General features: G+C 66.1%; 51 protein-coding genes and 1 pseudogene (1 of these 52 only partly in view). 27 read left to right on the forward strand and 25 right to left on the reverse strand.

The window, feature by feature from the left end:
• Window positions 1-51, forward strand: partial view of a hypothetical protein gene (locus ACQR1B_RS20395; protein WP_434833186.1) — the 3' portion only. The gene continues 168 nt to the left of window position 1, outside the view; only the last 51 of its 219 coding nucleotides appear in the window; the start codon falls outside the window, past its left edge; it ends in the stop codon at window positions 49-51.
• A 254-nt stretch (window positions 52-305) separates the two neighbouring features.
• Here the strand turns inward: ACQR1B_RS20395 and ACQR1B_RS20400 are convergent, their stop codons facing one another.
• On the reverse strand, window positions 306-500 hold the full coding sequence (locus tag ACQR1B_RS20400; protein ID WP_434833185.1) for a DUF2735 domain-containing protein: 195 nt from the start codon (window positions 498-500) through the stop codon (window positions 306-308).
• 544 nt (window positions 501-1044) lie between these two features.
• On the opposite strand from ACQR1B_RS20400, the gene ACQR1B_RS20405 reads away from it, so the two are divergent.
• The 4 genes from ACQR1B_RS20405 (at window position 1045) to ACQR1B_RS20420 (ending at window position 5401) form a co-directional block, all read left to right on the forward strand.
• Window positions 1045-2079: a glutamine synthetase beta-grasp domain-containing protein gene (locus ACQR1B_RS20405; protein WP_434833184.1), complete on the forward strand. Its 1035-nt coding sequence runs from the start codon at window positions 1045-1047 to the stop codon at window positions 2077-2079.
• A gap of 174 nt (window positions 2080-2253) precedes the next feature.
• Window positions 2254-3081, forward strand: coding sequence for a tetratricopeptide repeat protein (locus ACQR1B_RS20410; RefSeq protein ID WP_434833183.1), 828 nt, complete (start codon window positions 2254-2256; stop codon window positions 3079-3081).
• A 126-nt stretch (window positions 3082-3207) separates the two neighbouring features.
• Window positions 3208-3675, forward strand: coding sequence for a hypothetical protein (locus tag ACQR1B_RS20415; protein WP_434833182.1), 468 nt, complete (start codon window positions 3208-3210; stop codon window positions 3673-3675).
• A gap of 103 nt (window positions 3676-3778) precedes the next feature.
• A complete protein-coding gene (locus ACQR1B_RS20420) occupies window positions 3779-5401 on the forward strand; it encodes an ABC-F family ATP-binding cassette domain-containing protein (protein WP_434833181.1) in 1623 nt (540 codons plus the stop codon).
• A 25-nt stretch (window positions 5402-5426) separates the two neighbouring features.
• On the opposite strand, the gene ACQR1B_RS20425 is transcribed toward ACQR1B_RS20420, so the two are convergent.
• From ACQR1B_RS20425 to ACQR1B_RS20435, 3 genes are all read right to left on the reverse strand, one after another.
• Window positions 5427-7523 (reverse strand): PAS domain-containing protein, encoded by a 2097-nt coding sequence (locus tag ACQR1B_RS20425; protein WP_434833180.1) that lies wholly within the window; start codon window positions 7521-7523, stop codon window positions 5427-5429.
• Between the two features lie 196 nt (window positions 7524-7719).
• The gene (locus ACQR1B_RS20430; RefSeq protein WP_434833179.1) at window positions 7720-7965 is read right to left on the reverse strand and encodes a hypothetical protein; all 246 of its coding nucleotides are present in this window, start codon (window positions 7963-7965) and stop codon (window positions 7720-7722) included.
• A gap of 162 nt (window positions 7966-8127) precedes the next feature.
• Window positions 8128-8562 carry a DUF1810 domain-containing protein gene (locus tag ACQR1B_RS20435; RefSeq protein WP_434833389.1) on the reverse strand — a complete coding sequence of 145 codons (435 nt, stop codon included), beginning with the start codon at window positions 8560-8562 and terminating at the stop codon, window positions 8128-8130.
• A 223-nt stretch (window positions 8563-8785) separates the two neighbouring features.
• On the opposite strand from ACQR1B_RS20435, the gene ACQR1B_RS20440 reads away from it, so the two are divergent.
• Window positions 8786-9823: a DUF2778 domain-containing protein gene (locus ACQR1B_RS20440; RefSeq protein ID WP_434833178.1), complete on the forward strand. Its 1038-nt coding sequence runs from the start codon at window positions 8786-8788 to the stop codon at window positions 9821-9823.
• A gap of 66 nt (window positions 9824-9889) precedes the next feature.
• The gene (locus ACQR1B_RS20445) at window positions 9890-10147 is read left to right on the forward strand and encodes a hypothetical protein (protein WP_434833177.1); all 258 of its coding nucleotides are present in this window, start codon (window positions 9890-9892) and stop codon (window positions 10145-10147) included.
• Between the two features lie 801 nt (window positions 10148-10948).
• On the opposite strand, the gene ACQR1B_RS20450 is transcribed toward ACQR1B_RS20445, so the two are convergent.
• Window positions 10949-12292, reverse strand: coding sequence for an FAD/NAD(P)-binding protein (locus ACQR1B_RS20450; RefSeq protein ID WP_434833176.1), 1344 nt, complete (start codon window positions 12290-12292; stop codon window positions 10949-10951).
• A gap of 686 nt (window positions 12293-12978) precedes the next feature.
• Here ACQR1B_RS20450 and sfnG point away from each other — a divergent pair.
• Both sfnG and ACQR1B_RS20460 read left to right on the forward strand, forming a co-directional pair.
• Window positions 12979-14091 (forward strand): dimethylsulfone monooxygenase SfnG, encoded by a 1113-nt coding sequence (gene sfnG / locus ACQR1B_RS20455; protein WP_434833175.1) that lies wholly within the window; start codon window positions 12979-12981, stop codon window positions 14089-14091.
• A gap of 20 nt (window positions 14092-14111) precedes the next feature.
• Window positions 14112-15308, forward strand: coding sequence for an acyl-CoA dehydrogenase family protein (locus ACQR1B_RS20460; RefSeq protein WP_434833174.1), 1197 nt, complete (start codon window positions 14112-14114; stop codon window positions 15306-15308).
• Window positions 15309-15342: 34 nt separating this feature from the next.
• Here ACQR1B_RS20460 and ACQR1B_RS20465 read toward each other — a convergent pair whose 3' ends face one another.
• Entirely contained in the window at window positions 15343-15801 is a 459-nt protein-coding gene (locus tag ACQR1B_RS20465) for a hypothetical protein (RefSeq protein WP_434833173.1), read from the reverse strand.
• A 360-nt stretch (window positions 15802-16161) separates the two neighbouring features.
• Between ACQR1B_RS20465 and ACQR1B_RS20470 the strand changes: the two genes are divergently transcribed.
• Together ACQR1B_RS20470 and ACQR1B_RS20475 are read left to right on the forward strand one after the other, a co-directional pair.
• Entirely contained in the window at window positions 16162-16413 is a 252-nt protein-coding gene (locus tag ACQR1B_RS20470; protein WP_434833172.1) for a hypothetical protein, read from the forward strand.
• Window positions 16414-16543: 130 nt separating this feature from the next.
• Window positions 16544-17134, forward strand: a complete 591-nt coding sequence (locus tag ACQR1B_RS20475) for an NADPH-dependent FMN reductase (RefSeq protein WP_434833171.1) — start codon at window positions 16544-16546, stop codon at window positions 17132-17134.
• Window positions 17135-17200: 66 nt separating this feature from the next.
• On the opposite strand, the gene ACQR1B_RS20480 is transcribed toward ACQR1B_RS20475, so the two are convergent.
• Window positions 17201-17452 (reverse strand): hypothetical protein, encoded by a 252-nt coding sequence (locus ACQR1B_RS20480; protein ID WP_434833170.1) that lies wholly within the window; start codon window positions 17450-17452, stop codon window positions 17201-17203.
• A gap of 387 nt (window positions 17453-17839) precedes the next feature.
• Between ACQR1B_RS20480 and ACQR1B_RS20485 the strand changes: the two genes are divergently transcribed.
• From ACQR1B_RS20485 to ACQR1B_RS20500, 4 genes are all read left to right on the forward strand, one after another.
• Window positions 17840-18727, forward strand: coding sequence for a LysR substrate-binding domain-containing protein (locus ACQR1B_RS20485; RefSeq protein WP_434833169.1), 888 nt, complete (start codon window positions 17840-17842; stop codon window positions 18725-18727).
• Window positions 18728-18842: 115 nt separating this feature from the next.
• Window positions 18843-20129 carry a 4-aminobutyrate--2-oxoglutarate transaminase gene (gene gabT / locus ACQR1B_RS20490; protein ID WP_434833168.1) on the forward strand — a complete coding sequence of 429 codons (1287 nt, stop codon included), beginning with the start codon at window positions 18843-18845 and terminating at the stop codon, window positions 20127-20129.
• A gap of 36 nt (window positions 20130-20165) precedes the next feature.
• Window positions 20166-21476, forward strand: coding sequence for an ArgE/DapE family deacylase (locus ACQR1B_RS20495; protein WP_434833167.1), 1311 nt, complete (start codon window positions 20166-20168; stop codon window positions 21474-21476).
• Complete coding sequence (locus ACQR1B_RS20500) at window positions 21473-22399, forward strand: 2-hydroxyacid dehydrogenase (protein ID WP_434833166.1); 927 nt, start codon at window positions 21473-21475, stop codon at window positions 22397-22399. The genes ACQR1B_RS20495 and ACQR1B_RS20500 overlap by 4 nt, the downstream gene beginning before the upstream one ends.
• 15 nt (window positions 22400-22414) lie before the next feature.
• Here ACQR1B_RS20500 and ACQR1B_RS20505 read toward each other — a convergent pair whose 3' ends face one another.
• From ACQR1B_RS20505 to ACQR1B_RS20515, 3 genes are all read right to left on the reverse strand, one after another.
• Window positions 22415-22816 (reverse strand): hypothetical protein, encoded by a 402-nt coding sequence (locus ACQR1B_RS20505; protein WP_434833165.1) that lies wholly within the window; start codon window positions 22814-22816, stop codon window positions 22415-22417.
• A gap of 117 nt (window positions 22817-22933) precedes the next feature.
• Window positions 22934-23095 (reverse strand): hypothetical protein, encoded by a 162-nt coding sequence (locus tag ACQR1B_RS20510; RefSeq protein WP_434833164.1) that lies wholly within the window; start codon window positions 23093-23095, stop codon window positions 22934-22936.
• 13 nt (window positions 23096-23108) lie between these two features.
• The gene (locus tag ACQR1B_RS20515) at window positions 23109-23342 is read right to left on the reverse strand and encodes a DUF6894 family protein (RefSeq protein WP_434833163.1); all 234 of its coding nucleotides are present in this window, start codon (window positions 23340-23342) and stop codon (window positions 23109-23111) included.
• A 214-nt stretch (window positions 23343-23556) separates the two neighbouring features.
• Between ACQR1B_RS20515 and ACQR1B_RS20520 the strand changes: the two genes are divergently transcribed.
• The 4 genes from ACQR1B_RS20520 to ACQR1B_RS20535 all read left to right on the forward strand — a co-directional run bounded on the left by ACQR1B_RS20520 (window position 23557) and on the right by ACQR1B_RS20535 (window position 26447).
• The gene (locus ACQR1B_RS20520) at window positions 23557-23739 is read left to right on the forward strand and encodes a hypothetical protein (RefSeq protein WP_434833388.1); all 183 of its coding nucleotides are present in this window, start codon (window positions 23557-23559) and stop codon (window positions 23737-23739) included.
• A gap of 241 nt (window positions 23740-23980) precedes the next feature.
• Window positions 23981-24865, forward strand: a complete 885-nt coding sequence (locus ACQR1B_RS20525; protein WP_434833162.1) for a hypothetical protein — start codon at window positions 23981-23983, stop codon at window positions 24863-24865.
• Entirely contained in the window at window positions 24855-25244 is a 390-nt protein-coding gene (locus tag ACQR1B_RS20530) for a cytochrome C (protein ID WP_434833161.1), read from the forward strand. The genes ACQR1B_RS20525 and ACQR1B_RS20530 overlap by 11 nt, the downstream gene beginning before the upstream one ends.
• Window positions 25245-25610: 366 nt before the next feature.
• Window positions 25611-26447, forward strand: coding sequence for an HD domain-containing protein (locus ACQR1B_RS20535; protein ID WP_434833160.1), 837 nt, complete (start codon window positions 25611-25613; stop codon window positions 26445-26447).
• A 138-nt stretch (window positions 26448-26585) separates the two neighbouring features.
• Here ACQR1B_RS20535 and ACQR1B_RS20540 read toward each other — a convergent pair whose 3' ends face one another.
• From ACQR1B_RS20540 to ACQR1B_RS20575, 8 genes and pseudogenes are all read right to left on the reverse strand, one after another.
• The gene (locus ACQR1B_RS20540; RefSeq protein ID WP_434833159.1) at window positions 26586-26966 is read right to left on the reverse strand and encodes a hypothetical protein; all 381 of its coding nucleotides are present in this window, start codon (window positions 26964-26966) and stop codon (window positions 26586-26588) included.
• A gap of 116 nt (window positions 26967-27082) precedes the next feature.
• Window positions 27083-27289, reverse strand: coding sequence for a hypothetical protein (locus ACQR1B_RS20545; RefSeq protein WP_434833158.1), 207 nt, complete (start codon window positions 27287-27289; stop codon window positions 27083-27085).
• A gap of 110 nt (window positions 27290-27399) precedes the next feature.
• Complete coding sequence (locus tag ACQR1B_RS20550) at window positions 27400-28275, reverse strand: hypothetical protein (protein WP_434833157.1); 876 nt, start codon at window positions 28273-28275, stop codon at window positions 27400-27402.
• A 497-nt stretch (window positions 28276-28772) separates the two neighbouring features.
• Window positions 28773-30152, reverse strand: coding sequence for an HWE histidine kinase domain-containing protein (locus tag ACQR1B_RS20555; protein ID WP_434833156.1), 1380 nt, complete (start codon window positions 30150-30152; stop codon window positions 28773-28775).
• Between the two features lie 73 nt (window positions 30153-30225).
• Window positions 30226-30963: a Crp/Fnr family transcriptional regulator gene (locus ACQR1B_RS20560; RefSeq protein ID WP_434833155.1), complete on the reverse strand. Its 738-nt coding sequence runs from the start codon at window positions 30961-30963 to the stop codon at window positions 30226-30228.
• A gap of 210 nt (window positions 30964-31173) precedes the next feature.
• A pseudogene (locus ACQR1B_RS20565) lies at window positions 31174-31828 on the reverse strand (DUF72 domain-containing protein); the annotation flags it as partial.
• A 138-nt stretch (window positions 31829-31966) separates the two neighbouring features.
• Window positions 31967-32173 (reverse strand): hypothetical protein, encoded by a 207-nt coding sequence (locus tag ACQR1B_RS20570; protein WP_434833387.1) that lies wholly within the window; start codon window positions 32171-32173, stop codon window positions 31967-31969.
• A gap of 117 nt (window positions 32174-32290) precedes the next feature.
• Window positions 32291-32488: a hypothetical protein gene (locus ACQR1B_RS20575; RefSeq protein WP_434833154.1), complete on the reverse strand. Its 198-nt coding sequence runs from the start codon at window positions 32486-32488 to the stop codon at window positions 32291-32293.
• 344 nt (window positions 32489-32832) lie between these two features.
• On the opposite strand from ACQR1B_RS20575, the gene ACQR1B_RS20580 reads away from it, so the two are divergent.
• The 6 genes from ACQR1B_RS20580 (at window position 32833) to ACQR1B_RS20605 (ending at window position 37917) form a co-directional block, all read left to right on the forward strand.
• Window positions 32833-33684 carry a 3-hydroxybutyryl-CoA dehydrogenase gene (locus ACQR1B_RS20580; protein WP_434833153.1) on the forward strand — a complete coding sequence of 284 codons (852 nt, stop codon included), beginning with the start codon at window positions 32833-32835 and terminating at the stop codon, window positions 33682-33684.
• A 683-nt stretch (window positions 33685-34367) separates the two neighbouring features.
• Window positions 34368-34661 carry a copper-binding protein gene (locus ACQR1B_RS20585; RefSeq protein WP_434833152.1) on the forward strand — a complete coding sequence of 98 codons (294 nt, stop codon included), beginning with the start codon at window positions 34368-34370 and terminating at the stop codon, window positions 34659-34661.
• Window positions 34662-34680: 19 nt separating this feature from the next.
• A complete protein-coding gene (locus tag ACQR1B_RS20590; protein ID WP_434833151.1) occupies window positions 34681-35493 on the forward strand; it encodes a DUF2066 domain-containing protein in 813 nt (270 codons plus the stop codon).
• Between the two features lie 201 nt (window positions 35494-35694).
• A complete protein-coding gene (locus ACQR1B_RS20595; protein ID WP_434833150.1) occupies window positions 35695-36519 on the forward strand; it encodes an SH3 domain-containing protein in 825 nt (274 codons plus the stop codon).
• Window positions 36520-36664: 145 nt separating this feature from the next.
• Complete coding sequence (locus tag ACQR1B_RS20600; RefSeq protein ID WP_434833149.1) at window positions 36665-37387, forward strand: DUF3750 domain-containing protein; 723 nt, start codon at window positions 36665-36667, stop codon at window positions 37385-37387.
• Between the two features lie 98 nt (window positions 37388-37485).
• Window positions 37486-37917, forward strand: a complete 432-nt coding sequence (locus ACQR1B_RS20605) for a Rieske (2Fe-2S) protein (protein ID WP_434833148.1) — start codon at window positions 37486-37488, stop codon at window positions 37915-37917.
• 24 nt (window positions 37918-37941) lie between these two features.
• Here the strand turns inward: ACQR1B_RS20605 and ACQR1B_RS20610 are convergent, their stop codons facing one another.
• Together ACQR1B_RS20610 and ACQR1B_RS20615 are read right to left on the reverse strand one after the other, a co-directional pair.
• Window positions 37942-38172: an FmdB family zinc ribbon protein gene (locus tag ACQR1B_RS20610; RefSeq protein WP_434833147.1), complete on the reverse strand. Its 231-nt coding sequence runs from the start codon at window positions 38170-38172 to the stop codon at window positions 37942-37944.
• 237 nt (window positions 38173-38409) lie between these two features.
• Entirely contained in the window at window positions 38410-38625 is a 216-nt protein-coding gene (locus tag ACQR1B_RS20615; RefSeq protein WP_015667138.1) for a hypothetical protein, read from the reverse strand.
• 458 nt (window positions 38626-39083) lie between these two features.
• Between ACQR1B_RS20615 and ACQR1B_RS20620 the strand changes: the two genes are divergently transcribed.
• Window positions 39084-40055, forward strand: a complete 972-nt coding sequence (locus ACQR1B_RS20620; RefSeq protein WP_434833146.1) for a VOC family protein — start codon at window positions 39084-39086, stop codon at window positions 40053-40055.
• 51 nt (window positions 40056-40106) lie between these two features.
• On the opposite strand, the gene ACQR1B_RS20625 is transcribed toward ACQR1B_RS20620, so the two are convergent.
• The 5 genes from ACQR1B_RS20625 to ACQR1B_RS20645 form a co-directional block, all read right to left on the reverse strand.
• A complete protein-coding gene (locus ACQR1B_RS20625) occupies window positions 40107-40298 on the reverse strand; it encodes a hypothetical protein (RefSeq protein ID WP_434833145.1) in 192 nt (63 codons plus the stop codon).
• 87 nt (window positions 40299-40385) lie between these two features.
• Window positions 40386-40562: a hypothetical protein gene (locus ACQR1B_RS20630; protein WP_284416339.1), complete on the reverse strand. Its 177-nt coding sequence runs from the start codon at window positions 40560-40562 to the stop codon at window positions 40386-40388.
• A 36-nt stretch (window positions 40563-40598) separates the two neighbouring features.
• Window positions 40599-40949 carry a zinc ribbon domain-containing protein YjdM gene (locus ACQR1B_RS20635; protein WP_434833144.1) on the reverse strand — a complete coding sequence of 117 codons (351 nt, stop codon included), beginning with the start codon at window positions 40947-40949 and terminating at the stop codon, window positions 40599-40601.
• 145 nt (window positions 40950-41094) lie between these two features.
• Window positions 41095-41379, reverse strand: coding sequence for a DUF2312 domain-containing protein (locus ACQR1B_RS20640; protein WP_434833143.1), 285 nt, complete (start codon window positions 41377-41379; stop codon window positions 41095-41097).
• A 133-nt stretch (window positions 41380-41512) separates the two neighbouring features.
• The gene (locus ACQR1B_RS20645; RefSeq protein ID WP_434833386.1) at window positions 41513-42289 is read right to left on the reverse strand and encodes a transglycosylase SLT domain-containing protein; all 777 of its coding nucleotides are present in this window, start codon (window positions 42287-42289) and stop codon (window positions 41513-41515) included.
• A gap of 164 nt (window positions 42290-42453) precedes the next feature.
• Between ACQR1B_RS20645 and ACQR1B_RS20650 the strand changes: the two genes are divergently transcribed.
• Entirely contained in the window at window positions 42454-44523 is a 2070-nt protein-coding gene (locus ACQR1B_RS20650; protein WP_434833142.1) for a methyl-accepting chemotaxis protein, read from the forward strand.
• The last annotated feature ends 287 nt before the right edge of the window (window positions 44524-44810 follow it).

Raw genomic sequence — 44810 nt, forward strand, 5'->3', positions numbered from 1 at the left:
GATCTCGATGCGCTGGAGGCTGCTGAGACGGCCGATATCGAAGCGGCCTGACAGAGGATCGAACGGCCCCGCCGCGGCGCGCGACGTCGTCGAGACTATGATATTCCCGGCATGACCTGCGCGCGCTCGACCCCGTGCTTCACGCAGATCCGTGGCGCAGCGATGGATCCTTCACGCCAAGGGTCCCGCAATCGTCTGCGGGGCGTTTCGAAGCGTCTAGGCCCGATGAAAGCAAAAGGGCCGGAACCTCATCGGTCCGACCCTTCAAGAATTGCGCGAAACCTGCGTTACGGGACGTGTCGACATCAGCGGTCCCACGCCGGCTTGGCTTCCTGAATTGCTTCGTCATGGTACCAGCTGCCGCTGTAGATCGCCGGCTGCAAGGACGGAGCGATCTGCCGGGCAGACGTCTCGCCGAGACGGCGAGGCGCGAGCCCAGCGCGTCCCCCGCGGGGGAATTGATAGATCCTCGCGGATCCCTCGTTCACATTGGTGTCCATTCTCTAGATCTCCTTCCCATCGGACCACGGTCATGGTGCGCCCGACTCGTTCTCTTGTGGTTACCACCCCCGATATCGGCGATGCCTTGGAGAATGCAACATGATCAAATTGAAATCACATGTTGCATGCTTCCTGGGCATTTCAGCGTTTGCCCCCTGCGAAGCAACGTGCAGCTGATTAACGGTTGGGCCAGATCAAAGGTTGCGAGACGGAGGCCAGGTCTTTTCAAAAATGTCCGGGAACTGCTCCCGTCTTGCTCGGCCCGGTTCTCGCGCTGCCGCAAATGCCAAGGAATCAAGCGGGTTTGCGACGGCCCGTTCGCTTCGCCATGCACCCGGTGCAATCGCGGCCGCGCTGCTTTGACGCACCCCTGACGGGTGGACATCGGTCTTTACGGTCTCCGGGTCAGCCGCGGCGCATGCGGCGGGACGTCGCGGGATTTGGCACGTTCCATGCTTAAGACTGCGCTGGCCGATCGTGGCCGGGTAAGCGGGGAGCCTTCGATTGCTGGGCTCCCACCTTTCGATAAGACAGAGAGGCTCAATGACGAAATACAAGCTCGAGTACATCTGGCTCGACGGCTACAAGCCGGTGCCGAATTTGCGCGGCAAGACACAGATCAAGGAATTTTCCTCGTTCCCGACCTTGGAACAGCTGCCTCTTTGGGGCTTTGACGGCTCGTCGACGATGCAGGCCGAAGGCCATAGCTCCGACTGCGTGCTGAAGCCGGTCGCCGTTTACCCCGACGCTGGGCGCACCAACGGCGCGCTGGTGATGTGCGAAGTGATGATGCCGGACGGCAAGACGCCGCATCCGTCCAACGCGCGCGCGACCATCCTGGACGATCCGGACGCGTGGTTCGGATTCGAGCAGGAATACTTCTTCTACAAGGACGGCCGCCCGCTTGGCTTCCCGGAACACGGCTACCCCGCTCCGCAGGGGCCGTACTACACCGGCGTCGGCTTCAAGAACGTCGGCGACGTCGCACGCGAGATCGTCGAAGAGCATCTCGACCTCTGTCTCGCGGCCGGCATCAACCACGAAGGCATCAACGCCGAAGTCGCGAAGGGCCAGTGGGAATTCCAGGTGTTCGGCAAGGGCTCGCGCACGGCCGCCGACCAGATGTGGATGGCGCGCTACCTGATGCTGCGCCTGACCGAGAAGTACGGCATCGACATCGAGTTCCACTGCAAGCCGCTGGGCGACACCGACTGGAACGGCTCGGGCATGCACTGCAACTTCTCGACCAAGCACATGCGTGAAGTGGGCGGCAAGGAGTACTTCGAGCAGCTGATGGAGGCCTTCAAGGAGGCCCGCGCCGATCACATCGCCGTTTACGGTCCGGACAACCACATGCGCCTGACCGGCAAGCACGAGACGGCGTCGATCGACACGTTCAGCTGGGGCATTGCCGACCGCGGCGCTTCGATCCGCGTGCCGCATTCCTTCGTGAACAATGCCTATAAGGGCTATCTGGAAGACCGCCGTCCGAATTCCCAAGGCGACCCCTACCAGATCGCGTCTCAGGTCCTGAAGACGATCGCGATGGTTCCGACCGGCGCGAAAGCTGCGGCCTAAGACGCCGAACACATATCCCCGGGGCAGGGGCTGACATGATGATCCGCCGGAGCAGCCGCTTCGGCGGATCATTCGTTTGAGGTGATCCGGTGACGAACGAATTGCCGTCGACCCTGGGTGCATCTCCGGGGGATGCGCTTGCATTCTCTCGGCGGGGCTAGCACTTTTGCGACCATGAAGAACACAGCTGCTGCCCTTGGCCTCTCGCTCCTTGCCGTCGTCTCCTGCGCGGTTGGTGCCCATGCGCAGTCGGCTGATCTCGTCCTGTGCGATCGCGTGGCCGCCGATCCCGCCGACCCGGACAAGCCGGCCGATGTGAAAGGCGTGAGCGAGATCGCGGCGGCCGACATTTCGACCGCCGTCAGGTTCTGCAAGCAGGCGTCCGGCGGAACGCGACGCGCGCTGTACCAGCTCGGTCGCGCCTACGCGGCCAACAGGCAGGCGACCGAGGCGCTCGCGGCGTGGCGGAAGGCCGCCGACAAGGGCTCGACGGCCGCGATGGTGGAGCTCGGCATCCTCTATGCGACCGGCGCCGGTGTTGCCAAGGACGAGGCGCACGCACGCAAGCTGCTCGAGCGCGCCGCCGAGGCCGGCAATCCGCGGGGCATCAGCAACCTTGCCGCGCTGGGGGGCGGGGCGGCCGCGACCGATCCGGCACGCGCGCGTTCGCTGCTGGCCAAGGCCGCCGAGACCAATGCGGAGGCGCAGTATCAGCTCGGCCTGATGCTCGCGGACGGCAAGGGCGGGGCGCAGGACGATACGGCCGCGCGCGCCCTGTTCGAGAAGGCTGCCGCACAGAATCACCCCGCCGCACTGGAGCGGTTGGGCGCCTTTGCCGAGCAGGGCCGCGGTGGCGCGAAGGACAAGGATGCCGCCAAGTCCTACTACCAGCGCGCGGCCGATCTCGGCGAAGAGGATGCGAAGAAGGCGCTGAAGCGGCTCGAATGCCCCTATGTGCTCAAGGACAAGCGCGGCAATCTGGTCAGCAATCTCTGCTTCTGAACACCCCGACGCGACCTCCGTCTGCGTTGCGCGGTCCAGCGGTGTTGATCGATCGCAAAAGGGGCAGGGCGCGGCTGCGGTAACCGTCTCCGGGGCGCGAACTGCGTCGAAGAAGCGGAGTGTCGGATGATACGGCGGGGATGGATCATTGGTGTCGTGCTGGCCAGTTCGGTCGTATCGCTGGCGACGGCACAATCGCCGAACACGCGATCGAGCGGCGATGCATACGTGCCGCGGCTCGGCGACATCATGAACCTCATCCAGGTCAGGCATGCGAAACTGTGGTTCGCGGGACAGGCCAAGAACTGGGATCTCGCGGCCTATGAGCTGGCGCAGTTGAGGCAGAGCCTCTCCGACGCGGCGATCTTCTATTCGGGTCTGCCGGTGACCAACGTGACCACCCTGGGCCAGCCGCTCCAGTCGATCTCCGATGCGATCGCGGCCAAGGACGGCAGGCGTTTCGCGTCAGCCGTGACCGAGCTGAGCTCGGGCTGCAATGCGTGCCACGCCACGATGGATCGCGGCTATGTCGCCATTCGCATCCCGACCGAGAAGCCGTTCGGAAACCAGGATTTTCGGCCGCAGGGCCGCTGAACCGGGCGGCATGACGGGGACGCCGGGCGGCACCAAATTGCGCCTTCCACCGGCGGCGCGCATGGACTAAGAGCGGCGGCAACATGTCCACGCCCGAGCCCTCATGATCCGCCTCGATAACGTCAGCAAGCAAGTCGGCCACCAGATTCTGTTCATCGAAGCCTCCGCCGCCCTCCAGCGCGGCGAGAAGATCGGCCTGGTCGGCCCCAACGGCGCCGGCAAGACGACGCTGTTCCGGATGATCTCGGGCCGCGAGCATCCGGACGAGGGCCAGGTCTCGATCGATCGCGGCGTTTCGATCGGCTATTTCAATCAGGACGTCGGCGAGATGTCCGGCCGCAGCGCCGTGGCCGAGGTCATGGATGGCGCAGGACCGGTATCCGCGGTGGCCGCCGAGCTCAAGGAGCTCGAGACGGCGATGGCCGACCCGGACCGCGCCGACGAGATGGACGAGATCATCGCGCGCTACGGCGAGGTGCTGGCGCGGTTCGAGGAGCTCGACGGCTACGCGCTCGACAGCCGCGCCCGCGAGGCGTTGGCGGGCCTCGGCTTCTCCGAGGAGATGATGGACAAGGATGTCGGCCTTCTGTCCGGCGGCTGGAAGATGCGCGTTGCCTTGGCGCGCATTCTCCTGATGCGCCCCGATGTGATGCTGCTCGACGAGCCCTCGAACCATCTCGATCTCGAGAGCCTGATCTGGCTGGAGCATTTCCTGAAAGGTTACGAGGGCGCGCTGCTGATGACCTCGCACGACCGCGAGTTCATCAACCGCATCATCAACAAGGTGATCGAGATCGACGCCGGCCAGCTCACCACCTATTCCGGCGACTACGATTTCTACGAGCAGCAGCGGGCGCTGAACGAGAAGCAGCAGCAGGCGCAATATGAGCGTCAGCAGGCGATGCTCGCCAAGGAGATCAAGTTCATCGAGCGCTTCAAGGCGCGGGCCTCGCATGCGGCGCAGGTGCAGAGCCGGGTCAAGAAGCTCGACAAGATCGAGCGCGTCGAGCCGCCGAAGCGGCGCCAGACCGTGGCGTTCGACTTCCTGCCGGCACCGCGGTCGGGCGAGGACGTGGTGGCGCTGAAGAACGTCTCCAAGAGCTATGGCAGCCGCCGCATCTATGAGGGGCTGGACTTCATGATCCGGCGCCGCGAGCGCTGGTGCGTGATGGGCGTCAACGGCGCCGGCAAGTCGACCTTGCTGAAACTCGTCGCCGGCACGGCCGAGCCCGACGACGGCGCGGTGACGATCGGCGGCAGCGTCAAGATGGGCTATTTCGCCCAGCACGCGATGGATCTGCTCGACGGCGACGACACCGTGTTCGAGTCGCTCGAGCATTCCTTCCCGCAGGCCGGGCAGGGTTCGCTGCGCGCGCTGGCGGGCTGCTTCGGCTTCTCCGGCGACGATGTCGAGAAAAGATGCCGGGTGCTGTCGGGCGGCGAGAAGGCGCGGCTGGTGATGGCCAAGATGCTCTACGATCCGCCGAACTTCCTGGTGCTGGACGAGCCGACCAACCATCTGGACATGGCGACCAAGGAGATGCTGATCACGGCGCTGTCGAGCTTCGAGGGCACCATGCTGTTCGTCTCGCACGACCGCCACTTCCTCGCCGCGCTGTCCAATCGTCTGCTCGAGCTGACTCCCGACGGCATCCACCAATATGGCGGCGGCTACACCGAATATGTCGCCCGCAGCGGTCACGAGGCGCCGGGCCTGCGCAGCTGATTCTTTCGGCCTCAACCTCCCTCCATCAGCTCTCGATCATCTCGGTGACGCGTCCGGCGAGCGCTTCGACGTCGAACGGCTTGGTCAAGACCTGCATGCCCGGCGCGAGCCGGCCATTGCCGAGGATCGCGTTCTCGGCGTAGCCGGTGATGAACAGCACCTTGAGACCGGGCCGCGTCGCGCGCGCGGCGTCGGCGAGCTGACGGCCGTTCATGCCGCCCGGCAGGCCGACGTCGGTGACGAGGAGGTCGACGCGCGCATGCGACTGCAGCGCCGCAAGGCCCGTCGGCCCGTCCTTGGCCTCGATCACGGCGAAGCCGCGCTCATCGAGGATCTCCATCACCAGCATGCGAATGGTCGGCTCGTCGTCGACCACCAGGATCGTTTGCCCGGTGCGCGCCGACATCGCCGTGCCGACGTGCGTTGGATCGTCGGCTTCGGCCTCGCCGGCATAGTGGCGCGGAAAATACAGACACATCGTGGTGCCCTGGCCGAGTTCGGAATAGATCCGCACCTGTCCGCCCGATTGCCGGACGAAGCCGTAGACCATCGAGAGGCCGAGGCCGGTGCCTTGTCCGATCGGCTTGGTCGTGAAGAACGGATCGAAGGCGTGCTCGATCACGTCGGGGGTCATGCCGGTGCCGGTGTCGGTCACGCAGAGCGAGATATACTGGCCAGGCGGAAGGTCGCGTTCACGCGCCGCGCGGTCGTCGAGCCATTTGTTGGCAGTCTCGATCGTGATCCGCCCGCCATCGGGCATCGCGTCACGCGCATTGATGCAGAGGTTGAGCAGCGCGCTTTCGAGTTGCGAGGGATCGATCAGCGTCGGCCACAGGCCGCCGGCGGTGACCACCTCCAGCGCCGTCTGCGGTCCGACCGTGCGGCGGACCAGCTCCTCCATCCCGATCACCAGCCGGTTGACGTCGGTGGGTTTGGGATCGAGCGTCTGGCGGCGCGAGAAGGCGAGCAGGCGATGCGTCAAGGCGGCCGCGCGCTTCGAGGCACCCTGGGCGGCGGCGACGTAGCGGTCGACCTCCGTATAGCGGCCCTGGCGCAGCCGCGTCTGCAGCATCTCGAGCGAGCCCATGATGCCTGTCAGCAGATTGTTGAAGTCGTGCGCGATGCCGCCGGTCAACTGTCCGACCGCCTCCATCTTCTGCGACTGGCGCAGCGCCTCTTCGGCCTCGCGCAGCCGCGCCTGCTCGCGCAGCCGATCGGTGACGTCATAGGCGAACTGATAGGCGCCGATCTGCTCGCCCGAGGCGTCGCGCAGCGCCGAAAAGCGCAACTCGTAGAAGCGGCGGTCGCGGCTGGCCTCGCCGAACTCGCCGACCGCGACGAACTCCTCGCCGGCCAACGCCCGCGACCACACGGCGCGAACTGCCGACTGATGGTCCGGAAGGTCCTTGAACAGCTCCAGCAGATCGTCGCCGACCTTGGGCTGGACGCCGAAGATGCGGCCGAACTCCTGCACCGCGGCGCCGTTGATTGCGATCAGCCGAAACTGCATGTCGACCACCTGCACGAAGGCGTTGGTGCCTTCGACGATGTCGGCGAGCAGCTTGCGCTCGGCCAGCGCCGCGACGACGCGCGCTTCCAGCGTGTCGTTGATTTCCTGCAGCGCCGTCTCGGCGCGCTTGCGGGCGGTGATGTCCTGGAACAGCACCGCGACCTGGCGCCGCGTCGCCGGCTCGACCCGGAACGCCGCCAGTTCGAGGTAGCGGCCGGTGGCGACCAGTTCGCGTTCGAAGCGGATCGGCTCGCCGGTGCTCAGCACACCGCCATAGAGCTCGACCCAGCCGTCGGCCTCGGCCGGCACCATCTCGCGCACCTTCTGCCCGACCACGTTGGGGATGCCCGCGTGCAGCGCATAGGCCGGGTTGGCCTCGACGTGGATGTAGTCGCTCAACGGGCCGTGCGGACCGTCGAAGAACTCGATGATGCAGAAGCCCTCATCGATCGAGTTGAACAGCGTGCGATAACGCTCCTCGCTCTCGGCCAGCGCCGTTTCGGCACGGGCGCGTTTGCCGGCGTCGGCGGCAAACAGGGCCTGAAGGCGGGCGTTCTCGCTTTCGAGCTCCTGCAGCCGCTGCGTCAGCGCATCGATCTCTGCGGCGCTCACGCCGCCTCGCGCGCAAGAGCAGAAGTTTCATGGCAGCAGGGCATTCGGCAGGGCATGTGGAACTCGATGTGGAGATCAGGTGACACCATAACATGTCAATGATCTCAGCGGTACGCCGCCGCCGACGGAACTCGCCCCGTCGCGCGGCCCCGCCAAGTCTGGCGGCGGGGCTCCGATGTCGACGGCAGCGCCTGCGTCAGCCGCCGGCCTCGCACTTCTTCATGAAGCTGGTTTTCGCGGCACCGGCGAGCTTCTTGCCGTCGGAGCCGACCGCCTTAGTCGCGCACGTCTCGGCCATGCACTTCTTCATGAACGAGGTCTTGGCGGCGCCGGCGAGCGCCTTGCCGTCCTTGCCGACGGCCTTGGTCTCGCAACTGTCCTGAGCGAAGGCTGAACCCGCAGCGAAAGTCGCGAGTGCGGCAATCAGGAAAAGTTTCTTCATGAGCGTGTCTCCTTGGGACAAACAATGCGGCGAATGGGAGCGGCAAATCTTGGCGCGATCAAGTTTCCCGTTCGGGCTATCACCCGAATTCGGCCCTGCATGAGGGCGCTCCCACCAGCATGCTACCGGTGACGCCGTCGTGACGCGCTGTGCGGCGCTTCATCACCGCATGTCGCGCTGCAGAAAGGCCAGTGTCGCGGGATCCCGCATGCCGTTGCAATAACGGTCGATGGCCGCCGCGAACTCGGCCTTCGGGTGGACCGAATCGAACAGCGTCATGCACGAGCGAAACTTGACGTCGTCAGGCGAGCCGAGGATGTCGCGCAGCGACTTGTCCCTCACGGCGAGCACGAGACGGGTACATTCGAGCAGGCGCGCTCCGAGTATCGGGTGGGCGAGGTACGCCGCAGCCTCGGCCGACGAGCGGATGGCGTAGCGCTGAGCCATGGTCGAGGTGCCGAGCCCTTCGACCTGGGGAAAGATGAACCACATCCAGTGGCTTTGTTTGCATCCGGCCGCAAGTTCGGCGGTCACACGGGAATAAATCGAATTCTGTGCGTCGACAAATCGGCCGAGGTCGCTCGAAATGGCATTCATCATATCCTCCAACCGATTGAATTTTCGATATAATCCATCTTTTCCTGGGCGAGGGCGAGGCCTTTGGACCGGCCCGCTCGAAGGTCGCGCCGGAATCGTCCGGGCTGGCCTTTGTCTAGATTATGCCGCACTCTTGCCATCCTATGTCATGACGGGTCGAATCGTACCCTTGGGGTCGGGCGCCTTCTGCGGTGGTCCGAAAGAGGGGTATATCGGGGACGTGATGGCTTCCAGTGAAGCAAGCGTAGACGTTCTGTTGTCGCAAGGCCGCTTCGGGCGCTCCGAAGCGATCGCAACCGTGCTTGGGGCACTTGCGGTCGCTGCGGGAGTGGCCGCATGGGTCGGTGCCGGCGATCCGGCGGCTGTTGCAACGGCAGCGCTTCCCGTGGACACAGCTCCGTCCCTGACCTTCGAAACCCGGTTCGCGCCGGCCTCCGCTTCGGCGTCCGCCTATTCGGAAAAAGACGCCATCCGCGCGCTCGACCGTTTCGCCCTTCGCGGCCTCGATCGTCAGTTGCTGGATGCCCGGGCCGCGCTGGTCAAGGGCATGGAATCGCGCGATCCGGGTGCGCGTGACCTCAACCATAGCGACTGGCGGCCGATGCTGACGGACGGCAACACCGTGACGATGCCTGCACCCGGGGTGCCGTTGCCGCGACCACGGCCGTCGGTGGCCAACCTGCCGATCAACCTCGCGTCGGCCAGTGCGACGGACGCCGTCGGGCGCGCCGACGACCGCTCGATCCTGCAGAAGCTGTCGGATCTGCTGCCCAACCCGACCAAATTTGCCTCGCTCGGCCCGGACAGCGGCATCGTCCGTTCCGGCATCGATCTCGGTGCGCTCGGCTACGAGAAGACCGCGGTCTACGACATCAAGGCGAAGATGGTCTATCTGCCGTCCGGCATCGGGCTCGAGGCTCATTCCGGCATGGGCAGCCTGCGCGACGACCCCGAGCACGTCAATCAGCGCATGATCGGCGCGACGCCGCCGGCGACCTATGATCTCAAGCCGCGGGAGAGGCCGTTTCACGGCGTGCGCGCCCTGCGCATGAACGTGGTGGACGGATCGACCCTCGGCCGGAGCGGATTGCTGACCCACCCTTATATGCTGGGCCCGGAGGGCGATTCGAACGGCTGTGTCTCGATCAAGAATTACGATCGCTTCCTGAAGGCGTATGATGAGGGCGAGTTCAACCGACTCGTCGTCGTCGTCGGGCTCGAGGCTGGTACCCCGACACGGACCGCGCAAAAGACCGAGTGACGTTTCGTTGCCGGGCCTGTGCGCGACCTCGGCGGTGACATCAGTCGCATCTTCCGGAAGGTCCCCATGATTGATCCCGCAAACTCGGAAACGCGTCTGCGTACCACCTTCAACATCAAGGTGAACGGCAAGCCGTTGGTGATTTCGACGGTCGGGCAGGCTCATCAGTTCCTCTCCAGCCTCAACGCCGTCGAATGGATGGAATACAAGTCGCTGCACGACCAGGCGATGGCAGCGCTGCGGGATGCCGCCGACAACGCCATCATGACGGTGCAGGCCACCAACGCGGTGCGCACGCTGTTCGTGAGTGCGAAGTTGTTGTGAGGGAGATCGCCCCCCAGAACGGATGTGACACCGGCCGTAGCTCATCTTGACCGCGCGCTCACCTCATAGTCACTGTCATCGCCCGGCTTGACCGGGCGATCCAGTACTCCGCGGCAGCCGTGATCGACCGTGAGGCCGCGGCGTACTGGATGCCCCGCCTGCGCGGGGCATGACAGCGGTGGAAACGGGGCACGACGAAATGAGACGCCGATCCCCTCATTGCCTTCACGTCATCCACGCACGATCTCGCGTTCTCGCGACGCATCCGGCGCCCGAGTGATCCCTCGATGGTGGCCCTCGAATAGAAGAGGGCGCGGGGAATGCCGGGCTGCTGGCCGCAACCCATGGCCCGCCTGCAGAAAAAAGCAGGCGGCAGTCACCACAGGTTCAGCCGACAACCGGCATTCCCCGCGCGATGGTTTTCACGGCTGCTTCGCGTTCTCCCCGGTGCGCCGGGCTTTCTGGTCACCGTTTGCGCATGGCGCTTTCGCACCAGCGCGGCATCAGCGTCGGGATGCCAGGACCACGCGACTTGACCGTACGCAACGGCATCGTTCGTCGGCGCAAGATGCGCTGCGCTGCCATCGCGTCCACCGCTCCCCGCGCCCAACGACCGTGACGACCGCGATACGCCCCTCTTGTGAGCACGGGATGGCCTTAGGAAAGCACGAAATCGAGATTCGGAAAAGGGGAATATTTTTCGCGGTGGGACTGGACAGCCCAAATCAGCCTGATGCGCAACGCGAATTCGGTTTTTGCGCGCATCTCAAAAAAGCGGGCGAGACGCTGCGCGGGGCGAGGTTACGGCGGGTCCCGGGTGAGGCGCTGCGCGAGCGCGGCGCACTGGTTGCGGATGTCGGGGATGGCGATGATCTCCCAGAACGCCGGGCGGGTGAGCGGGCCGACCGCAAACAGGCGCCGTGACGGAGCGCCGCTGCTGCCGATGAGCGCGCAGTCGCCGTCGGCCTGGAGGCCGATCCGCAGCGGATCGACCTGCGCCAAGCCCTGCGCGAACAGGCTGCGCAGCGCCGGGTTGGCGGTGGCGCCGGGGTCGAGCACGATTCCGGTGCAGTCGACGACGGCCGCGACGTCGATGGTCTCGTGGTTGCTCTGGCCGCGCGGCCGGTAGGTCACCCGCGCGCCGTTTCTCACCGTTGCGGTGTCGACGACCTTGCCGGCGATCACCGTCAACTGGCCGCTGGCGATGACGTCGCCGAGCATGGCCTCGACCGCCGGCGCCATGCGGTGACGATGGATTTCCCACCATGCGCGGCCATGCTCGAGAAACTGGCGCCGCGACGCCGGCGGCAGCTGCTGCCAAAGCCTCTGGGTGAACGGCCGGATGCCGTCGACGACGCTGCGCCAATCGCCGCCCATGGCGACATGCGCCTCGGCGCGGGTACGCAGCAAGCGCAGCAGCACCCGGGCGCTCGCGCCGAACGGCACGTCGCGCTCGTCGATCTCGAGCGGGGCGACCTGCCGGTGGGCATGCGACATCAGGCCCCGGCACGACAGCGCGATGATCCGGCCGCGGTGTCCGGCCCGCACGCGCGACAGCACGAAATCGATCATCGTCAGGCCGGCGCCGAGGATCAGGAGCGGCGCGTCCTTTGCCAGGCCGTCGTCGATCTGGGGCGACCAGGGATTGGCATAATAGGCGAACGGCGCCTGACGTGAATCATTGCCGGTCGCGAGAACGAGGACGTCGGAATGCAGGCTGTTGCCATCCGCCAGTCTGACGAGCACACCGTCGGGACCTTCGCTGATGGCGACGCATTCGCCCGTCAACAGCGTCAGCCCGGACGGTGCCGAGGCCTCGGCGAACGGCGCGATCAGGCTTGCGATGTAGTCCCCGAAGATGCGTCGCGGCACGAAGCTGTAGGGGTCTGCCGCATGCGGAGAGACGCTGGTTCCGAGCCAGCGGATGAAATCGTCGGGATCGTCGGGCCGCGCGCTCATGTTGCCGGCCCGAACATTGAGCAGATGGTCGGGGCTCGTGGTGCGATAGGCCAGACCGCGTCCGAACTCGTGCCATCGCTCGATCAGCGTCACGGTGTAGAGCGGGTCCGGCCGGCTGAGGAGATGGAACGCGGCCAGTGCGCCGCTGGCGCCGCCGCCGATCACGATCGCATGTCGTCTCGTCATGTCCGCTCGCCGTCGCCGTCGGCGGACAACTTTATGCGGCCTTCGTAGTATCGGCCAGAGCGAGTCGTCGCCAACGTCAGTTTCCGGTGAAATTTGAAAAGAACGTTTCGACTTTGGCGTCGCATGAGACAGGATTTGCTCCGGGGAACCTCGATGCGACTCTGCGGCTGCGCGACGGCGGGAGATTTCCAAATGCTACGCTGGTGTTCGCAACATGCCGCGAAGACCGGCATCAGCGCGGACAGAGCTGATCGTCCACAGCGCTCACCCGAAAAACAAATGACGTGCGCGCAAGGCAACTAAGAAAGCGGCTTTTATATCCCGCGTCAAAAAGAGACGGTCTTGGACTCGCCGGGTCCTGGCTTGTCTGCGACAATTCGTCGGTCGATCGATGGTGATCGACAGAGGGGACGTGCATGATCGGCAACGACGGCCGCCGCCATGGTGGCGCGGCTCCAATCAGTGATTGCAGCCTGCTGCGCAGCGTCTGCGCCCGGTGCTGTTGATCCTGTGACACGGCGGTCACGGCGCGCGGCGCCGTGACCATCGCGGGTGCTGCCTGCTGAACAACTCCATATCGCATCGCGCTTCAACCTGTGCGGCGGGCCGGCCGCACAGAACGCCGGCGGTCGACTCGTGCGGGCGCTGCCGGCCCTCATCACCGTCAACACAAGCGAGGAAGGCAAATGACCACCACGAACAGTCCGATCAAGTTCGCCTACTGGGTGCCCAACGTCTCCGGCGGCCTGGTGATCTCCAAGATCGAGCAGCGGACGAGTTGGGACATCGGCTACAACAAGAAGCTGGCGCAGATTGCGGAAGCAAGCGGCTTCGACTACGCGCTGAGCCAGATCCGCTTCACCGCCGGCTACGGCGCCGAATATCAGCATGAATCGGTGTCGTTCAGCCATGCGCTGCTGGCTGCGACGACGACGCTCAAGGTGATCGCAGCGATCCTGCCGGGGCCGTGGCATCCCGCCGTCGTCGCCAAGCAGCTTGCGACTATCAATCATCTCACCGAGGGGCGCGTTGCGGTGAACATCGTCAGCGGCTGGTTCCGCAGCGAGTTCACAGCCATCGGCGAGCCCTGGCTGGATCACGACGAGCGTTACCGCCGTTCGGAGGAGTTCATCCGCGTTCTGCGGGGCATCTGGACCGCGGACAATTTCGATTTCCGTGGCGACTTCTATCGCTTCACGAACTACTCGCTGAAGCCGAAGCCGATCGATCCGCAGCCGGAGATCTTCCAGGGCGGCAGCTCGCGGGCCGCGCGCGACATGGCCTCGCGCGTCTCCGACTGGTACTTCACCAACGGCAATTCGGTCGAGGGTATCAAGGCCCAGGTCGACGACATCAGGGCCAAGGCGAAGGCCAACGATCATTCCGTGAAGATCGGCGTCAACGCGTTCGCGATCGCGCGCGACACCGAGGCCGAGGCACAGGCGGTGCTCAAGGACATCATCGACCAGGCCAATCCAGAGGCCGTCCATGCCTTCGCCCATGAGGCGGCGAACGCCGGCAAGGCGTCGCCGGAGCGCGAGGGCAACTGGGCGAAATCGACCTTCGAGGATCTCGTCCAGTACAATGACGGCTTCAAGACCAATCTGATCGGCACGCCCCAGCAGATCGCCGAGCGTATCGTCGCGCTCAAGGAGGTCGGCGTCGACCTCGTCCTGCTCGGCTTCCTGCATTTCCAGGAGGAGGTCGCCTATTTCGGCAAGCACGTTATCCCGCTGGTGCGCGAGCTCGAAGCCAAGGCCGCGGCCGAGGCGGGCGTGCGCGTCCAGGCCGCCGAGTAGAAGCGAGAGGAGACATCCCCATGCCGACCAGCACTGCCGCACGCAAGATCGAGGACAGCCCGTATCCGCAGCTCGACGTCATCGTCGCTGACGTGATCAAGGCCAATGCCGACCGCAATGATCGCGAGGGACGGTTTCCCCGCGACAACCTGCTGGCGCTCGCCGAGGCCGGCTGGACCGGCGTGCTCAACGACATCAGGTTCGGCGGGCTCGGGCTCGGCCATGTCGACTTTGCCGAGGCCGCGTACCGTATCGGCCAGGCCGATGCCTCGACCGGCCTCGTCTATGTCATGCATGTCGGCGCGGCCCAGACCATCAATTTGTTCGGCAGCGACGACCAGAAGGAGCGCTGGCTGAAGGCCGACGGCGGCCGGCTGCTCGGGACGTATTCGACCAGCGAACGCGCCACCGGCGGGCACTGGTGGTACAATCTCTCCGAAGCCTCGCGCGACGGCGAGGACTACCGGCTCAACGCCGACAAATCGTTCACGACCAGCTCCGGCCAGGCCGACTTCTACGTCGCGCAGACCCGCACGCCCGGCGCCAAGGACCAGGCCGACATCATCTTCTTCATCGTCGACGGCAAGGCCGAGGGCATCGAGTCCAGGCCTTGGGAGGCGCTCGGCGTCCGCGCCAACCATTCCGGCGGCATCAGCTACAGACACGTGCATGTGCCCAGGCGCGACCGGCTCGGTGCGGAGGGGCAGGGCAAGGAGATCATCTATGACGGCGTTTCGCCGGTCTATCTGATCGGGCTCGGCGCGGTGTGGGAGGGGCTGGCACGGGGCGTGCTGAATGCTGCGGTCGCGCACACCACGGGGTTCGTCCACAGGGACCGCAACAAGAGCCTGTCGGACTATCAGGCCATCCGGCAGGAGCTGGGCGCCGCCAAGGTGCTGGTCGAGAGCCTGCGTCCGTGGCGGATCGAACTGGCGCACCGGCTCGATGAACTCTGGCGCGCCGGCAAGCCGCAGAGCGAGATCCTGATCCCGCTGACCGAGTTCAAGGTGCACGCCGCCGAGGTCGCCAACAAGGTGGCGTCATCAGCGCTGACGGTGACCGGCGGCTACGGCTACCACCGCGGGCCGATCGAGCGCGCCTTCCGCGACGCACGCGCGGCGATCGCGATGGGGCCGTCCAACATCATCGCGCGGGAATGGATCGGCAAGGCGCAGGTCGGCCTGCCGCTCGAACTGTTCTACGAGGGCGGGGAGTAAGGCTCCCCCCCGAGGCTGCGGCGCGGTCGCAGCCTTAACCAGCCAGCTCGGTGTCGAGCGCGATGTCGTCGCGCGCGGCCTTCTCGGCCGGGGCGGCATTCGCGGTCTCGGTGGTTTCGAAATCGTCCTCGGCGATCTCTTGGACGATCTCCGGGACTTCGGCTGCAGCCGTTTCGACCTGCTCGGCGGCAAGCTCCGCCGCAACGACAGCCTCCGGCGCGGCGTCGTCATCGGCCGGCGCGGTGAACATGTTGGGCGCGGGAATGGTCGTCGGCTCCACCGGCCGTGACTTGGGTCTGTACCAGGACGCGAATTTCTCCGAGAGGCCGGCTTCGAACTCGGCGAGCTGCTGGCTGTTGCCGTCTTCGTCGGTGATGACGACCGTCCAGCCCTCCGCCTCCATCACCTGCGCGTTGGCGATCACGATCAGCGCGCTTTCGCGCTGCTTGCGGATCTTCTGGGACTCCCGCTCCGCGATCATCGTGTACGCCATGACTTCAACTCCCAGACATCAACTCGGGGCGCGCGATGGCCCCAGACCATCGCGACACCATCACTACGCCGCGAGACTGTGAGCGCCGCTGGGCCGGATTGCGTTCGCCGAATGACGATTTGGCGGCGTCTCGCGGGTTCCGAACGCAGGACGGAGTCGAAGATGCAACAGCCGGCAAAATTGTGGTGCAGGACCGAGAGCGCGTGTTGAAGACGCGCGGCCGTGTGTCATCATTTGATTCTGCGGCGGCAACTGCTTCGCGACAGCAGCGAGAGCAGCGGGTGAACCGGACAAACAGCGGGCGAATTGGGGACGTCGATGCGAACTCATCTGTTCAGGATGCGGACTAGGAATGTGGCGATGGCGGGGCTTGCCGTGTCGGGGCTTGCCTTGGGGTTGGTCGCCAGCCCGCGCGCAGGCCATGCCTTCACGGAGGACGACCAGCGGCGGCTGTGCACCGGCGACGTGTTCCGGCTGTGCGCGTCGGAGATTCCCGATCGTGACCGCATCATTGCCTGCATGATGAAGCAGCGCGCCAGCCTCAGCGACGGCTGCCGCAGCGTGTTCGGGCGGCCGTCGGAGCGCTCCGCCTCGGCCACGGTGACCCGCTAGGCGCCGCGCTCTGCGGCCTTCGCCCACGACCCGCCGCCGATCGGCCACCGGACCGATCCGCGGCGTCCCTGCGATGAGGATGCAAGCGTGGTAGACTGGCACGGATCATCCGGCCAGGAGTTGACCCGTCATGAGCAATCGCATCCTCGTGTTCTACGGCTCCTATCGTGTCGACCGGATGGGCATCCGGCTGGCGCAATTCGTCGTCGACGGCCTGCGCGCCAAGGGACAGGACGTCGAGCTGATCGACGCCAAGGCGATCGGGCTGCCGATGCTCGACCGCATGTACAAGGAGTACAAACCCGGCGAGGCGCCTGCTGTCATGGCCGAGCTTGCGGCCAAGATCCGCGCCGCCGACGGCTTCGTGTTCGTCACCGGCGAATATAATTGGGGCATGCAGCCGGGGCTGAAGAACCTCACCGATCACTTCCTCGAGGAATGGTTCTGGCGGCCGGCGGCGATCGCGAGCTATTCGGCCGGCCGGCTGTCGGGCGCGCGCGCCGCCACCGCCTGGCACGGCACGCTATCGGAGATGGGCATGGTCGTGGTGTCGAGCACGCTCGCGGTCGGGCCGATCGGCCAGGCGCTGTCGGCCGACGGCAAGCCGACAGGCGAGTCCGGCAAGGCGCTGGAACATGCGTTTCCGCGCTTCGCCGACGATCTGCTGTGGTGGGTCGAGGCGGGCAGGGAGCAGCGGGCGCGCAAGGCGCCGCCTTACTGAGAAAGCTTCGCGCGCAGGGGCCGGAACGCAAGGCGCGCGCTCCGGCGGGCTCGTCGCGCAGGCCTCCTAGCGCGAGGCGTTGCTCGGGGTAGTGGTCACCGATTGCTGGCGCCGCGGTGCGCTCGCAGCCTGGCCCTGGCCCTGACATGGCAGCTCCGTCCAGGTCCCATCGGGCGCCTGCTGGTAGGCGCGGCAGGGTGAGGACGCGGTCGTCTGCTCGTCGGTCTTTGACGTCTGGGAATTCTTCGCCGGTGCGGGAGCTGCCGTCACGACGATGGCGGCTAGCGAACCGACGAAGATCACGGGGGTGATCCGCATGTGGGGTTCTCCTGCTCGAAGCCGTGACGTTTCAAAGCGGAATTGTGGAAACTTTTAGGCAAATGATGCAGGCGGCGACCTGATGCCTCATGGATCATCACCAGGGAGCAGACCGCATTAACGCTGGCACCTATGAGCTGCCACGTAGGCCGAGTGTGGCGGGATGTGGGCTGGCGTCGGGCAGCTTCGGGCGCTAAGAGCGACGGGACGCGCGTAAGCGCCCTCATGGCCTCATGCAGCACTCCGATCGGAGCGGATTGCGTTCGGTCAACGGACGCCGCCACGGTGGCCGGCGGTCCGACATCAGCCGCGTGAACTGTGGACCGCGGCGGTTCGCTTGCCGGCGGACGGGGGAGTGGATCGCGCAGGCTGACAACCGTGCGAGCCATGACGCGACTCCGATTGCCCTCCCTCATCGCGCTGCGTGCTTTCGAGGCCGTCGGCCGCAAGGGCAGCGTGCGCGGTGCCGGCGATGAGCTGGCCGTCAGCCACACCGTGGTCTCCCGCCATCTGCAGAACCTGCAGCGCAGTCTCGGCGTGGCGCTGGTGCGCGCCGAGGGGCGCGGCCTTGCGCTCACCGAGGCCGGGCGCCAGTTTCATGCCGAGGTCACCCAGGCCTTCGACATCATCGCACGCGCCACCACGGCGGTTCGCCCTGCGGCGCGGCCGACTCTGAACATCTGGTGCATTCCCGGCCTCGCCAACCGCCGGCTGCTGGCGCGGCTGCCCGAACTGACCGGCCCACCGCGCAACTGGGACATCAACCTGCAGCCGACCCTGTCGCATCCGGACCTCGCGCGCGGCGAGGCCGATGCCGAGATCGTCTATGCCGAGGCGATCGATCCGGGCGGCGCCGTGGTGGCCGAGGAGCTGGTGCGGCCGCGCGTGTTCCCGGTGGCGAGCCCGGCCTATCTGGCGCGCTTTCCCGCCATCACGACGTTCGCGGGGCTCGCCAAGGCCTCGCTGATCCACGAGGAGTCGACCGCGCAATGGGAGCGCTGGTTCGAACTGGCCGGCCATCGGGAGCCGGTGACCTTGCGCGGGCCGCGGCTGTGGCACGCGCATCTCGCGATCGAAGCGGCGCGCTTCGGCCAGGGCGTCGCGCTCGCCAACGAGGTGCTGGTCGCCGAGGACATGCGCAGCGGCGCGCTGGTGGAGGCGATGCCCTCCGCGATCCAGATGGGCGCCTATCAGCTCGTCGCGCTCAGGGAGCGCTGGAACGAGCCCGCCATCGTCGCGCTGCGGGCCTGGCTGAAGAAGGTGCTGGCCGAATAGGTGTGCTGCATCTCCGTCTGGTGTCTTGAAGTCACCTGTCGTGCGGAACAAGCTGATTGATCGCGACCGCCGGTTCCTTAGCCTGAAGCTCGATTTTCCGATCAGGAGTTGAGCCATGACTGCGAATTTGGCGAACGAGGACCTGCTGGCGCGACGGCACGAGGCCGTCGTGCGGGGCGTGAGCTACGCGACGCCGCTGTTTGCCGACCGCGCCCTCAACAGCGAAGTGTGGGACGTCGAGGGCAAGCGCTACGTCGACTTCGCCGGCGGCATCGCCGTGCTCAACACCGGCCACAGCCATCCGCACGTGGTGGCGGCGATCCGCGCCCAGCTCGACCGCTTCACCCATACCTGCTTTCAGGTGCTGCAATACGAGCCCTATGTGCGGCTGACCGAGCGGCTCAACGCGCTGGCGCCGATCGCGGGCCCCGCGAAGTCGATCCTGCTGACGACGGGCGCCGAGGCGACCGAGAACGCCATCAAGATCGCACGCGCCGCCACGGGCCGCAGCGGCATCATCGCCTTCACCGGCGCGTTTCACGGGCGCACTGCGCTCGCCAATGCGATGACCGGCAAGGTGATGCCGTACAAGAAGCCGTTCGGGCCGCCGCTGCCCGGCGTCTGGCATGCGCCGTTTCCGGTCGCCGGCAGCAACGTCTCGGTCGAGGACACGCTGTCCTATATCAATTTCATCTTCAAGGCCGACATCGACGCCTCGCAGGTCGCGGCCATCATCATCGAGCCGGTGCAGGGCGAGGGCGGCTTCCACCAGGCGCCGCCGGAGCTGATGCGGGGCCTGCGCCGGATCTGCGACAGCCATGGCATCGTGCTGATCGCGGACGAGGTGCAGACCGGCTTCGGCCGCACCGGCAAGATGTTCGCGATGGAGCATTACGACGTGCAGCCGGACGTGATCTGCGTCGCCAAGAGCCTCGCCGGCGGCATGCCGCTGTCGGGCGTGATCGGCCGCGCCGCGATCATGGACGCGGCCGAGCCGGGCGGCCTGGGCGGCACCTATGGCGGCAATCCGCTGTCCTGCGCGGCGGCGCTCGCCGTGCTCGACGTGTTCGAGCAGGAGAAGCTGCTCGACCGCGCCAACGCCATCGGCGACCGGCTGCGGGCTGCCATCATCAGATTCTCGCGCGCCAACACTCTGGTTCCAGTTTCCGGGCCGCGCGGTCCTGGCGCGATGGTTGCATTCGATATTCTCAAGCAGCGCGGCAGTGACGAGCCGGATGCCGAGATGACGAAGCGCGTGACGCGGATTGCCCATGAGAATGGACTGATCCTGTTGTCCTGCGGCGTGACCGCGAGCACGATCCGAATCCTGGTGCCGCTGACGGCGTCGGATGAGATCGTGAACGAAGGGCTCGCGATCCTGGAGAAATGCCTGGCCGCCTGAGCGCGGCTGGGGTGAGTGGGAAGGCTGGAGGCTTGTGTGACTGAAACTGCGGCGGCTGTGCCGAACGACGTGATGGAGCGGCTCGCCGCCGCCATCGATGCCAATTTCGAGCAGCAGGTCGCCTTCCTGCAGCAGCTCGTCCGCTTCCGCAGCCTGCGCGGTGAAGAAGCACCAGTGCAGGACTGGCTGGCCGGCGAGTTCGAGCGCCGCGGCTACGCGGTCGACCGCTTCAGCCTTGAAGATGTCGACCTGATGCGCCATCCCAAGGCGGCGCCGATGGACAGCATCGCGCTCGACGGGTCGAAGCAAGTGGTGGCGACGCTCGATGGCGAGGGCAAGGGCCGCAGCCTGATCCTGCAGGGTCACATCGATGTCGTGCCGGAAGGGCCGAGCGATCTGTGGAACGATCCGCCCTACGAGGCCGTCGTGCGCGACGGCTGGATGATCGGGCGCGGTGCGCAGGACATGAAGGCCGGCGTCTCCGCGATGATCTTCGCGCTCGACGCGATCAGGGCCGCCGGCTTCGTGCCGGACGGACGCATCCATCTGGAGACCGTCACCGAGGAGGAGAGCACCGGCAACGGCGCGCTGTCCACTCTGATGCGCGGCTATACGGCGGATGCCTGCCTGATCCCCGAGCCGACCGGCCATACGCTGACCCGCGCCCAGGTCGGCGCGATCTGGTTCCGGCTGCGTGTGCGCGGCACGCCAGTGCATGTCGCCTATGCCGAGACCGGCACCAACGCCATTCTCTCGGCGATGCATCTGATCCGCGCCTTCCAGGAGCATACCAAGGAGGTCAACGCGCGGGCGACGTCGAACGCCTGGTTCGCCGCGGTGAAGGACCCGATCAAGTTCAACGTCGGCATCATCAAGGGCGGCGACTGGGCGAGCTCGACGCCGGCCTGGTGCGACCTCGACTGCCGTCTCGGCGTGCTGCCCGGCGAGACGCCGGCAGAGGCGATGGCCGGCATCGAGCAGTGTCTCGCCAAGGCGCAGGCGACGGATCGTTTCCTGTCGGAAAATCCGGTGGAGCTGGTGTGGAGCGGCTTCCAGGCCGATCCGGCGGTGTGCGAGCCCGGCACCGCCGCGGAGGCGGCACTCGCCGAGGTGCATGCGCGGGTGTTCGAGCAGCCGCTCGACGTGCGGCTGTCCACGGCCGTCAACGACACCCGCTACTACACGGTCGACTACGGCATTCCGGCGCTGTGCTACGGCCCCTATGGCATCGGGCCGCATGCGTTCGACGAGCGCGTCGATCTCGACAGCGTGCGCAAGACCACGCTGTCGATCGCGATGTTCGTCGCGCAATGGTGCGGGCTGCGCAAGGTATCGTCCAAGGCATGATCAGCGTCGCGCTACTCAGCCGTCCCGGCCTGATGGATCCGATGAAGGCGCTGCTCGCGCGCGAGCTGCCGGGCGTGACGGTGTCGTCATGGCCCGAGCCGGCGGCACGTGACGCCGAGCTTGCGGTGTGCTGGAAGCCGGAAGCCGGCGCGCTCGCGGCGATGCCGCAGCTGAAACTGATTCATGCGATCGCGGCCGGCGTCGACAACATCCTTTCTGATCCGACCGTGCCCGACGTTCCGCTGTGCCGGATCGTCGACACCGGCATCACCTCGGCGATGACCGAGTTCGTGCTGTGGAGCACGCTGTATTTCCATCGCGACTTCGACCGCGTGATCAGCAATGCGCGTGACGGCCTCTGGCGGCGCTATGACCAGTGCGCCGCCGCGGATCGCAGGGTCGGCATTCTCGGGCTCGGCGAACTCGGCACCGACGCCGCGCTGCGTCTCGTCGCGCTCGGCTTCGCCGTGAGCGCATGGTCGCGCTCGCCGAAGCAGCTTGCCGGGGTCAGGACCTTCAGCGGCGCCGACGCGCTCGATGATTTCCTCAGCGAGACCGACATTCTGGTCTCGCTGCTGCCGCTGACGCCGTCGACGGTCGGGCTGCTCGATGCGGCCCGCCTGAGCCGGTTGCCGAAGGGCGCCGCGCTGATCCTGTGCAGCCGCGGCGAGCACGTGGTGATGGACGACCTGGTGGCGCTCACGCGCAGCGGCCATCTGCGCGGGGCGGTGCTCGACGTGTTCGAGCAGGAGCCGTTGCCGTCAGATCATCCGCTGTGGCGCGAGCCGGGCATCCTGGTGACGCCGCACATGGCGGCGATCGCGTCATGGGAGGTGATCACGCAACAGGTCGCGGAGAATGCGCGGCGACTGCTGCGCGGCGAGACGCTGCTGAACGTCGTCGACCGCGCGCGAGGCTACTGAGCGGAGCCGGCTGCGCTATTCGAGGGTCTGCACGGGCGGAGCGACCGGGCCACGCGGGGCCGGAGGCGCAGCCGCGACGCTCCGCGGCTGTGACGGCGGCATGCTGCGCGGCGCAGCCTGCATGGGCTGCTGCGGGTCGACCATCGCCGCCTGGCTGTTCCTGACCGGACGGCGGACCTGCTGCGACCGGGCTGCGCGCGAGCGGCGGAAGCCCCAGGACCGCGCGATCGACGGACCGGCAGTGTAGCCGACCACGGCACCCGCGACGGCGCCGACCGGGCCGAACACGACGGCACCCGACAGCGCGCCGAGCGCCGCATCGCCACCACGATGCTCATCCGCCCACGTAGTCGATGTCATCGCGGCCGACGCCATCAGTGTGATTGCAAGCGCCGATGCGGCCAGCATTCTGGTCATGTGATGTCCCCCTCCGTCTCACCATCGCCGGAATGAAGGACAAATGTGGCGAGAAGAATGCGGCCGGTTACGGCCGTTTTGCCGGCGATGCCGCAAGTCGCAGATGCGCGGCGACGGTCAGTTCTGCGCTACTCTGCGGTGGTCATGCTTGGCGCGCCATTTCGGTCCGGGGCCGCGCATGTAGTAGCGCTCGGGGCGATAGGGATCGCTGACCAGCGCGAAGAAGCTCTTCCAGCGATCGCGCAAGGCAGCCAAACGGCGGGTACCGGAGATGAACATCGGAACCTCGACGTCAATGCATGCGGCCGAGAATCGACGAGAACGGCATCGCGAAGATCTCTTCGTCGAGATCATCGGCGACGTGAAGAACCCACTCTCGCCAGTCCTCCTTGCTCTCGGCCGAAATCAGCGCATGCATCACCCGGGTCGCATGATCGCGGGCCTCGGCAAGATCGAAAACGGCAGTTCCGCGCCGGTCGATCAGGATCTCATCGTCGTTGGAGCAATGAAAGAAGACCTGCGTCATGTCTCACTCCTCAGCCACCAGATCGAATCTGACCCACAAGTAGCAGCGCAGCGCGCGATGCGAAATTACGATTGAGCCCGTAGGGTATATTACGGGCCCAGTGTGACCTTTTGGAACCGCATCGGCCGTGACCGGAATCACACAATTTGCCGATTGTGGAACTCGCCGCGGGCGTCGTGGTTAACGCCGAATTCCAGCAGGGAGCCCAGGCATGATGTCAGAAACCCAGATTCATGCGATCGCCCGCCAGATGCTCGAGATGCACGGGGCCTCGGCGATCGCGCAGGCCGCGCAGAAGGCGCAGCAGTGTGAGAGCGGCGGCGAGGCCGAGGACGCGCGGGAATGGCGTCACATCGTGGAGGCGATGAAGATGATGCGCGGGCCGCATCAGAGCTGACGCCGAGGCTTCTTCTTTTCGGAATCTCGGGTTCCGTGCGGAAGATCCGGCTGCGCGCTGCGCCGTGTGGCCGACTCTGCCGCTCGGCCCCCGCGTTGGGCGGCGTCCCGTCAAGAGGGGACGGTCGCATTCTCATCCTGGTTTCCGACCCAATTTGCACGCAACATTCAGGCAATGATTCGGCCGCGGATTCGCCGTCGACCAACGCTGTCGGCGCGTGCGCCGTCCAAGGATGATTGCCATGGTCTTTTTCAAGCGTGAGCTGAGCCCGGTCGAGATCTTCGAGCGCGCGCTGAAGGACAAGCGGGCTGCGCGGCAGCGGCTGGCGGAGCGGCTGCGCGTGGCCGAGCAGGCGCTGGAGGAAAAGCGGGTCGCCGCCGAGCGGCTCGCCAAGGCAGGAGCCAGCAACGGCCAGCTCGATCGCGTCGAATCGAAAATGCAGGCCGTCGAGCAGAAGGCCAAGGCGCTGCGGGCGTCCGTCGCCGAATGCGACGAGCAGATCACCCTGGCGGAACGCGCCTTTGCCGACGCCGTGGCGCAGCGCGATCGCGACCGCGCGGCCAACGACATCGAGGCGGTCGCTTCGGCGATCGAGCAGGCGGTTCCGCGCTTCGAGATCGGTGCTGCGTCGCTTGTCGATGCGGTCACCCGTGGCCGCGCCGCGCTGAGCGAAGCCAGCCGCTTTGCCGCCGATGTCGACGATATCCGGCGCGAGGTGCTGTCGGCCGCGGAACTGATCTGCTGGGAACTGCGCGCAGCCGCGACACGAACGCGGGCCGGCAACATCAACGTGGCGCTGCTGGCGCCGCCCGAGGTCAGACAGTTGCCGGCACCCGAGACCGATCGCCAGATGATCTACACGCTCAATCCGCTGACCTGGCGCGAGGGCGAGGAGGTGAAGCGCGTTGCCGCCTTCACCATGACGGCGCTCCCCAAGGCGCTGCTGCCGCTCGCCCTGTCACATCAGCACGTCGACTATCTCAACGCGCGGCGGGTGCAGACGCTGATGCATGTCCATGGCAGCGGGCAGCAGCAGAGCGAGCCGCAGCCCGACGATCCGGCGCTGGTCGATCTCGACGCGCTGGGCATGCCGGCAGAGGAGAGTCCGCGCGCCGATGTCGCCTGAGCGTCGCGCGGGAGCTGGGGCTACGCCCCGAACCGCTTCGGCGGCGCGGCTGGGAGCGGCGGCGCTGTTGCTGTTCGTTGTCAGTGGCGCAAGGGCGGAAGACCTCGATGCTGGTAAATCCGGCGCGCGGCTGTTCGCCGACAGCTGCGCCACCTGCCACCGCTCGGCTCGCGGCCTCGCCAAGGGCCGTTTCCGCCTGACGCTCTATCTGTTCCTGCAGCAGCACTACACGAGCAGCGCCGCCTCGGCATCGGCGCTGAGCACTTATCTGCAATCGGTTGATACGCCCGCAGCGACGCTGCCTGTACGCAAGACGATTGCGCGGCGGGCGGCGAAGGGCGGCGAGACACGTCCGCCGCTGCCGGTGCGGGGACGCTAGATATCGTCGGGCGCCAGCTGAACCGAGCGCAACGAGCGAGGTTCCGCCCGCCGGCGTCCGCAGTTTTCCGGTCGTCTTCACCCGGATGTGGCCGAGCTTGGCAACCTGCGCTAATGTTCGGACCCGTAGCAGTGGGATAAGCTTCGAGGCAAGCGAACCTCGTTGGTCAATGTCTTGCGGGCAGTGTCTCGTTGGCAGTGTCTCGTTGGCAGCGTCTCGTTGGCTGTGTTTCGTCTGCCGCTTGATGTGGGCCATGTCTTGCCGAGCGGTTTATGTTGGCGATTGGCGTCCTACCGTTCTGGTGATTTATGTTTTGCCGCGTTGTGTCTTTCAGAGTTGTGTTTTGAGCTGTCCGAGGCAGCAGCGATGATGACCTTACCGGAGCTCGCTGCAGCGGCGTTGGAGCGGTTCCTCAGCTCCTATATGCGCCGGCGGTTCGGCTCCTCCCACACCCAGCTGTCGGAGACGCTCCCAGCGGCTGCGCGCACGGCGCTGGAATGCATCGGCAACAGCGACGCGCTCTACCACAATGTCGAGCACACCTTGCTGGTGACGCTCGCTGGCCACGAGATTCTGCGCGGGCGCGCGCTGCACAGCCACATGACCGCGGACGACTACGTTCACGTGATCATGGCGTGCCTGTTGCACGACATCGGCTACGTGCGCGGCCTGTTCAAGGAGGATGATGGCGACGGCTTCATCGTCGATCGGAATGGCCGCAAGATCTGCCTGCCGCGCGGCTCCTCCGACGCCAGCCTGATGCCGTATCACGTCGACCGCTCCAAGCTGTACGTGATCAACCGCATCGAGGGCATGGCGCCGCTCGACAAGGACCGCATCGCCCGCGCCATCGAGGGCACGCGCTTTCCGCCGCTCGCCGGCCAGCAGTTCGACGAGGAGCAGTCGATCGTGCGCGCCGCCGATCTGATCGGACAGCTCGGCGATCCCAACTACATCCGCAAGGCCAATGCGCTGTATCACGAGTTCGAGGAGGTCGGCATCAACCGGCAGCTCGGCTACGGTTCCCCGGCCGACATCGTCAACCGCTATCCGCAGTTCTATTGGAACAGCGTCGCCCCGCACATCCAGACCGAGATCCGCTATCTCAACATGACCTCGACGGGGCGGCAGTGGATCGCCAATCTCTACGCCAACGTGTTCCGCGCCGAGCGCGACATCTCGTTGTCCGGCCCGCAGAGCTGATCAACGCTGGCCGCCGGCCTCGTCGATGTGGCCGAGCATAGCTCTCGCTCCGGGCCTCAAGGCGCAGAGCCGAGCGGCAGTGGCCGCTTGGGTTCCACCGCGCGGCCTTGCCGGGCAAGCCCGGCCTCGGCTCGTCCCTCAGCCCTTGGGGCGGATGAAGCCGGAGAGCGTCTTCTTGTGTTCCTCGCACCAGTTGGTCATGCCGAGGCGCCGCTGATCCATGTCGATCGCCTGCGTGGCGACTGCGACTTCGGCCATCAGGTCGTCGTCCTGCTTCTGGCCCATCTTGCCGCCGGTGTGCATGTAGGCGATCGCCTGGCGCACCTTCTCGGTGGTGCCGTCGGGCATCTGCATGTCCTGCGCCTTCTTGACCAGATCCTGGTAGACGACGTCGATGCCGGGACATTCGACCTTGGTGGCGAACGCCTCCAGCACCATGGTCGTGTAGATGTGGCGCGGCTCGGCGCTGGCCGGCGCCGCGGCCATCAGCAACGCGGCAATCATCAGTTTGGAACGCATCGTCTGGGCAGCCTCCCGTCTATTTTCGGTGAGGCTAGCCTTGGACTGCGGCGCGATCAACAACGAGGGCAGTGCAGCATTCACGAATTGATCGCGCCAGGAGCCCGCGGCTCCGGCTACTTGCTGAGGCGGCGCTCCTGCTCCTTGAGCAGCACGTCCAGCTCATCGCTCTGCTGGGCCAGACGATCGGCATTGCGCTCCTCGTCGGCGGCGCCGGATTGCGACGCGGCCTGCTCGGTAATCTGGCGGATGTTGTCGCGCAGGATCGCGATGCGGTCCGCAAGCTCGGCGGCGGACAGGATGGTCGGATCGGTCAGGCTCATGAACCCCTCGCATTGGCGCATTTCACGCGCGGTTCCTTAGCTCGGAAAGCTGCATCGCGACAAGTCGCTGTGCGCCACCGACCGCTGCGCAGCGCGTGCGCCGACCGGCGTCAGCGCACCGGCATCGGCGGGCGCACGACGGGCTGGTCCGGATCGACGGGGGCCGGGGCGGACGGCAGGGCCATCGGGGCTGGTGGCGGCGGGACCGTATTGGCCGCCGACACCGGCGGCCGCGGCCGGTGCGGCACCGCCGCTGCCGACGGCACCGGTGTCACCGCCGCCGTCGCGGGTCTCGGGGCAGGGCGCGGCCGGATCGTCTGCTCGATCGCGCGCGGATCGAACGGCCGCGCCTCGGCCGTGCGCTCGCTCGGCTTGGCATCCGCAACGCGCGCCATCTCGCGCGCCATCTGGTCCTGGCCCGACTTCAGCTGCGCGAGACTCGCCTTCAGTTCGCTGATCTGCTGGCTCAAGGCCGCGAGGTCGTGGGACATGGATTGCAACAGCTGTGCCTGCTCTTGCGAGGCGCTGGCGATCGCACCGGTGGCCGGCTCCTGGCCCTGCGCGGGCGTTGCCGCGGCGGTCTCCTGCGCCGATGCTGGCGCCGGTTGCGCCGTCGCATCCTTGTCGGCGTTCGACACGAGCGAAATCCGCGGTATCCAGTGCGCGATGACCTCCTGGGCCTGGTCGCCATAGCTCTGCCAGGCGGCCGCGGCGACGGCACTGCCAACGGCGAACAGCACGGCCAGGACGGTCCGCACGACCCAGGTGCCGACCGTGCTGCGCCGCTCGTCGGCGGCGAGACCGCTGACCGTCTGCGTCCGGAACTCGGGATCGATCTTGGGCGAGGGCACATCCGGCGGCCGCTGCGCGCTGCGGCGCTCGGCTTCGGCGCCCGGACGATCGGCACGCGCTGCGAGCACAATATCGGGGTCGATCACCGCGTGCGGCTGCTGATCGCCATCTTTCGTCGTCGTCGTTGCAAGCATTGACGCTCCGTCCTCCATTGTCGTGCGCCGCATCAGCGGCGCTCGGCTCCGTCCCGATGTCTCCTCCCAACGCTCCGTCGTACCAACATCTCGTCGTATCAACGTCTCGTGGCAGCAACGTATCGTGGCAGCAACGTCAGATGGCGAGGTCGTTCGTTGATGACCACGTCACGCGACGCGAGGCCCGGGGGGCCGCTCAGAACAGAACCTGGATACCGGTTGTCCCGCGTGCGCATGCTTCTGCATGTGCACTGTCGATCTTGGCCTTCATCGAATGCCTCGGAACGTCCCATCATCGTTCCAATGCGCCGACGCTCGGCCGATTCCCTCGCGAACTCCGCACTCCCTGCCATATCAGGTCAAACCAAGGCAATGACGTGGCGATTGCGCGTTTCATGCAGCCACCCCACCGGGCGTGCGGTCAACCATACTCCGATTGGACGGCGAAGGCTACGCCGATGGCGTCTCCGCCCCGCCCGGCCAGTCTTGCCGATGGGTCAATCCGTCAGGATGTCGTCGGCGGGCAGCGCGATCTCGCAGCGCAGGCCGCTCGGCTCGAAACGCCTGATGACGCGGGCGCCGACTTCATAGGGCAGCATCTGCTCGAGCAGCACCGTGCCGAAACCCTGCCGGTCGGACGCCAGCTCATGGCCCGACATGCCGGTCTCGGTCCAGTCGATGACGAGCCAGCGGCCCGCATCGCGCTCGTCGAGACGCCAGGCGATGCTGATGAAACCGCGCGGGACGGTCAGCGCGCCGTATTTGAGCGCATTGGTCACGAGCTCATGCATCGCAAGCCCGATGCTCTCGGCCGCCTTTGCCTTGATCCTTACGGCGGGGCCGGTCAGCGAGACTTGACGGCCTTCGCGGGCAGCGCCGGCGCGCAGCTCATCGGCAATCAGTTCGGCCAGATCGAAGCCGGCGAGCGGATCGCGCATGATGACGGACTGAATGCGCGACAGCGCGCTGATGCGGCCCTCGAGATGGCTCGCGAAGTCCTCGACGCTCTCGCTCGAGTCTGCGGTGCGGCGGATGATCGAGCGGATCACGGCGATCATGTTGCGCACCCGGTGCTGCAACTCGGTGAGCAGGCGCTTCTGGTGTGCAGCCATCGCGAACGGCGCCGTGTCGTCGATAGCCATCGGGCGCTGCCGCTGGTGATCGCGCGATACGCCATCGGTCGAACGAGACTCTGTCGGCGTCGGGATGTCATCCCGCAATTCGCTGCAGCCGAGGTACGCGGCGAGCTCGGGATCGGCGCGTGCGAGCGCCCGCACGTCCGGATCGATCGTCAGTTCGGGGTGCGCGTCGGTCCAGAAATGCGCCAGACGCAGATAGGCGAGAAGGCCGGCCAGAAGCTCGAACCGGGTGTCGCCCAGGGCGCGGCGGATCGCCCGTCCCGACCGGCCGGACGCATCGCTCTGCGTAAACAGTGCCGAGGCCGCCTCGAACAGGTCGGCCTCCGCCTCGCTGCCCGGCTCGGGAATCTCCAGTGGTGACCCGGCAGCTTCGAGCCGCCCAAGCGCGGCCGTGATGCGCGCGGGATCGGCGAGCGGCCGCGTGAGCAGCCGCCGGGCGCGATCGATCGTTTCCGGTGGGCACGCCGGGTCGCCTGCAGGGCGGCCCAGCCCGACCAGAAAGCCGAAATGTCGGGTCAGGCAATAGGGCGAGTGAGCCAGGCGGGACAGATGGACGGCGAGCCGCTCTTTGAACAGGGCCGGCAGCGGAGCGTCGAGATAGGCGCTTTTCGCGAATTGCCACAGCTGCCGGGTGGTTTCCGGGGCGGCAGGCGCCGATCTGAACAGGTTGGGCATCAGCCCGAGCCGCTGGACGATCTCCTGCTCGAAAGGCCCGTCACCCATGCGCTGTTCGACCATCGCCTTTTCCCGGCAGAGTGCGCGACCGGATCGGCGTCGCGCAAGCAGCATGGCGTTGGCGCGTCGAAACGTCTCACTCGTTCGCATCGAGCTGACGACCTTCGCGGTCCAGATGTAGATAATTCGCATTGAAAAGGCCGGCGCTGATCAGACGCTCGATGTCCGGCAGCACCAGCATCTTGCCCTTCAGCACGATCAGGTCGCTTGCGCGGAGCTCCTGAAGGGTGCGGTTGACATGGACCTTCGACAGCCCGGTGGCCTCGGCCAGATCGGCCTGCGTCAGGGGGAAGCTGCAGCTGTTGTCCTCGGCGAGCCCGGCGAGACGCAGCCGGAAGAACAGTTCGCACAACAGATGCGCCATACGCTCGGAGGCGCTGCGCTGTCCCAGGTTCATGGTCCATTCGCGCTGGATCGCCGCGTTGACCAGCGTTTCCCACCAGAACGCGGTGGCGATGCGCGGATAGGCGGCTGAGATCTCGTCGAAGAACTCGCGCGGCAGGTCGGCAATCGCGACCGGCGTGATGGTGCCGATGGAGTGGTCCATCTCGCGCAGGACGAAGATGTTGAGATCGCAAATGTCGCCCGGCAGGAAGAACGAGATGATCTGGCGGCGGCCGTCTTCCAGCTGCTTGTAGCGGCAGGCCCAGCCGTTCAGGATCAGGTGCACGTCCTTGGGCTTGTCACCTTCGCGCGCAACGTCGCTGCGGGGGGCGAAGGTCCTCACCCGCTGCGCCGCGGCGCGATTGAGCATCAGCCGGTCGCCCGCAGAGAGGCGGACGAAGTTCTCGAGCTTGCGGACGAGGTGACTCAAGAAGCTGTCCCCCCAAGTCGCTCAAAGGGGTTCCATGGGGCACGGCTACAATAATTCATCTTTCCACAATGGCTCGGTGATCGCACGTTTGGTGTAACTCCGGGAGGGCCGTGTAGTTCCACCGCGCGGCCGGCGATGAGCGTGCAGCAGGGCACGCAGCCGCAATGCGTCGGCGGGCGCCGCACTCTTCTGATCGTTGTCGAAATAGGCATAGACGTCGATGCCATGCGCCGACCACGAGCGGAAGCGCTTGGCCCAGGCCTTCAGCATGGCGTCGGGATAGTTGCCCTTTGTAGCGCCCATCCGGGCCATGTCCGCGGACATAGACGAAGTCCGCGGTGCGTTTCCATGGTGCTGGCGCGTCGTGATGATCCGACAGGCACAGCGAGATGTTCGCATCTTTCAGCAGCCGCATGATGGAGGGCGTAAACCAGCTCGGGTGACGAAACTCGAAGCTATAGCGGCGGTGGGGCGCAAGCAGTGGCAGGAACGATGCGAGCCGTTCGTGATTGGCTTCGAATTGCGGCGGCAGCTGAAACAACACGGGTCCGGCCTTGTTGCCGAGCAGCGACAGCCGGTTCTCCATCAGCGTGAGGCTGTTGACGGAGCGCTCGGAGAGCCGCTTCCAGTGCGTGATGAACTTCGACGCCTTCCAAGCGAAGACGAAATCCGTTCCGGTCTGATCATACCAGTTTTGAACGGAGGCCTCGGTCGGCGTCCGGTAGAACACGCCATTTAGTTCACCCGTCTCGAACTGACTGGCGTAGTAGCGCAGCTGATGTCGGACGAGCAGGTCATGCGGAAAGAACGGGCCGCGCCAAGACGCATAGTGCCATCCCGAGGTGCCGACGACGACCCGAGCCATAGACCTGCCTTTGCCGAGATCACGGGAGCATCTGGACTCAAAGGCGTTTCGGTGAGCTGCAGTTCCATGCCTGGTTCGCGATTGATGGCAAATTGACAAAATGATCAGGTCCCGCGGACGTCAGCGCCCCAGCCGCATTCAACGGACGGCGGCTTGCATGATCGGCGCGCTGAGCATCTCGTTAAGGTGTGCGGCGGTCTCGGCCTGGAGGGCTTTCCTCAGCAGGGATTCGCGTTCCTGGCCTGCCGGCAGACGCTGTGCCGCGGCCCGCGCGATGGTTGCCGTCTGACGCAGACGTTCGGAAAACGGGACCGTCTGTTTGCGCCGGTTTCTCCTGGGTGTCATCGTCAACTCCTGTTTGCTGTCAGCAGGAGCTTGCGACTTCAGCGGGCGCATGTCGCGAACACACGCTAGCCCGCCGACGCACGTCGATCAGGAGGAGCCCCCTCAATTCCGTGCTCCTTATTTGTTGGGACGTTCAGCATCGTTGCCGGGCACGCTGAGATGGACCTCGTGTCCTTGTTTGACCGCGATCGTTGCCGCCGCGGCGGCGGATTCGAAGGCGGCCTCCTTGGTCGCGTAGTCGCCATGTGCGTTGCCATCGTGCAGCACGCTCCAATGATCGTCCACTGCAACGATCGCATATTGAGCCAGTCCCATGTCACTCTCCGTCGTTGCTGCGCATCGCCAGGGCGGTCGGCAGCTTGGTGGCCCGACGGTGGCGCCAGAGCGCATCGCCGAGGTCGTGAGAACCGCCGGCGTGAGCGGGCGTTCCGATCGACATGGTCGATTTGCGGAGGGCACCGAACTCCCCGGGAATCGGCCCTGTCCATCGTGGCAATCCAAACCGTCGGGGGGCGGGTCTTGGCCGGGCTTACCGGGTCGCCGCGGGCTGCTCCAATCTGCGAAGTCTTCCGGAGGCCTACCGGCCGGAGCGAGAGCCTGTTAAGCAACTCTGGAGCGCGGGGCGCGCGGCCCCCAATGAGGCGAAAGAGGCATCGGCAATGATTCAGACGGTTGGCATCATCGGAGCAGGCACCATGGGCAACGGCATCGCGCAGGTGTGCGCCGCGGCCGGCGTCCCGATCGTCATGGTGGACATTTCCGAGCAGGCGGTGGCACGCGGGCTCGCGACGGTGGGCTCGAGCCTCGATCGCCTGGTCAAGAAGGACAAGATGACGCCAGCCGACAAGGACAAGGCGCTGTCTCTGATCACGGGCACCACGGACAAGGCAAAGCTGTCGACCTGCGATCTGGTCATCGAGGCTGCGACCGAGAACGAGGAGCTCAAGTTCAGGATCCTCAAGGACCTCTGCGCGAGCCTGAAGCCCGAAGCGCTGATCGCGACCAACACCTCGTCGATCTCGATCACCAAGCTCGCGACCGCCACCGACCGGCCCGACCGCTTCATCGGCATGCACTTCTTCAACCCGGTGCCGATGATGGCGCTGCTCGAGCTGATCCGCGGCCTGCAGACCTCGGATGCCACCCATGCGGCAGCCGTCGATTTCGCCAAGCGGATCGGCAAGGTCGCGATCACCGCCAAGAACAGCCCCGGCTTTGCCGTGAACCGCATTCTGTGCCCGATGATCAACGAGGCGATCTTCGCCTATTCGGAAGGGATCGCAACGGCCGCCGACATCGACGAGGGCATGAAGCTCGGCTGCAATCATCCGATCGGCCCGCTGGCGCTTGCGGACCTGATCGGTCTCGACACCATGCTGTCGGTGATGGAGGTCTTCTACAACGGCTTCAACGATCCGAAATATCGTCCGGCGCCGCTGCTGAAGGAAATGGTCGCTGCGGGCCAGCTCGGCCGCAAGACCGGCAAGGGATTCTACGACTACAACAAATAGCAGAACCACCGCGACCCAATCGTCGCTGCGCGGCGGGGCATCGCTCCGTCGCGCCTTCGATGCAACGGGTTTGCCAGATCGACGGATTCCGATCGACACGGCACAGCGCCGGGCGGGCAAGGGGCAATGCCTCGCTGATGCAGCCCACTAAGCCGCGACCCGGCGTGCCGTTCGTGATGTGCCGCTCTGCGATGGTCCGAAGCGATGCCGTCGCAATCAGCGGATTTGATACTGAGGTGGCGTCATTGAACCTCCCCGAATCTCGCGATCCCTGAGGGTTGCTGCCGCTCGGTCGCCGCAGCGACATCGTGGATCGCCGCGTCGATCGAGTGACGGCGAGATGCTCCTCCTGTGCGGCGATGCTGTCAAGGCGCATCATGACGCTTTAATGAATTCGACGTTACGGCAAGGGTCATGGCGGCAACGGAGCGCAGGAACGACATCGGCGGCGTCCGATGAAATATCGCGGAGAATGACTATATCGTGCGCCTTGCCGGTCGGTATGCGCCGGTCGGCAAGCTGTCATGCGTAGTTCGCCAATCCAGCGAACGTTGGTGAATTGCGACGCGTCACGTCGTCGCTGTTCATCTGCAAGCATGATGGTCCGGCGTAGACTGGCGCCGGGAACCAAGGGAATTCGTGGCGTCTTGTCTGCCGCGGAACCAGACAGCAGGAGAAGAGCAATGAAAGCAACGACGATCATTCTGGCCGCGGCTCTCGTGGGGACCCTGCCTGTGCTTGCTGCCGAGCAGGGCGCAACCGGCGTCGTGACCGGCATCAACCGGCTGAATGGAACGGTCGCGATCAAGCGCGCTCAGAATGGCACCGTGGGCGCCAATGCGTCGGCAGCCGCCGAGGAATTCAAGGTCAAGGACAATGCGATGATGGAGGAGGTACACGCAGGCGATCGCGTCACATTCTCCACCGCCGACGGTGCCGGCGCGAAGACGATCATCAAGCTCGAACGGCAGAAATAGCAGCCATCGCGAGGACAGCATGAGATCGCGCGGAGGTCTCCTGCGCCGAGGTGCATGGGGCCTTTGTCTCTGGGTGATCGTCGGTCTCTGCGATGGCGCAGAGGCCGACGATCTCTATCGGGCCCAGACCGTCGTGACCGGGCAGGGCGTGGACAATCGCCAGACGGGGTTTGCACTCTGCCTGGAGGATGTCCTGATCAAGGTGTCCGGCGCATTCCAACTCCGAGAGGATGCTAGGCTGGCGCCGGCCAAGGCGCGCGCGGGCGAGTTCGTCACGGGCTTCGACTATCACGACCAGATGTCGGGCAAGCCGAAGCACGACGAGCAGGGCACGCGCGACCGGCCCTATGACCTGACCGTGACGTTCAATCGTGCGAAAATCGACGATCTGCTGCAGACGTTCAAGCTCGAGCCTTGGCTGACGCCGCGGCCCACGATTGGCGCGATCGTGGCGATGTCGTTCGGGAGCCGGACCTACCTCGTGACGTCGGACGACCGGCAGTCCGATCTGCAGCGCGAGGCGCTGCGCGCGGCGGCCAGCAAGCGCGGCCTGGCCGTTTCGCTTCCCAGCGCATCGCAGGTCGGCACACTCGCCCTTGACGGCGCTGATCTTCCGCCTGCGGCGTTCGCAGCGTCACTGCCGGATGCCGAGGTGACGTTGCGCGGTCATCTCACCTGGGACGATTCCGATCTCGGTTGGGTGTCGCAATGGCAGCTCGATGCGGCGGGCGCTCAACATCGATGGCAGTTTCGCGGCGTGACCTTCGACGAAGCGTTTCGCCGCGGATTGGGCGGCGTGGCGCAGATCCTGTCCGGCAACGGTGCGCCGTGAGTGGGCGGCGCGTGCCGCTTGCCGATCTCAACCCATCCATCAATGCGGCCCAGACGGACCACCATGTCCACCATAAGGCCGTGAGGTCGCCGCGATAGCCTGTCACGCTCGCCGTCGAGTTCATGCCGGAGCGGGCAAGACGACGCAGACGAGAACGGGCACGTCCCGCGTTCGCCCCGGAAGCCAGACAGGAGGGTGTTCGTGGTGAAACTCGGAACGTATCTCGTCGCCGCAGTGCTGATCGCGGCGCCCGCATCACTCGCTGCAGCAGCGCCTGGCCTCGTGCGCACATCGGCCACGATGCGCGCCGGACCTGGTCCCGGCTTTCCCGTCGTCGACCGCATTCCGGCGGGCGTTCGCATCACCATTTACGGCTGCATTCAAGGTGGCGCGTGGTGTGACGTCAGCTTCAAGAGCGAACGCGGCTGGGTCGCGGCGCAGGCGCTCGCTTATCTCTACCGCGAGCAATACGTTGATCTGCCCGAGTATGTCGAATACGTGCCGGTCGCGCCGTTCGTGCTGACCACCTACTGGAGCAGCTTCTACTTCGGACGTCCCTGGTATCACCGGCACGCGTTCTGGAACCGCTACTGGCACCGGCATCCGCCGGTGATGGCGCAAAATCCGCCGCAGCCTGGAATGAGCCCGCGCGGTGCCGGTCCCGTGGCCCAACCCGCGGCCGGAATGGGCGCGGCGGCTGCAGCCGGAATTCGCCCGCCGCGCGTGGCGACGGGAACACCAGCGCTGGTGGCCGCGCCGGCCGGACCCGGGATCGCAGCAAGGGCTCCCGCGCAGACGGCAACGCCCGTGAATGCCGTGCAACCATCGATCGGACGGCTCGGGGGGCCGTCGCAGAGTGCGCGCGCGCAGATCGGCGGCACGCGAGCCATGATCGGCAGTGGGCCTCAGGTCGGTGCAACGTCCCATTTCGGAGGCGGCTCCGTCATGAGTGCGCCGCGCATCGGGGCGAGCGGTGCCCGTGGCGGCGGCCGGTCCGGGTCCGGTGGCGGGTTCCACCGGCACTGAGCTGGCCGTGCCGTGCAAGGGATATGGGACGGCGAACCGTTACAGGACTGCGCGTGCCATCGTGCCTTGGCCAGTGGCAAAGGCGCGACCAATGACTACATCCGGGTCGTCCTGGTCACTGTCATTCATCTGCCGTGAAAAACTCGTGCTCGTCTTCCTGCTGCTCATCATCGCCCCCATCTCGCTCTCGGCCGCGAACTATCTGCGCGGCGATCGCCGCGGCAGTTGGCAGAGCGCGGATCGCTCGAGTGCGGGCCTGCTGCCGTCTCCTGCGCAGTACGCCGACGCGGTCGTGCGCGTGTTCGCTGCGCGTACGGTGCGCTGGCGCGGCATCTTCGCCGTCCACACCTGGATCGTGGTCAAGGAGAAGGGCGCGCCGCGCTATACTCGCTATGACTACACGGCGTGGGGCGAGCCGATCCGTGTCGACGGCTTCGCGCCGGACGGACGCTGGTTCGGGGCTCTGCCCGAAACGGTGCTGGCCGTCGACGGCGCCGAAGCCGAGCGCGTGATTCCGAAGATCCGCGGCGTGGTCGAGACCTATCGCTTCCGCGCCTATGGCGACTACAACGCCTGGCCGGGGCCGAACTCGAACACCTTCGTGCAGGCGGCGTTGAATGCCGTTCCCGAGCTGAATGCCGTGCTGCCGCCGACTGCCATCGGCAAGGACTTTCCCTATGATGGCTGGTGGGGACGGACGGCGTCCGGAACCGGCCTGTTCGTGTCAGCGGGCGGTTATCTCGGCCTCACCGTCGGCTGGATCGAAGGGATCGAACTCAACGTCTTCGGCGGAGTTCTGGGCCTCGATCTGCGCCGGCCGGCGCTGAAATTTCCCGGGATCGGCCGCCTCGGCATGCCCTTGGCGTGAGGACGCGCGCTGCTCGTGACTGAGTTGCTGGCATGGCGCTTGCTGCAGACCTCCTTCAGGCGCGCGCGATGTCGCGTATGCGCCAGAGGAGGCGGGTGATGAGCACGCTGTTTGCGATCTGCGCGACCTATGAGGTGGATGACGGCACCGCGCGAGGCTTCGTCCTGCAGCGGCGGGAAGCAGATGGAAGCGCCAAGCCCTGGCCGATCCTGGTCACGCGCAAGGGCAACAATTTCTACGGCTTCGAGAATGCCTGCCCGCATCAGGGCTCACGCCTCGACAAGCATCCGGGCGAGTTCATGGACGAGGAAGGCAATTTCCTGGTCTGCAGCCAGCACGGCGCGCAGTTCGATCTCGACACCGGCCAGTGTTTCATCGGGCCGTGTCAGGGCCGCGCGTTGCCGCCGATCAAGCTCGTGATCGACGATGGCGACATCTGCCTGTCCGGGATCGACCTGGACGAAGAGGACGGTCTCGACATCGACGACCCGGAGGATGACGTCCCCGAAGTGCAGATCACGTCGGATTGAGCGGGATCGCCAGGCGTCGGCTGATCAGCGCTTCTTCCGCTCGGCGCGGCTGAAATTGCTGAGATGCCCTTCGCGTGCCGCCTGGGCGCGTGCAGCCTTCATCAGGCCGGGGCTGCGCGCCGGCGGTGCCGGCAGCGACGGCAGGCGGGTGAGCTTTCGTCCGCCGCAGGCCGGACACACCGGTTTCTCCGAAATCCCGATCAGCAACTCGACATCTTCAGCGCAACTGGCGCAATGGAAGCTGTAGAACGGCATGACGCATCCCCTCGTTGGCGGGAGGGGCTTTGCATGAAGCGGGCCAGCACGAATCTGGCGTGACAGCGTCGATTCACGGCCCGATCGGTGCTGATTCGCGTGCCGGCGGACCATTTCGATCCCGGCTGCGTCCCGAACGCGACGCAGCCACCGTCGCGGATTCGACAGGCGCCACGGCGTCCGTTGCCCGGCGGCCGGTCCCGGACATCCAGGCGCCAGCCGGCCGGGGGACGCGGATCAGGCGTGGGTCTTCGGTACGTAGGTGCCGGCGACGCACTTGTAACTCTGCAGCCGCCACTCGTGATACGGACCCTTGGACATCCAGTCTGCGATTCCGATCTGCGCACTGACCGCGCATGATGTCATCGTGATGCCGGACATCTCGCTGTTGGTGACAACCTTCTCCATACAGAGTTGGCCGTTGCAGAGCATTGCGACGAGAGTGACGAGCACGGTGATTCTGCCTCCAAAGAGTGGGACCCGGTGAGGATCGAGAAAGCAGAGTTCGTGCCAAGTTATGAATCCGAGCCGTACTGCTACGGAAGGAAGCGTTACGGGTGTCACTTCATGGCGACAGAAGCGTGACGGATTCACTGCTTACATCACGCATGTTCCTGTGATTGCTGCTGATGAGTTGGCTGTCGGATCGCTGCTATGCAATTTTTCCGGAGCCCCATGCTGATGTAGTTGGGCGACGCCAAACAACAGGCAGCGGCCGCGGAGTGCTGCAGTGTTTGCAGGCAGTTGAATTCGCAGGCCCCGAGACCGATGGCCGTTTGTTGAATTCCGAATGCAGCACCGGGCGAGGTAAGAGGCGGGCTTTCACAGGCATGTGACGATGTTCGCTACGCGGCGGGCTTGCGCGGCGGGGCCGGGGTTCCGTAGGAAGACGAATTAGTCCGGGGGACATCATGACAGCCGATTTCACGCGCCGGGCGTTGCTCAAGCTCACCGGCGCCTCGTCGATGACGATGGCCGCCATCGCTGCCGCGCGGGCCGAAGGCGGTGGCGCGAGCGCGGTCCCCGGTCCGACCTTCGCGAGCCGGACGCCGATCCGCATCGGAATGGTGACCTTGCGGGTGAACGATCCCGACAACGTAGCCGCCTTCTACCGTGACGTCATTGGCCTCGCCGTTCTGCAGCGGACCGAGACCTCGGTCCGTCTCGGAGCAGGCGGGGTGCCGCTGGTCGAACTGGAGCCGCGCCCGGAGGCAAGCCGCGAATCGCCGCGTGCCGCCGGCCTGTTTCACACGGCGTTCCTGATGCCGACCCGCAAGGACCTCGCGCGCTGGCTCGTGCATGTCGCGCGCAACCGGACCCCGCTCACGGGATTTGCGGATCACAATGTCAGCGAGGCCGTCTATCTCGACGATCCCGAAGGCAACGGCGTCGAGGTCTATGCCGATCGCGCTCCCGAACTGTGGCAATGGCGGGATGGCTCCGTCCGGATGGGCACCGAGCAGCTCGACGTCAACGATCTCGTCGCGCTGACCGATAAGCGCACCAGCAACTATGCCGCCGCGCCGGAGGGCCTGCGCATCGGGCATGTCCACCTGAAGGTCGGCGACATCGGTCAGGCGAGCAGTTTCTACACTGGTCTGATCGGCCTCAACACCACACGAACGATCGATCGCGCGGCCTTCCTGTCGTCCGGCCGTTATCACCATCACATCGGCGCCAACACCTGGCACAGCGCCGGCGCCGGACGGCGCGACGACGGCACCACCGGGCTGTCCTGGTTCTCCTTCGAGGTCGGTAGCGCGGATCTGCTCGCCGGCCAGGAGGCGCGCCTGCGTGCTGCCGGCGCGTCGGTGACGGCGATCGCAGACGGGCTGGAAACCGCCGATCCCTGGGGCACGAAAGTCCGCCTGATCAAGGTGTGAGCCGCTTGATTAGCGGCGGCGCTCCTTACCGACCGAGATCGCAGCCTGCGATCAGGCCTCGTTGAGGCCGGCGCCGCGGTCGGTCAGCACCTTTTCCGCCTTGGGCGTCAGTTCATAGATGTCGCCGTCCTTGGCGACATAGCCCTCGCGGATGAGTTCGAGGATTTCGTCCTGGCGGTCGGCGGCAAAGGCGATGGATTGCCCGATGTCGCAGAGCATCGCGATCTGGTGGTCCGTCAGCATGGCCGTCCTCCGGTGGTTCATCCGAACGCGGCTGTCCGGCAAAACGTTCCGGGATGCGGCGCGCGGCCACGCGGAAGTCGGCTCGGCCTAGGAGCCGAACAGCGCCGCGTAGATCACGTAGAGCCAGCCGAAGATGCCGTGGATGATCGCCCACAGGATCGAATGGTTGGCCGAATAGGAGATGGTCATGGCAAGCGCCGAGCCGAACCCGACGCCGTATTTGGCGCCTTCGACGCGGACTGCATAGGTACGGTTGCCGTTCATGGAGCCTCGGACAACATCGTCTGCGGTTCGTGCTCCCTAGGCCTTGCGCACGAACTCGGATTTCAGATTCATCTGGCCGATGCCGTCGATCTTGCAGGCGATATTGTGGCCGTCGCTGGCCTCCTGCAGTCGGATGTTGCGCACCTTGGTGCCGCCCTTCACCGTGGATGACGAGCCCTTGACCTTGAGGTCCTTGATGACGATGACGCTGTCGCCATCCGCAAGCACGTTGCCGTTGGCATCGCGGATGCTGGTATCGTCGGCGGCTGCTGCGGCCACCGCCGCATCGCCGCTCCATTCATGGCCGCATTCCGGGCAGACCCACAGCGCGCCGTCCTGATAGGCGTGTTCGGAGCGGCATTGCGGGCAGGTCGTTGCGTCGGTCATCTCATCCTCGGAGTGCTGCGGGAAGCGTGCGCAGCGTTAGTGGCTCGGATGGAGCCGGGCAAGGAAAATCCCGAAGGGCGGGCAGCGCGCAAGCAGGCTTTGCGCGCCGCCGAGTTTGGCAGCAAGGCAAGTCGCGCCTCGCGTCTCACGCCGCCTTGCGCTCGGGGGCCTTGGCAGCCGACTCGGTTTCGGCCGCGTCCATCGCCCGCAGGTAGGTGTCGAGCAGGGTCTCGTGCTCGTCGCGCTCGTCCTGGTCCTGCTTCCGCAGCTTGATGATCTCCTTCAGGATCTTGACGTCGAAGCCCTCGCCCTTGGCCTCGGCGAACACTTCCTTCTTCTGCTCGTTCAGCTCCGCCAATTCGCCATCGAGGTGCTCGATCCGCTCGACGAAGGACCGGATGCGCGCGCCGGGAATGCCGATCTCTGACATGGTGACTCCTACACTAATGGGGCCCCGAAAATGCGCGGCACTTCGTTGACAATGTCTTAACGTGCGCCGTTGCCCACAACCGCAAAGCCGACGTGCTTAACGCGGAACCGACCGGCTGCGATGGCCGTGCGCGTCATCCGTTCTGCGCAGCCAATTTGCTGAAGGTACGCTTCATCGCATTGACCTTGCCGAGATAGAAGGCGACCGAATGGTCGCCGCAGCGCTCGCCATCGCCAGGCCTGAAGCCGCGGCGTGCGAAGCCAGCGGCGGGACCTGAGCCGCAGAGATGAATCACCGCTGCGAGATCCTGCTTCTGCTGCGCGGTCGGCTTCGCGGCGGGCAGGCGCGCGAGCAGGGATGCGACCTGACGGTCGAGCGAGATCACCGTGAGCGCCACGGCATGGGCAGGCCAGGTGCGGATATACAGGCTCGGCGAGCCGCAGCTGACGCTGACCACCTCGTGATCCCGGATGCAGAACGGCGCGGCGTCGGCAAAGGTGCCGTCGGTCATCTGGAACAGCCCGACGGCGCTGGAGGCCGGCTGATACAGCGCGAACGGGTTCCACGCGAAGCGCCAGCGCCAATAGGTCCGCGCCACCGGATTGCCGGAGCTCTCGGTCTGCGCCAGCGCGGCCAGCAGTTCCGGCGTGACCGTTCGCGTCGCATTCTCGCGGAACAGCGCGCCGTATTGCCGCCAGGTCTCCTCCGGTTCCTTGTCGAGCGAATGCCCAGTTATCGCGAACAGCTCGGTCGGCTTGCGCACGACGTGATAGGCCAGATTGGCCAGCGCGAGCACGCCGACGGCCAGCACGGCGCCGGCTGCCAGCTTCAATCCGCGCGGGGTGGCGCTCGCCGACTGCAGCAGGCCGCGCGCGCCGCGCTGTGCTACTCGCTTCGCCTCGCGCAGCAGCGCGCGCCAGCGCTTCGTGCGGCGCGGCTTGCGTGCTTTTTGTTGCTGCGGTGAAGGGTTGATCGGCAACGGACTACCTCGGAGCGTGGTTTGACGGCCCATGGTTAAGGAAGAATTTGCGCAATTGCGTCATCGTTCCACTTTGTGGTGTGGAAAGACGCGTGATGAAGAAGTCGGTCAGTACTTTGCTGATGGTGCTGTTGTCGGTGCTGGCAGCGGGCATCCTGGTGTCTACGGCGATCCTGATGAGCGGCGCAGCGGGGCGCTATCGCGAGAGCGTGGCGACCGAGCAGCTGACGGCGGCCGACAAGGTGATCTTCCAGAACGTCCTCGTCATGCGCGCCCATCGCGGCGACATCCAGAGCGCGCTGCTCAGCGAGGAGAATCCGCGCGCCAAGTTGACCGACTATCAGGGCGTCGAAGCCAAGGGCTATGAAGGCATCGTCGCGGCATTGGCCGGCGTCGACATGCCCGAGCGCGACGATCTGATTGCGCGACTCAAGGCGAGCTGGGACGCGACGCTGCCGCAATTCAAGCTGCTGTTCGACGAAGGCGAGCGGCCGCGCGCCGAGCGCGTGCTGGCGCGCACCAATGGCTGGTACGAGGCGATGACCAAGACGCTGGACGCTGCCAACGCCGCCTCACTGGCCGTCTCCAACCGTGCCTGGATGACCGACCCTGCGATCGCCAAGATGGTGCAGGCCCGCCGCCTTGCCTGGCAGGTCCGCGATCGCTACGGCCTGCAGTGCTCGGCGCTGCGTCCCAACATCAACAACTCCAAGCCGCTCGACGACGCCCAGCGAAGCGCGGTCGCGCAGGGACGCGGCACCATCAATTCCGGCTGGGCCGGGCTCGACGACCTCACTGCCGGAGCCACGGGCTCGGCGCTCGCCACGGCCGTCAAGACCTCGCGCGGCGAGGTCGAGGCGGCGCATCAGCGGATGGACCAGATCATCAAGGGCCTCGACGGCGGCGGCAAGCCGGTGATGCCGGCGCCGGAATGGAACGCCTTCTGTCAGGGCCCGTTCGCCGGCATCATCGCCATCGGCATGACCGCGCTCGACGCTTCGATCGAGCGCGCCGAGGCGATCAGGACCGCGGCGCTGACCAGCCTCGTCGTGCAGTCGATCGCCTTTACCGCCGCGCTGCTGGTCGCAGGCCTCGCGCTGCGCGCCGTGCGCATCCGCCTGGTGCGCCCGGTCGGCGCGCTGATGCAGGCGATCGAGCGCATCGGCCGGCGTGACTACCAGACGCCGGTGCCGCAATTCCTCCATGCCGACGAGTTCGGCGCGATGGCTGCTGCCCTCGAGGGCCTGCGCGCAAGCGCCGCCACCGCCGAGCAGTTGTCCCGTGAGCGCGAGCTCGACCAGGGCAAGCGGCTGGAGCGCTCGCAGGCGATCGACAGTGCCTGTCGCAACTTCGACGACACGGTGCAGGCGGTCATCGTCAGCATGAGCAACTCGACCGGCCAGCTCGATTCCAGCGCCACCGACGTGCGCAAGCTGGTGGACGATTCCACCGAGCAGACCGCGGCGGTGGCCAGCGCCGCCGAAACTGCGACCACCAATCTCGAGACCATCGCGGCGGCCACGGAGGAGCTAACGGCCTCGGTCTCCGAGATCGCCTCCCAGGTGCAGGCCTCCGCCGCCGACGCGCGCCAGGCGGTCGAGAAGGCTGCGCAGACCAATGCCACCGTCGAGATGCTCGACCGCGCCGCCAATCGCATCGGCGAGGTGGTCAAGATGATCACCGCGATCGCGAGCCAGACCAACCTGCTAGCCCTCAATGCGACCATCGAGGCGGCCCGCGCCGGCGAGGCCGGCCGCGGCTTTGCGGTGGTCGCCGGCGAGGTCAAGAATCTCGCCGCGCAGACGGCGACCGCGACCGACGACATCACCCGGCAGATCGCCGAGATCCAGGCCGCCACCGGCGAGTCGGTCGAGGCAATCCGCGCCATCAGCCTCAACATCTCCGGCATCGACGAGAAGATGACGGCGATCGCGGCTGCCGTCGAGCAGCAGCGCGCTGCCACCACTGAAATCTCGCGCAACTTCCAGCAGGCCGCGCAAGGCACCCGCGCCGTCACCGATACGATCGGCTCGGTCGCGGCGCTCAACCGCCAAACTGGCAATGCGGGCGCGACGATGGTCGACTCCGTACGCCGCATGTCGACCGACGCCGATCGCTTCCGCGTGGCGGTCGAGGGTTTCCTCGGCACGGTGCGCAACGCGTAAGCCGGCGTGAAGGCGCATCGCAGATCGTCCTCGTCGACAACCGGGCGGAGGGTGGGCAAAGCGGCGCCGGAGGCGGCGCGTGCCCACCATCGGCGGCGGGGCTGGGGGCGGTGGGCACGGCGCACGGCAGACTTGGCCTGACGACATCGCGCCCTGGCGCGCCTTTGCCCACCCTCATATGGGGTCTTGTGAGTCAAGTCTCGTTTGATAGGGTTGTTTTTTCGAGGGGCGGTTGGTTTCCTTGAGTGTGTGTGTTCGGTGGAGCGAAGCCGGCGTCCGCGCGCTCT

It is taken from the genome of Bradyrhizobium oligotrophicum, from assembly GCF_051168495.1.
In the GTDB taxonomy this organism is placed as follows: Bacteria; Pseudomonadota; Alphaproteobacteria; order Rhizobiales; family Xanthobacteraceae; genus Bradyrhizobium; species Bradyrhizobium oligotrophicum_A.

Coding starts and splice junctions, on each gene's coding strand:
- ACQR1B_RS20400 (WP_434833185.1), bottom strand. CDS start 500: ATGGACACCAATGTGAACGAGGGATCCGCGAGGATCTATCAATTCCCC.
- ACQR1B_RS20405 (WP_434833184.1), top strand. CDS start 1,045: ATGACGAAATACAAGCTCGAGTACATCTGGCTCGACGGCTACAAGCCG.
- ACQR1B_RS20410 (WP_434833183.1), top strand. CDS start 2,254: ATGAAGAACACAGCTGCTGCCCTTGGCCTCTCGCTCCTTGCCGTCGTC.
- ACQR1B_RS20415 (WP_434833182.1), top strand. CDS start 3,208: ATGATACGGCGGGGATGGATCATTGGTGTCGTGCTGGCCAGTTCGGTC.
- ACQR1B_RS20420 (WP_434833181.1), top strand. CDS start 3,779: ATGATCCGCCTCGATAACGTCAGCAAGCAAGTCGGCCACCAGATTCTG.
- ACQR1B_RS20430 (WP_434833179.1), bottom strand. CDS start 7,965: ATGAAGAAACTTTTCCTGATTGCCGCACTCGCGACTTTCGCTGCGGGT.
- ACQR1B_RS20435 (WP_434833389.1), bottom strand. CDS start 8,562: ATGAATGCCATTTCGAGCGACCTCGGCCGATTTGTCGACGCACAGAAT.
- ACQR1B_RS20440 (WP_434833178.1), top strand. CDS start 8,786: ATGGCTTCCAGTGAAGCAAGCGTAGACGTTCTGTTGTCGCAAGGCCGC.
- ACQR1B_RS20445 (WP_434833177.1), top strand. CDS start 9,890: ATGATTGATCCCGCAAACTCGGAAACGCGTCTGCGTACCACCTTCAAC.
- ACQR1B_RS20450 (WP_434833176.1), bottom strand. CDS start 12,292: ATGACGAGACGACATGCGATCGTGATCGGCGGCGGCGCCAGCGGCGCA.
- sfnG (WP_434833175.1), top strand. CDS start 12,979: ATGACCACCACGAACAGTCCGATCAAGTTCGCCTACTGGGTGCCCAAC.
- ACQR1B_RS20460 (WP_434833174.1), top strand. CDS start 14,112: ATGCCGACCAGCACTGCCGCACGCAAGATCGAGGACAGCCCGTATCCG.
- ACQR1B_RS20465 (WP_434833173.1), bottom strand. CDS start 15,801: ATGGCGTACACGATGATCGCGGAGCGGGAGTCCCAGAAGATCCGCAAG.
- ACQR1B_RS20470 (WP_434833172.1), top strand. CDS start 16,162: ATGGCGGGGCTTGCCGTGTCGGGGCTTGCCTTGGGGTTGGTCGCCAGC.
- ACQR1B_RS20475 (WP_434833171.1), top strand. CDS start 16,544: ATGAGCAATCGCATCCTCGTGTTCTACGGCTCCTATCGTGTCGACCGG.
- ACQR1B_RS20480 (WP_434833170.1), bottom strand. CDS start 17,452: ATGCGGATCACCCCCGTGATCTTCGTCGGTTCGCTAGCCGCCATCGTC.
- ACQR1B_RS20485 (WP_434833169.1), top strand. CDS start 17,840: ATGACGCGACTCCGATTGCCCTCCCTCATCGCGCTGCGTGCTTTCGAG.
- gabT (WP_434833168.1), top strand. CDS start 18,843: ATGACTGCGAATTTGGCGAACGAGGACCTGCTGGCGCGACGGCACGAG.
- ACQR1B_RS20500 (WP_434833166.1), top strand. CDS start 21,473: ATGATCAGCGTCGCGCTACTCAGCCGTCCCGGCCTGATGGATCCGATG.
- ACQR1B_RS20505 (WP_434833165.1), bottom strand. CDS start 22,816: ATGACCAGAATGCTGGCCGCATCGGCGCTTGCAATCACACTGATGGCG.
- ACQR1B_RS20510 (WP_434833164.1), bottom strand. CDS start 23,095: ATGTTCATCTCCGGTACCCGCCGTTTGGCTGCCTTGCGCGATCGCTGG.
- ACQR1B_RS20515 (WP_434833163.1), bottom strand. CDS start 23,342: ATGACGCAGGTCTTCTTTCATTGCTCCAACGACGATGAGATCCTGATC.
- ACQR1B_RS20520 (WP_434833388.1), top strand. CDS start 23,557: ATGTCAGAAACCCAGATTCATGCGATCGCCCGCCAGATGCTCGAGATG.
- ACQR1B_RS20525 (WP_434833162.1), top strand. CDS start 23,981: ATGGTCTTTTTCAAGCGTGAGCTGAGCCCGGTCGAGATCTTCGAGCGC.
- ACQR1B_RS20530 (WP_434833161.1), top strand. CDS start 24,855: ATGTCGCCTGAGCGTCGCGCGGGAGCTGGGGCTACGCCCCGAACCGCT.
- ACQR1B_RS20535 (WP_434833160.1), top strand. CDS start 25,611: ATGATGACCTTACCGGAGCTCGCTGCAGCGGCGTTGGAGCGGTTCCTC.
- ACQR1B_RS20540 (WP_434833159.1), bottom strand. CDS start 26,966: ATGCGTTCCAAACTGATGATTGCCGCGTTGCTGATGGCCGCGGCGCCG.
- ACQR1B_RS20545 (WP_434833158.1), bottom strand. CDS start 27,289: ATGAGCCTGACCGATCCGACCATCCTGTCCGCCGCCGAGCTTGCGGAC.
- ACQR1B_RS20550 (WP_434833157.1), bottom strand. CDS start 28,275: ATGCTTGCAACGACGACGACGAAAGATGGCGATCAGCAGCCGCACGCG.
- ACQR1B_RS20555 (WP_434833156.1), bottom strand. CDS start 30,152: ATGGTCGAACAGCGCATGGGTGACGGGCCTTTCGAGCAGGAGATCGTC.
- ACQR1B_RS20570 (WP_434833387.1), bottom strand. CDS start 32,173: ATGACACCCAGGAGAAACCGGCGCAAACAGACGGTCCCGTTTTCCGAA.
- ACQR1B_RS20575 (WP_434833154.1), bottom strand. CDS start 32,488: ATGGGACTGGCTCAATATGCGATCGTTGCAGTGGACGATCATTGGAGC.
- ACQR1B_RS20580 (WP_434833153.1), top strand. CDS start 32,833: ATGATTCAGACGGTTGGCATCATCGGAGCAGGCACCATGGGCAACGGC.
- ACQR1B_RS20585 (WP_434833152.1), top strand. CDS start 34,368: ATGAAAGCAACGACGATCATTCTGGCCGCGGCTCTCGTGGGGACCCTG.
- ACQR1B_RS20590 (WP_434833151.1), top strand. CDS start 34,681: ATGAGATCGCGCGGAGGTCTCCTGCGCCGAGGTGCATGGGGCCTTTGT.
- ACQR1B_RS20605 (WP_434833148.1), top strand. CDS start 37,486: ATGAGCACGCTGTTTGCGATCTGCGCGACCTATGAGGTGGATGACGGC.
- ACQR1B_RS20610 (WP_434833147.1), bottom strand. CDS start 38,172: ATGCCGTTCTACAGCTTCCATTGCGCCAGTTGCGCTGAAGATGTCGAG.
- ACQR1B_RS20620 (WP_434833146.1), top strand. CDS start 39,084: ATGACAGCCGATTTCACGCGCCGGGCGTTGCTCAAGCTCACCGGCGCC.
- ACQR1B_RS20625 (WP_434833145.1), bottom strand. CDS start 40,298: ATGCTGACGGACCACCAGATCGCGATGCTCTGCGACATCGGGCAATCC.
- ACQR1B_RS20630 (WP_284416339.1), bottom strand. CDS start 40,562: ATGAACGGCAACCGTACCTATGCAGTCCGCGTCGAAGGCGCCAAATAC.
- ACQR1B_RS20635 (WP_434833144.1), bottom strand. CDS start 40,949: ATGACCGACGCAACGACCTGCCCGCAATGCCGCTCCGAACACGCCTAT.
- ACQR1B_RS20640 (WP_434833143.1), bottom strand. CDS start 41,379: ATGTCAGAGATCGGCATTCCCGGCGCGCGCATCCGGTCCTTCGTCGAG.
- ACQR1B_RS20650 (WP_434833142.1), top strand. CDS start 42,454: ATGAAGAAGTCGGTCAGTACTTTGCTGATGGTGCTGTTGTCGGTGCTG.